This is a genomic window from Mesorhizobium sp. IMUNJ 23033 (assembly GCF_044778005.1).
Taxonomy (GTDB): Bacteria; Pseudomonadota; Alphaproteobacteria; order Rhizobiales; family Rhizobiaceae; genus Mesorhizobium; species Mesorhizobium amorphae_A.
The window spans coordinates 227,561-277,394 of the sequence record NZ_JBJACT010000007.1 but is presented as its reverse complement, the minus strand read 5'-3'; the positions used below and the strand labels follow the sequence as shown (position 1 = coordinate 277,394).

At 62.7% G+C, this 49,834-nt stretch carries 56 protein-coding genes, 2 tRNA genes and 1 pseudogene (1 of these 59 only partly in view); 31 read left to right on the top strand and 28 right to left on the bottom strand.

Annotation, left to right across the window (positions count from 1 at the left end):
* The 4 genes and pseudogenes from ACFX5Q_RS11950 to mctP form a co-directional block, all read left to right on the top strand.
* A pseudogene (locus tag ACFX5Q_RS11950) lies at positions 1-311 on the top strand (hypothetical protein); the annotation flags it as partial.
* Positions 308-952, top strand: coding sequence for a response regulator (locus ACFX5Q_RS11945; RefSeq protein ID WP_404277940.1), 645 nt, complete (start codon positions 308-310; stop codon positions 950-952). The pseudogene ACFX5Q_RS11950 and the gene ACFX5Q_RS11945, both read left to right, overlap by 4 nt.
* 296 nt (positions 953-1,248) lie before the next feature.
* Entirely contained in the window at positions 1,249-1,446 is a 198-nt protein-coding gene (locus tag ACFX5Q_RS11940) for a DUF3311 domain-containing protein (protein ID WP_404277964.1), read from the top strand.
* Positions 1,436-2,911: a sodium:solute symporter family monocarboxylate transporter gene (gene mctP, locus ACFX5Q_RS11935; protein WP_404277938.1), complete on the top strand. Its 1,476-nt coding sequence runs from the start codon at positions 1,436-1,438 to the stop codon at positions 2,909-2,911. Before ACFX5Q_RS11940 ends, mctP begins: the two co-directional genes overlap by 11 nt.
* A gap of 82 nt (positions 2,912-2,993) precedes the next feature.
* On the opposite strand, the gene uxuA is transcribed toward mctP, so the two are convergent.
* Positions 2,994-4,178: a mannonate dehydratase gene (gene uxuA, locus ACFX5Q_RS11930; RefSeq protein WP_404277936.1), complete on the bottom strand. Its 1,185-nt coding sequence runs from the start codon at positions 4,176-4,178 to the stop codon at positions 2,994-2,996.
* A 97-nt stretch (positions 4,179-4,275) separates the two neighbouring features.
* Here uxuA and ACFX5Q_RS11925 point away from each other — a divergent pair, with 97 nt between their 5' ends.
* The gene (locus ACFX5Q_RS11925; protein WP_404277934.1) at positions 4,276-5,061 is read left to right on the top strand and encodes an SDR family NAD(P)-dependent oxidoreductase; all 786 of its coding nucleotides are present in this window, start codon (positions 4,276-4,278) and stop codon (positions 5,059-5,061) included.
* A 25-nt stretch (positions 5,062-5,086) separates the two neighbouring features.
* On the opposite strand, the gene ACFX5Q_RS11920 is transcribed toward ACFX5Q_RS11925, so the two are convergent.
* A tRNA-Val gene (locus ACFX5Q_RS11920) sits at positions 5,087-5,162 on the bottom strand.
* Between the two features lie 218 nt (positions 5,163-5,380).
* On the opposite strand from ACFX5Q_RS11920, the gene ACFX5Q_RS11915 reads away from it, so the two are divergent.
* Both ACFX5Q_RS11915 and ACFX5Q_RS11910 read left to right on the top strand, forming a co-directional pair.
* Positions 5,381-5,457 (top strand) — tRNA-Asp (locus ACFX5Q_RS11915).
* Between the two features lie 149 nt (positions 5,458-5,606).
* Complete coding sequence (locus ACFX5Q_RS11910) at positions 5,607-6,179, top strand: dTDP-4-dehydrorhamnose 3,5-epimerase family protein (protein ID WP_404277932.1); 573 nt, start codon at positions 5,607-5,609, stop codon at positions 6,177-6,179.
* A 186-nt stretch (positions 6,180-6,365) separates the two neighbouring features.
* Here the strand turns inward: ACFX5Q_RS11910 and ACFX5Q_RS11905 are convergent, their stop codons facing one another.
* Positions 6,366-6,644, bottom strand: a complete 279-nt coding sequence (locus tag ACFX5Q_RS11905) for a hypothetical protein (protein ID WP_404277930.1) — start codon at positions 6,642-6,644, stop codon at positions 6,366-6,368.
* A 311-nt stretch (positions 6,645-6,955) separates the two neighbouring features.
* Here ACFX5Q_RS11905 and ACFX5Q_RS11900 point away from each other — a divergent pair, with 311 nt between their 5' ends.
* A complete protein-coding gene (locus ACFX5Q_RS11900; protein WP_404277928.1) occupies positions 6,956-7,102 on the top strand; it encodes a hypothetical protein in 147 nt (48 codons plus the stop codon).
* A gap of 23 nt (positions 7,103-7,125) precedes the next feature.
* On the opposite strand, the gene rbsK is transcribed toward ACFX5Q_RS11900, so the two are convergent.
* The 3 genes from rbsK to ACFX5Q_RS11885 are packed head-to-tail and all read right to left on the bottom strand — an operon-like array spanning position 7,126 to position 9,616.
* Entirely contained in the window at positions 7,126-8,070 is a 945-nt protein-coding gene (gene rbsK / locus ACFX5Q_RS11895) for a ribokinase (protein ID WP_404277926.1), read from the bottom strand.
* A 4-nt stretch (positions 8,071-8,074) separates the two neighbouring features.
* Complete coding sequence (locus ACFX5Q_RS11890; protein ID WP_006204445.1) at positions 8,075-8,527, bottom strand: RbsD/FucU family protein; 453 nt, start codon at positions 8,525-8,527, stop codon at positions 8,075-8,077.
* A gap of 30 nt (positions 8,528-8,557) precedes the next feature.
* Entirely contained in the window at positions 8,558-9,616 is a 1,059-nt protein-coding gene (locus ACFX5Q_RS11885; protein ID WP_404277923.1) for an ABC transporter ATP-binding protein, read from the bottom strand.
* A 316-nt stretch (positions 9,617-9,932) separates the two neighbouring features.
* On the opposite strand from ACFX5Q_RS11885, the gene ACFX5Q_RS11880 reads away from it, so the two are divergent.
* From ACFX5Q_RS11880 to ACFX5Q_RS11865, 4 genes are all read left to right on the top strand, one after another.
* Positions 9,933-11,609 (top strand): ABC transporter substrate-binding protein, encoded by a 1,677-nt coding sequence (locus ACFX5Q_RS11880; protein WP_404277921.1) that lies wholly within the window; start codon positions 9,933-9,935, stop codon positions 11,607-11,609.
* A gap of 97 nt (positions 11,610-11,706) precedes the next feature.
* Positions 11,707-12,828 (top strand): carbohydrate ABC transporter permease, encoded by a 1,122-nt coding sequence (locus ACFX5Q_RS11875; RefSeq protein WP_404277919.1) that lies wholly within the window; start codon positions 11,707-11,709, stop codon positions 12,826-12,828.
* A gap of 13 nt (positions 12,829-12,841) precedes the next feature.
* Entirely contained in the window at positions 12,842-13,759 is a 918-nt protein-coding gene (locus tag ACFX5Q_RS11870) for a carbohydrate ABC transporter permease (protein WP_404277917.1), read from the top strand.
* Between the two features lie 3 nt (positions 13,760-13,762).
* Entirely contained in the window at positions 13,763-14,080 is a 318-nt protein-coding gene (locus tag ACFX5Q_RS11865) for a hypothetical protein (RefSeq protein ID WP_404277915.1), read from the top strand.
* A gap of 7 nt (positions 14,081-14,087) precedes the next feature.
* Here the strand turns inward: ACFX5Q_RS11865 and ACFX5Q_RS11860 are convergent, their stop codons facing one another.
* From ACFX5Q_RS11860 to hxlB, 3 genes are all read right to left on the bottom strand, one after another.
* Entirely contained in the window at positions 14,088-14,453 is a 366-nt protein-coding gene (locus tag ACFX5Q_RS11860; protein ID WP_404277913.1) for a hypothetical protein, read from the bottom strand.
* An 89-nt stretch (positions 14,454-14,542) separates the two neighbouring features.
* Positions 14,543-15,286, bottom strand: coding sequence for a creatininase family protein (locus ACFX5Q_RS11855; protein WP_404277911.1), 744 nt, complete (start codon positions 15,284-15,286; stop codon positions 14,543-14,545).
* A 4-nt stretch (positions 15,287-15,290) separates the two neighbouring features.
* The gene (hxlB, locus tag ACFX5Q_RS11850) at positions 15,291-15,857 is read right to left on the bottom strand and encodes a 6-phospho-3-hexuloisomerase (protein WP_404277909.1); all 567 of its coding nucleotides are present in this window, start codon (positions 15,855-15,857) and stop codon (positions 15,291-15,293) included.
* Between the two features lie 188 nt (positions 15,858-16,045).
* On the opposite strand from hxlB, the gene ACFX5Q_RS11845 reads away from it, so the two are divergent.
* Positions 16,046-17,068 (top strand): aldo/keto reductase, encoded by a 1,023-nt coding sequence (locus ACFX5Q_RS11845; protein WP_404277962.1) that lies wholly within the window; start codon positions 16,046-16,048, stop codon positions 17,066-17,068.
* An 89-nt stretch (positions 17,069-17,157) separates the two neighbouring features.
* Here the strand turns inward: ACFX5Q_RS11845 and ACFX5Q_RS11840 are convergent, their stop codons facing one another.
* Positions 17,158-17,430: an HU family DNA-binding protein gene (locus tag ACFX5Q_RS11840; protein ID WP_015318196.1), complete on the bottom strand. Its 273-nt coding sequence runs from the start codon at positions 17,428-17,430 to the stop codon at positions 17,158-17,160.
* Between ACFX5Q_RS11840 and ACFX5Q_RS11835 the strand changes: the two genes are divergently transcribed.
* Entirely contained in the window at positions 17,423-17,623 is a 201-nt protein-coding gene (locus tag ACFX5Q_RS11835) for a hypothetical protein (RefSeq protein ID WP_404277906.1), read from the top strand. The genes ACFX5Q_RS11840 and ACFX5Q_RS11835 overlap by 8 nt on opposite strands.
* A 6-nt stretch (positions 17,624-17,629) precedes the next feature.
* On the opposite strand, the gene lon is transcribed toward ACFX5Q_RS11835, so the two are convergent.
* From lon to clpP, 4 genes are all read right to left on the bottom strand, one after another.
* Positions 17,630-20,041, bottom strand: a complete 2,412-nt coding sequence (lon, locus tag ACFX5Q_RS11830) for an endopeptidase La (protein ID WP_404277903.1) — start codon at positions 20,039-20,041, stop codon at positions 17,630-17,632.
* Between the two features lie 305 nt (positions 20,042-20,346).
* Entirely contained in the window at positions 20,347-21,141 is a 795-nt protein-coding gene (locus ACFX5Q_RS11825; RefSeq protein WP_404277901.1) for a hypothetical protein, read from the bottom strand.
* 167 nt (positions 21,142-21,308) lie between these two features.
* Positions 21,309-22,583 carry an ATP-dependent Clp protease ATP-binding subunit ClpX gene (gene clpX, locus ACFX5Q_RS11820; RefSeq protein ID WP_120015555.1) on the bottom strand — a complete coding sequence of 425 codons (1,275 nt, stop codon included), beginning with the start codon at positions 22,581-22,583 and terminating at the stop codon, positions 21,309-21,311.
* A gap of 297 nt (positions 22,584-22,880) precedes the next feature.
* Positions 22,881-23,510, bottom strand: coding sequence for an ATP-dependent Clp endopeptidase proteolytic subunit ClpP (gene clpP, locus ACFX5Q_RS11815; protein WP_192179015.1), 630 nt, complete (start codon positions 23,508-23,510; stop codon positions 22,881-22,883).
* Positions 23,511-23,807: 297 nt separating this feature from the next.
* Between clpP and ACFX5Q_RS11810 the strand changes: the two genes are divergently transcribed.
* The 3 genes from ACFX5Q_RS11810 (at position 23,808) to ACFX5Q_RS11800 (ending at position 25,884) form a co-directional block, all read left to right on the top strand.
* Positions 23,808-24,401 (top strand): hypothetical protein, encoded by a 594-nt coding sequence (locus ACFX5Q_RS11810; protein ID WP_404277898.1) that lies wholly within the window; start codon positions 23,808-23,810, stop codon positions 24,399-24,401.
* Positions 24,402-24,476: 75 nt separating this feature from the next.
* A complete protein-coding gene (locus tag ACFX5Q_RS11805; protein WP_404277896.1) occupies positions 24,477-25,712 on the top strand; it encodes a pyridoxal phosphate-dependent decarboxylase family protein in 1,236 nt (411 codons plus the stop codon).
* A 10-nt stretch (positions 25,713-25,722) separates the two neighbouring features.
* Positions 25,723-25,884, top strand: a complete 162-nt coding sequence (locus tag ACFX5Q_RS11800) for a hypothetical protein (RefSeq protein WP_404277894.1) — start codon at positions 25,723-25,725, stop codon at positions 25,882-25,884.
* Positions 25,885-25,913: 29 nt separating this feature from the next.
* On the opposite strand, the gene ACFX5Q_RS11795 is transcribed toward ACFX5Q_RS11800, so the two are convergent.
* On the bottom strand, positions 25,914-27,017 hold the full coding sequence (locus ACFX5Q_RS11795; RefSeq protein WP_404277892.1) for an NAD(P)/FAD-dependent oxidoreductase: 1,104 nt from the start codon (positions 27,015-27,017) through the stop codon (positions 25,914-25,916).
* A 105-nt stretch (positions 27,018-27,122) separates the two neighbouring features.
* Between ACFX5Q_RS11795 and ACFX5Q_RS11790 the strand changes: the two genes are divergently transcribed.
* The gene (locus ACFX5Q_RS11790) at positions 27,123-28,370 is read left to right on the top strand and encodes a cytochrome P450 (RefSeq protein WP_404277890.1); all 1,248 of its coding nucleotides are present in this window, start codon (positions 27,123-27,125) and stop codon (positions 28,368-28,370) included.
* Positions 28,339-29,106 (top strand): transporter substrate-binding domain-containing protein, encoded by a 768-nt coding sequence (locus ACFX5Q_RS11785; protein WP_404277888.1) that lies wholly within the window; start codon positions 28,339-28,341, stop codon positions 29,104-29,106. The genes ACFX5Q_RS11790 and ACFX5Q_RS11785 overlap by 32 nt, the downstream gene beginning before the upstream one ends.
* A 15-nt stretch (positions 29,107-29,121) precedes the next feature.
* Here the strand turns inward: ACFX5Q_RS11785 and ACFX5Q_RS11780 are convergent, their stop codons facing one another.
* From ACFX5Q_RS11780 to ACFX5Q_RS11750, 7 genes are all read right to left on the bottom strand, one after another.
* On the bottom strand, positions 29,122-29,472 hold the full coding sequence (locus ACFX5Q_RS11780) for a cupin domain-containing protein (protein ID WP_404277886.1): 351 nt from the start codon (positions 29,470-29,472) through the stop codon (positions 29,122-29,124).
* 4 nt (positions 29,473-29,476) lie between these two features.
* Positions 29,477-30,757: an O-acetylhomoserine aminocarboxypropyltransferase gene (locus ACFX5Q_RS11775; protein WP_404277884.1), complete on the bottom strand. Its 1,281-nt coding sequence runs from the start codon at positions 30,755-30,757 to the stop codon at positions 29,477-29,479.
* Between the two features lie 141 nt (positions 30,758-30,898).
* On the bottom strand, positions 30,899-31,420 hold the full coding sequence (locus tag ACFX5Q_RS11770) for a CoA-binding protein (RefSeq protein WP_404277882.1): 522 nt from the start codon (positions 31,418-31,420) through the stop codon (positions 30,899-30,901).
* Complete coding sequence (locus tag ACFX5Q_RS11765) at positions 31,417-32,193, bottom strand: AAA family ATPase (RefSeq protein ID WP_404277880.1); 777 nt, start codon at positions 32,191-32,193, stop codon at positions 31,417-31,419. Before ACFX5Q_RS11765 ends, ACFX5Q_RS11770 begins: the two co-directional genes overlap by 4 nt.
* Before the next feature lie 10 nt (positions 32,194-32,203).
* Positions 32,204-32,626 (bottom strand): VOC family protein, encoded by a 423-nt coding sequence (locus tag ACFX5Q_RS11760; RefSeq protein WP_404277878.1) that lies wholly within the window; start codon positions 32,624-32,626, stop codon positions 32,204-32,206.
* The gene (locus ACFX5Q_RS11755; protein WP_404277876.1) at positions 32,627-32,860 is read right to left on the bottom strand and encodes a hypothetical protein; all 234 of its coding nucleotides are present in this window, start codon (positions 32,858-32,860) and stop codon (positions 32,627-32,629) included.
* A 1-nt stretch (position 32,861) separates the two neighbouring features.
* On the bottom strand, positions 32,862-33,683 hold the full coding sequence (locus tag ACFX5Q_RS11750; protein WP_404277874.1) for an enoyl-CoA hydratase: 822 nt from the start codon (positions 33,681-33,683) through the stop codon (positions 32,862-32,864).
* A gap of 174 nt (positions 33,684-33,857) precedes the next feature.
* Here ACFX5Q_RS11750 and ACFX5Q_RS11745 point away from each other — a divergent pair, with 174 nt between their 5' ends.
* From ACFX5Q_RS11745 to rpsI, 5 genes are all read left to right on the top strand, one after another.
* On the top strand, positions 33,858-34,313 hold the full coding sequence (locus tag ACFX5Q_RS11745; protein ID WP_404277872.1) for a PaaI family thioesterase: 456 nt from the start codon (positions 33,858-33,860) through the stop codon (positions 34,311-34,313).
* 47 nt (positions 34,314-34,360) lie between these two features.
* Positions 34,361-34,573 (top strand): type II toxin-antitoxin system HicA family toxin, encoded by a 213-nt coding sequence (locus tag ACFX5Q_RS11740; RefSeq protein WP_404277870.1) that lies wholly within the window; start codon positions 34,361-34,363, stop codon positions 34,571-34,573.
* A complete protein-coding gene (locus tag ACFX5Q_RS11735) occupies positions 34,570-34,968 on the top strand; it encodes a type II toxin-antitoxin system HicB family antitoxin (RefSeq protein WP_192179027.1) in 399 nt (132 codons plus the stop codon). Before ACFX5Q_RS11740 ends, ACFX5Q_RS11735 begins: the two co-directional genes overlap by 4 nt.
* Positions 34,969-35,220: 252 nt before the next feature.
* A complete protein-coding gene (rplM, locus tag ACFX5Q_RS11730; protein WP_006201860.1) occupies positions 35,221-35,685 on the top strand; it encodes a 50S ribosomal protein L13 in 465 nt (154 codons plus the stop codon).
* 1 nt (position 35,686) lies between these two features.
* Positions 35,687-36,169, top strand: coding sequence for a 30S ribosomal protein S9 (gene rpsI / locus ACFX5Q_RS11725; protein ID WP_404277867.1), 483 nt, complete (start codon positions 35,687-35,689; stop codon positions 36,167-36,169).
* 61 nt (positions 36,170-36,230) lie between these two features.
* Here the strand turns inward: rpsI and ACFX5Q_RS11720 are convergent, their stop codons facing one another.
* Positions 36,231-37,133, bottom strand: a complete 903-nt coding sequence (locus tag ACFX5Q_RS11720; RefSeq protein WP_404277865.1) for a LysR substrate-binding domain-containing protein — start codon at positions 37,131-37,133, stop codon at positions 36,231-36,233.
* Between the two features lie 94 nt (positions 37,134-37,227).
* On the opposite strand from ACFX5Q_RS11720, the gene ACFX5Q_RS11715 reads away from it, so the two are divergent.
* Positions 37,228-38,100, top strand: a complete 873-nt coding sequence (locus tag ACFX5Q_RS11715) for an aldo/keto reductase family oxidoreductase (protein WP_404277863.1) — start codon at positions 37,228-37,230, stop codon at positions 38,098-38,100.
* A gap of 221 nt (positions 38,101-38,321) precedes the next feature.
* Here ACFX5Q_RS11715 and ACFX5Q_RS11710 read toward each other — a convergent pair whose 3' ends face one another.
* Together ACFX5Q_RS11710 and ACFX5Q_RS11705 are read right to left on the bottom strand one after the other, a co-directional pair.
* On the bottom strand, positions 38,322-39,380 hold the full coding sequence (locus tag ACFX5Q_RS11710; RefSeq protein ID WP_404277861.1) for a glycerophosphodiester phosphodiesterase family protein: 1,059 nt from the start codon (positions 39,378-39,380) through the stop codon (positions 38,322-38,324).
* Between the two features lie 95 nt (positions 39,381-39,475).
* Complete coding sequence (locus ACFX5Q_RS11705; protein WP_404277859.1) at positions 39,476-40,690, bottom strand: acyltransferase family protein; 1,215 nt, start codon at positions 40,688-40,690, stop codon at positions 39,476-39,478.
* Between the two features lie 122 nt (positions 40,691-40,812).
* On the opposite strand from ACFX5Q_RS11705, the gene speB reads away from it, so the two are divergent.
* The 4 genes from speB (at position 40,813) to ACFX5Q_RS11685 (ending at position 44,012) form a co-directional block, all read left to right on the top strand.
* Positions 40,813-41,814 carry an agmatinase gene (gene speB, locus ACFX5Q_RS11700; protein WP_404277857.1) on the top strand — a complete coding sequence of 334 codons (1,002 nt, stop codon included), beginning with the start codon at positions 40,813-40,815 and terminating at the stop codon, positions 41,812-41,814.
* A 31-nt stretch (positions 41,815-41,845) separates the two neighbouring features.
* Positions 41,846-42,778: an N-acetyl-gamma-glutamyl-phosphate reductase gene (gene argC / locus ACFX5Q_RS11695; protein WP_404277855.1), complete on the top strand. Its 933-nt coding sequence runs from the start codon at positions 41,846-41,848 to the stop codon at positions 42,776-42,778.
* Positions 42,779-43,618, top strand: a complete 840-nt coding sequence (locus ACFX5Q_RS11690; protein WP_404277853.1) for an aminoglycoside phosphotransferase family protein — start codon at positions 42,779-42,781, stop codon at positions 43,616-43,618.
* Between the two features lie 82 nt (positions 43,619-43,700).
* The gene (locus ACFX5Q_RS11685; RefSeq protein ID WP_404277851.1) at positions 43,701-44,012 is read left to right on the top strand and encodes a hypothetical protein; all 312 of its coding nucleotides are present in this window, start codon (positions 43,701-43,703) and stop codon (positions 44,010-44,012) included.
* A gap of 24 nt (positions 44,013-44,036) precedes the next feature.
* Here ACFX5Q_RS11685 and ACFX5Q_RS11680 read toward each other — a convergent pair whose 3' ends face one another.
* Positions 44,037-45,128, bottom strand: coding sequence for a COX15/CtaA family protein (locus ACFX5Q_RS11680; RefSeq protein ID WP_404277849.1), 1,092 nt, complete (start codon positions 45,126-45,128; stop codon positions 44,037-44,039).
* Positions 45,129-45,276: 148 nt separating this feature from the next.
* Here ACFX5Q_RS11680 and ACFX5Q_RS11675 point away from each other — a divergent pair, with 148 nt between their 5' ends.
* On the top strand, positions 45,277-45,492 hold the full coding sequence (locus ACFX5Q_RS11675; RefSeq protein WP_006201870.1) for a DUF2842 domain-containing protein: 216 nt from the start codon (positions 45,277-45,279) through the stop codon (positions 45,490-45,492).
* Positions 45,493-45,564: 72 nt separating this feature from the next.
* Here ACFX5Q_RS11675 and ACFX5Q_RS11670 read toward each other — a convergent pair whose 3' ends face one another.
* A complete protein-coding gene (locus ACFX5Q_RS11670) occupies positions 45,565-46,623 on the bottom strand; it encodes a polysaccharide deacetylase family protein (RefSeq protein WP_404277846.1) in 1,059 nt (352 codons plus the stop codon).
* A 90-nt stretch (positions 46,624-46,713) separates the two neighbouring features.
* On the opposite strand from ACFX5Q_RS11670, the gene ACFX5Q_RS11665 reads away from it, so the two are divergent.
* Complete coding sequence (locus ACFX5Q_RS11665; protein ID WP_404277844.1) at positions 46,714-47,946, top strand: GNAT family N-acetyltransferase; 1,233 nt, start codon at positions 46,714-46,716, stop codon at positions 47,944-47,946.
* 82 nt (positions 47,947-48,028) lie between these two features.
* On the opposite strand, the gene ACFX5Q_RS11660 is transcribed toward ACFX5Q_RS11665, so the two are convergent.
* Positions 48,029-49,834, bottom strand: the 3' portion of a protein-coding gene (locus ACFX5Q_RS11660) for a GumC family protein (protein WP_404277842.1). Its footprint extends 369 nt past the window's final position; the window shows 1,806 of its 2,175 coding nt (coding positions 370-2,175); the start codon falls outside the window, past its right edge; its stop codon occupies positions 48,029-48,031.

Genomic DNA, 49,834 nt, shown 5'->3' with positions numbered 1-49,834 from the left:
TTGTGAACATTCACATTCTAGAGATCCTTCGACTGGCCATGGCCACCTCGATCGGTGCGCGCCTGCAGCGAAAAGCTGCGCGCACCGATGTCTCGGTTGCCTCTCATCATTCTTTCCGTAGGTGCTACGGCACCGGCTTTGACGGCAGCGCCTCCAGCAAGACAGGCCTCGGGCTGCGCAACATGCAGGAGCGCATGGCGCATTTCCGCGGCCTGCTGCTGCTCGACAGCCTGCCGACCGGCACGACGCTGACGGCGATGCTGCCGAAATCGGCCAATATGCCGGCCAGCGAACGGGCCGTTGCTGCATGAGCGACCGCCGTGTGATCAAGGTGCTGCTGATCGACAACCACCCGCTGGTCCTGGATGGCCTGAAAGCCGTGCTCGAGACGTTCGACCATATCGAGGTCGTCGGTACGGCAGGCCTCGCGCATGCCGGCCTGGAAATAGGCCGGCAGACCCGGCCACAGGTCGTGCTGATGGATATCAACATGCCGAAGCTGAGCGGCATAGACGCGATCGAACTGTTCAGAAGGGAACTTGCCGACGCCCGGATCGTGATGCTCTCGATGCATGAGAGCCGCGAATATATCTCTTCGTCCGTCATGCGCGGCGCATCCGGCTACATCCTCAAGGATGTATCGACGGACGAGATCGTCGCCGCCATCGAGACCGTCGCAGGCGGCGGGACATATTTCTCGTCCGGCGTCGCCGACGTGCTGATGGAGCGCGGGGGGCAGGACCAGGTGGATCCGCTCACGCCGCGCGAGCGCGACATTCTCGGCCTGATCGTTGCGGGTCAGAGCAACCGGGAGATCGCCGAAGCGCTCGGGATCACGTCCGCCACGGCCGAGACGCATCGCAAGAACCTCAAGAAGAAGCTCGGCATCGCCACGACGGCGGGACTGATCCGCTACGCCCTCGGTCACGGAATCGTGGCAAAACCCGGCTGATTCCCGGTCTACCCACTTCTGGGTAGACCCTTGGATTTCAGCGCCGCCACCATCTTGTGAGGGCAAAAACGCTGCCATAGGGGTTCATCACGGCTGGCCACGAAAGGGCGAGCCGTCGGGAGGAATTCACTATGTCCATGCCATGCCGGAACAGCCGGCGATGGGTCGCGAACCTGTCGCAGCGGCGCAAGGAGAGCCGCCGCGCGATGTCTCCACGGCCGGTGACAGTGCCTGCCTTCCGTACCGGCAACTGCAACATGGCGGCCCATATCATGGCGCCTGGAAGGTATCTCGACATGGAAAAACCTCGCAGCAAGGCGGCCCTCTGGCTGCTCGTCATTCCCTATTTAGGCCTGCTCTGGCCGCCCTTCTACAATGTCCGCGAGCCGGCCATGTTCGGCTTCCCCTTCTTCTACTGGTACCAGCTTGCCTGGGTGCCGATCACCGCGACGCTGACCTGGATCGCCTATCGGAGCACGCGCCATGACGACTGACATCAACCCCGCGGCGCTCGCCGTCTTCATCTTCTTCTTCGTGCTCGTTACGATCCTGGGGTTTGTCGCCGCCCGCTGGCGCAAGCCCGAAACGCTTGCCCATATCGATGAATGGGGGCTTGGCGGGCGCAGTTTCGGTACCTGGATCACCTGGTTCCTGGTCGGCGGCGACTTCTACACCGCCTATACCGTGATCGCCGTCCCGGCGCTGGTTTATACTGTCGGAGCGTATGGCTTCTTCGCACTGCCCTACACCATCGTCGTCTATCCCTTCGTCTTCATGGTCATGCCGGTTCTTTGGAAGCGCGCCAGGGATTTCGGCTATGTCACGGCCGGCGACGTCGTCCATGGCCAATACGGATCGCGCGGTCTCGAACTCGCCGTGGCGGTAACCGGCGTCATCGCGACGATGCCTTATATCGCCCTTCAGCTCGTCGGCATGACGGCGGTGCTTAAGGCGCTCGGTCTGCATGGCGAACTGCCGCTTGCCATCGCCTTCATCGTGCTGGCGCTCTACACCTATTCGGCGGGATTGCGTGCGCCGGCCCTGATCGCCTTCGTCAAGGACATCATGATCTATATCGTGGTGATCGCCGCCGTCGCGCTTATCCCCTCGAAGCTCGGTGGCTATGCCAATGTCTTCGCCTCGGCCGACGCGGCCTTCCAGGCCAAGGGCTCCGGCAGCCTGCTTCTCGCCGGCAACCAGTATGTCGCCTATGCGACGCTCGCCTTCGGGTCGGCGCTCGCAGCCTTCATGTATCCGCATACGCTGACGGGGATTTTTGCCTCGAACAGCGGCAACACGATCCGCAAGAATGCGATCCTGCTGCCGGCCTATACGCTGCTGCTCGGTCTGCTGGCGCTGCTCGGCTACATGGGGCACGCCGCCAACCTCAAGCTCGACAGTGCGACCGACGTCGTTCCAGCCCTGTTCAAGACGCTGTTTTCGGGCTGGTTCTCAGGCTTCGCTTTCGCTGCGATCGCGATCGGCGCCCTTGTGCCGGCGGCGGTGATGAGCATTGGCGCCGCCAATCTCTTTACCCGCAATTTCTGGAAAGCCTATGTCAATCCTCAAGTGAGCGATGCCGGTGAAGCCAAGGTCGCGAAGATGACCTCGCTGGTGGTGAAGGTGGGCGCCCTGCTGGTGATCATTTTCCTGCCGACGCAGTTCGCGCTCGATCTGCAATTGCTCGGCGGAATCTGGATCCTGCAGACGCTGCCGGCCCTGGTCTTCGGGCTCTACACCAACTGGTTCCGGGCTCCGGCCCTGCTTGCGGGCTGGTTCGTCGGCTTCTTCGGCGGTACCTGGCTTGTCTGGGATGCCGGCTGGAAACCACTGCACCTGATCAGTCTCGGAGGAGAACCCTTCACGGTCTATACGGGGCTGCTTGCACTTGCCGCAAACATCGCCGTGGCAGTGGCGGTCAATGCCGTTGCCCCGGCACGAACAGCGGTGCGAGCATAGAGCGAAAAAAGCGAAGGATCGCGCAAGCGATCCTTCGCAGGATACGCGTTGCTAAACTGTCGCCTGCAAACGCTCGATTGTCTCAAGCCAACCCAAACCGCTCCACCGCCCGCATGATGCCGCGCAGTTCAGCCAACCCCTTGAGGCGGCCGATCAGCGAATAGCCTGGGTTGATCCTGGTCTTGCCGATGTCGTCGGCAAGCAGATGGCCATGGTCAGGACGCATGGGGATGCGCCAGTCGCTCCTGCCTTCCTTGCGCCGGCGGACCTCTTCCTTCATCAGTGCCAGGATCACCGCCGCCATGTCGGTGGAGCCTTCCAGATGTTCGGCCTCGAAGAACGAGCCGTCGTCCTCGCGCGTGACGTTGCGCAGGTGAACGAAGTGGATCCGCGACGCGAACTCCTCGATCATCGCGACAAGGTCGTTGTCGGCGCGCACGCCGTAGGAGCCGGTGCAGAATGTCAGGCCGTTCGCCGGGCTGTCGACCGTCCCCAGGATGAAGCGTGCGTCGTCGGCGGTGGAGACGACCCGCGGCAGCCCAAACAGCGAGAAAGGCGGATCGTCGGGATGGATGCACATGCGCGCGCCGACCTCCTCGGCCACAGGGATGATCTCCTTCAGGAACCAGGCAAGATTGGCGCGCAGTTCGACCGGGCCGATTGCATCGTAGTCGGCAAGCGCCTCGCGCATCGTATCGCGGTTGTACTTGCGTTCGGTGGCCGGCAGTCCGGCAATGAGGTTGCGCTCGATCGTGTCGATTTGCTCGTCGCTCAAGGCCTTCAGCCGCGCTTCCGCCTCGGTGATGCGCGCCGGGCTGTAGCTGGCCTCGGCATTGCGCCGCTTCAGCACGAACAGGTCATAGGCGGCAAAGTCGATCGCGTCGAAGCGCAAGGCGTAGCCGGTGGTCGGCAACCGATACATGAGATCGGTGCGGGTCCAGTCGACCACAGGCATGAAATTGTAGCAGATGGTCGAAATGCCGGCCTTGGCCAAAGCGCGAATGGTGTCCTTGTAGAAGCTGGCGTAGCGCTGCCTCTCCGCCGATCCGATCTTGATCGAGTTGTGGACCGGGATGCTCTCCACCACCGACCAGGTCAGCCCCGCGGCCTCGATGATGCGCTTGCGTTCAAGGATATCGATCAGAGGCCAGGCACGGCCATCGTAGATATTGTGGAGGGCCGACACGATGCCCGTCGCCGCTGCCTGCCTGACATGATCGAGCGTGACCGGATCGTCCGGCCCGTACCAGCGCCAACATTGTTCCATAAAGGTCCCTTCCGAAGCGAAGCCAAAACCGTATTGTTGGACCATAGTCGGAGTCGAGACTTCGGCAATCCCAACGACGCATGACGGAGTTTGAGCCATGAACGATTTTGGCGGCAAGGTTGCCCTGGTGACGGGAACGACCGGGATCGGCCTGGCAAGCGCCAGACGCCTGGCGGCGGGTGGTGCCGCAATCATCGCCTGCGGCATCGACAGCAACGCAAATGCGGCGATGCAGGCCGAACTCGACCACTCGGGCGCCAAAGCGCTGGTGGTGACGACGGACGTTTCCGTGCCGGATCAGGTTGCCCGGGCGGTCGCCGCCGGCGTCGCGCGGTTCGGCGGGCTGGACGTCATCGTCAACTCCGCCGCCGTGCACCCTTATGGCACGGCAACGAGCACGGATTTCGAAACCTGGAGCCGGGCGATGACCGTCAATGTCGGCTCGATCTATTTGACCGCGCATTTCGGCATTCCTGAAATGGTCAAGCGGGGCGGCGGCGCCATCGTCAACGTCGCTTCGGTGCAGGGCCACGCCTGCCAGCAGAACGTCGCCGCCTATGCGACGACGAAGGGAGCGATCCATACGCTGACGCGCTCGCTGGCGCTCGACTACGCCCGCCAGGGGATCCGGGTGAATTCGGTGAGCCCCGGATCGATCCGCACGCCGATCCTGGAAAAGGCCGCGCGCGGCGACAACGGGACCGACGCCGATGTCGAGGCCGCCTACAAACGCTTCGGCGAAGCACACCCGCTTGGCCGCATCGGCGAACCGGAAGAAGTGGCGGAGCTGATCGCGTTTCTATGCTCGTCCATGGCAGGCTTCTGCACAGGCGCCGACTACAAAATCGACGGCGGCCTGACCGCCGGCATCGGGGTCAAGTGAAGAGGGATAAGATCAACCTGAAAAATGGTGGGCGATGACGGGCTCGAACCGCCGACATCTTCGGTGTAAACGAAGCGCTCTACCAACTGAGCTAATCGCCCGCTCCGGCGCGGACCTTTAAGCGGTCAGGACAGGCTTCGCAAGGCAAAATGAACGGGCAACGTCCTGTTCGGATACCGGTTTCGCCAACAAAGCGAGGCTTGTCAAAAAACCTTCTCCTGTTTGCTGTTATGCTGTCCCACTCCGCTTGACACCCGGTGGCGAACCCCTTATCCAGCGGCCCAACGACGAACACGGCTGACCCGTGCTCGTCTTGTGCGCGGGTGTAGCTCAGTCGGTTAGAGTGCCGGCCTGTCACGCCGGAGGTCGCGGGTTCGAGCCCCGTCACTCGCGCCATTTCTTCCCAACGTATCGGTTTCGCACCTGGCACGAGTTCAACCGGACTCGTTCGCAGGCGCGGCATCGTCTGTGCCGTATTTACAAAACCCGTGCCGGCTGTGAGAAGCTGAACCGAACCCATGTTGTTCGGGTCAGGAGGACTTGCGATGAGCGACCACGGGGATAGCGGGACGTGTCCGAACATTCTTGAGACCACCCTCGCCGCTGCCTTGCAGGACCAGCGAACGGTGGACGAGCAGCGTCAAAGCATTGCGCCTCTGCTCGACGGCATGTCCTTCTACGACAGCATTCGACACAATGACGACCGCGGCAGCGTCACCGAGATCTACGACCCTCGCTGGGGCTGGCATCCCGACCCGCTGGTCTTCTCCTATGTTTTCACAGTTCGGCCCGGCATGGTGAAGGGTTGGGGGCTGCACAAGCTGCACGAGGACCGCTATTTCGTGGTCAGCGGCGAACTGGAGCTGGTTGTTTACGATCCAAGGCCGGACTCCAGCACATACGGCAAGATTTCCAAGGTCTACCTTTCCGGCAGCCGTCCCCGGCTCGTCAATATCCCGAAATTCGTCTGGCACGCCGACCACAACATCGGCATGTCCGATGCGGTCGTCATCAACTTTCCGACCATCCAGTACGATCACTCGAATCCCGACAAGTATCGCCTGCCGATCGACAGCGATCTCATTCCCTACGATTTCGGAAGCGCGAAGGGATGGTGAGCAAACCGCGCTTTTCCATCCTGATGCCGACCCACTCGCGCGTCGACGTCATCGGCCTGGCCATTCAAATCCGTCCTGGATCAGACCGTGGACGATTTTGAATTGCTGGTCGTGGGCGACGGCTGCGCGCCCGGCACGGAGCCGCGTTTCGCCATGGTGTCTCTGCCCGGCGCACCTTCGAACCAATTACCGCGGACGCGCTCGATTCCATCGCTGCAGAATTTTACCCAGCTCCCCACGGAGCGCGGGCATGGAATTTGCCGATGAGAGGTCTGCCTCGGCGCCCTTCGACCCCCGTCCATAGGTCAGGCCGAGGACCAGACCGATGTATCCGACCTGAAGAATGATCAGAGCAACAACAGCCCAGCCGAACGCCTTCCAGATGGAGCCGGTTTCCAACACTGCCCAGATCGCCACGATGAACGACGTTGCGAACATGCCAACCAGAAACTGCGGAAAATACATAACACCCAGCTCCCATTTTTTGGCGGTTCAGCGCCTTTCAGCCGCTAAAGACCCGCCGCTCCATTAGCGGAGCGGCGGGGCCCCCAATTGCCCCCCGATTGCCGGGCTGATGAGTGACCCCGGCATTGCTGACAATGCAATTACGGCGCCAAACTCAGTGGCCCATTACGGGACACCTATGCCAATGGCGCAAGACCGGATTGGCGATTAACATTACCTGTGGCTAATATGCCACCCTGGTCGGAAGGGACCAAGGTGGCAAGGGTTTATGGCAGGCTTGTTGGCCGCGATGCTGTAGCGTCGGCAGGCAGATGCTGGTCCATCATGCCAAGCGCGACAGAGAACAAAGCACCTGGATTCTTTCAGAGATGGCATTTGACGCCAAACGGCGGCTCGGCATTCCGCGCCAATTCGGCCGCCTTGGTGCATACTGGCTCGACGGCAATCCGGACTGGTGAGCCCGCCTGGGACGCTGTCGAACTCAACCTCTCGCCAGCAGCGTCTCGACCTCCTGCAGCGTCGGCATCGACGGCGCCGTGCCCGGCCGCGTCACCGAAATACCGGCAACGGCGCAGGCGAAACGCACCGCTTGCAGCGGCTCGACGCCTTTGGCAAGCGCCGCAGCCAGGCCGCCATTGAAGGCGTCGCCGGCGCCTGTGGTTTCGACCACCGGGCCGGCATTGACCGCGCCGACATGGTCGGAACCGCTGGCCGTGTGCAGCAGCGCGCCCTTCTCGCCAAGCGTGATGATCACCGCACCGACTCCCTTTTTGAGCAAGCTGTCGGCGGCGCGGCGGGCATCGTCGACCGACGCGACCTTGATGCCGGTCAGTTCCTCGGCCTCGGTCTCGTTGGGCGTGACATAATCGCAGAGCGTGTAGATGCGGTCGGGCAGGCTTGCCGCCGGCGCCGGGTTGAGGATCGTGATCACCCCTGCCCCGCGCGCGATCTCGAGCGCCTTGAGCGCCGCCTCGATCGGCTGTTCGAGCTGGGTGACGAAAACGCCGGCCGAGCGGATCAGATCGGTATGAGCCTCGATGTCATCGGGCGAGATCAGCATCGCAGCACCTGGGCTGACGATGATGGCGTTGTTGCCGGTCGTTTCCTCGACGAAGATATAGGCCGCACCGGTGTAGCTGTCTGGTGTGTCGATCACTGCAGCCTTCACACCGGCCTCTTGCCAGGTGTGCTTGGCCATGTCGGCGAAGGCATCGACGCCGAGGCGCGTCAGGAAGGTGATGTCGGCGCCGAGCTTGCCGGCCGCGACCGCCTGGTTCGAGCCCTTGCCGCCGGGGCCGAGCTTGAACGAGTTGCCGAGGATCGTCTCGCCCATGCGCGGCTGGCGATCGGCGCGATAGGCGGTGTCGGCGACAAAGACACCCAAGATGACAACGGGCTTCATGACGACAGGCTTGCCGGCCGCCATGATGCTACTCCGCATCCGGCGGAACGACGCCCTTGCGGAAGGCAAAGCAGCCATAGAAGCGGCGCTCGCCGGTCTGGATGACGCAATAGGCTTTCTTGGCGCGTTCGTAGAAGGCATAGCGCTCGACCGAAATCATCGGCCACGCCTTGCCCTCGGCGGCATCGATTTCTTTCTGGACTTCCTTCTGCACAGGCGGAATTTCGTCCGGCTTGCCGACGATCTCCATGCGCGCGGCCGCGTCGTCGACGAATGTGTCCAACGGATAAAGCGACAGCACCGCCCTGGCCACATCGGCCGCCGGCGCGTCGATACGCAACAGCTTACCGAGCACGGTCTGGCGGGCCACGGAATCGGCCGGAAAATTGGTGTCGCAGACAATCAGGTCGTCGCCGTGGCCCATCGCCCGCAGCGCCTGGAGCACATCGGCATTGAGCAGCGGATTGATCCCTTTGAGCATGGCATTCCTCGTGGAAAAGTCGGTTGGAAATCAGAGCCGCTTGCCGGTCTCTGCGTCGAAGAGGTGGACCTGGTCGAGCCGCGGCTTGAGGTGCAGCGTGTCGCCCGGCTTGAAGTCATGGCGCTCGCGAAACAGCGCCACCATCTCGCCCTCGCCGAAGCGCAGGAATACCAGCGTTTCGGAACCTGTCGGCTCGACCACGGAAATCCTTGCTGCAACGCCGTCGGGGTGGATTTCCAGATGCTCGGGCCGCACGCCGTAGACGACGGCCTGGCCGTCCTGCGCGGCGCTGTTCGCGGCGATCGGGAACGGCGTGCCCGAAATGTCGACGACCGGCTTGTCGCCCTTCTTCACGATGCCCTTCAGAAGGTTCATCGAGGGCGAGCCGATGAAGCCGGCAACGAACAGATTGGCCGGCCGGTCGAACAGTTCCAGCGGCGCGCCGACCTGCTCGATGCGGCCATCGCGCATCACCACGATCTTGTCGGCCATAGTCATGGCTTCGATCTGGTCGTGGGTGACGTAGATGGTGGTGGTCTTCAGCCGCTGGTGCAGTTCCTTGATCTCGGTGCGCATCTGGACGCGCAGCTTGGCGTCGAGGTTGGAGAGCGGTTCATCGAACAGGAACACCTGCGGGTTGCGCACGATGGCGCGCCCCATCGCCACGCGCTGGCGCTGGCCGCCGGAGAGCTGTCGCGGATAGCGCTTGAGATAGGGGGCGAGGTCGAGAATATCGGCCGCCCGCTTGACCCTTTCGGCAACCACGGCCGGATCGGTCTTGCGCAGCTTGAGCGCAAAGGCCATGTTCTGCTCCACCGTCTTGTGCGGGTAGAGCGCGTAGTTCTGGAACACCATGGCGATGTCGCGCTTGGCCGGCGGCAAATGGTTGACGACGCGGTCACCGATGGCGATCGTGCCGCCGGAAACGGTCTCCAATCCCGCCACCATCCTGAGCAGCGTGGACTTGCCGCAACCCGAGGGCCCGACCAGCACAACGAATTGGCCGTCGGGGATATCGACGCTGACGTCGTGCAGGACCTTGACGGTTCCGAACGCCTTGGCCACATTGCTGATCGCGACTTGAGCCATCATCCCCCCTGGGGTTTTGGACCTGCGGGTCCTTCGTTTGCCGTGAAGCTAACCAACGCTGATGGCAAGGGCAAGTCAGTCTCTTATAGATAAAAAACCTATTGTCGTTGACACGGCATTCGGTTGTGCGAATAGTGAAGGTGTCAGGGTTCTTGGCCCTCTTCCGCGCGCGTCGGCACGCTTGTCCGGACATCGGAAGTCGACGCGTTGCGGGAGGAAGCTGGGGCCGTAATTTTCCGGGAGTCGCGTCGTTGGGGAACACCGTTAGCGCTCCACTATCCGAAACTGTCACCATTGATCTTCTGGGAGGAACGAGATGAGAGTCAGCCTTTTCAACCAACTCATGCGCGCGGGTGCTACTCGCCGCGATGTCCTGAAGGGAGCGGCCAGCATGGCCGCGCTCTCGGCGGCATCCGGCGCGGGTCTTGGCGCATTGACGCGCCCAGCGTCCGCTGCCGATGATCTGCGCGCGCAGATTCTGCAGATCCCCGGCGTCGGCAAGGGTCAGCCGACCGACGCCGACTTCCAGAAGGTCGGCGAGCTTTGCCTCGAAGCGACCAAGGCCAACGTCAAGGAAGGCGAATTCGCCGGCGTCGAGCTCTCCTTCATGGGCCTCAACAACCAGAACCTGCACAATGTGCTGTTCCGCGGCTTCCTGAAGCCGTGGGAGGCCTATACCGGCGCCAAGATCAGCTGGATCGATCTGGCGCAAGCCGACTACAATCCGCGCCTGCAGCAGGCGATCGCCACCGGCACCGTCGATTTCGACATCATCGAAATGGGTGCGCCCTTCGAAGGCGACGTCTGCGGCAAGGGCCTCACCTCTGAAATGCCGGACTGGGTCAAGGACCAGATCGACATGAAGGACGTTGTGGCCTATCTGCAGCCGCCGGTCGGCACCTGGGATGGGAAGCAGTACCGCATCACCGTCGACGGCGACGCGCACAACTTCAACTACCGCACCGACGTGTTCTCCGACTCTGATCTGGCAGCAGCCTGGAAAGCCGATAGCGGCGACAAGGCAGGCCTGACGGAATGGGGCGTGCCGAAGACCTGGCAACAGGTGCAGGCCGTGACCAAGTTCCTCAAGGGCAAGCAGATGAAGGGCCAAGACGTCTTCGGTTATCTCGACGCGCCCAAGGCCTGGGGCGGTTTCGGCTTCTACTTCCTTGGCAGCCGTGCCAGTGCTTATGCCAAGCACCCTGATGACAAGGCGTGGCTGTTCGATCCGGATACGATGAAACCGCGCATAAACAACCCGGCTTGGGTGCGCGCAATCCAGGACGTGATCGACGCGCTGCCTTTCGAACCGCAAGATCAAATCAATGCCGACCCGAACCAGACCTGTTTCTCCCAATTCCTGGGCGGCACTGGTTCGATGCTGGCTTGGTGGGGAGACGCGGGCTCGAATGCGAAGACTAACGACTCGTCGGTCGTCGGCGATGTCACAGGATTCTCGATCCTGCCAGGCTCCGACGATGTCTACAATTCCAAGACCGGCGCCTGGGACAAACTGGCCAGCGGCCCGAATTATGCTCCGAACTGCGCCTATCTCGGCTGGGGTGTCTATGTCATGGCCCGCGTCGACAGCGACGAAAAGAAGAAGAAGGCGGCCTGGTCTGCCGCTGCTCATCTCGGCGGCAAGGACCTGTCGCTCTGGTGCGCGGCGTATCCGTCGGGCTTCCAGCCCTACCGCAACAGCCATTTCAACATTCCGGAATGGGTGGCGGCGGGTTACGACGAGGCCTTCATCACCTCGTATCTCAAGTCGGAAGCCGACAGTTACAACCATCCGAACGCGGCGATCGAGCCACGCATCCCCGGCATCTTCCAATACTACAGCGCCGCCGAGGATATTCTGGCCAACACCTTCGCCGGCAAGATGAAGGCGCAGGAAGGCGCCGACGCCATCGCCGCCGCCTGGGAGAAGCTGACCGACCAGATCGGCCGCGAAAACCAGATCAAGCTCTACAAGGCCTCGCTTGGCGTGTAGGCTGATCGTATAGTGAACAAGGGTCCGGCGGTGAAAAGCCGCCGGACCTGACCGGCCAGGCCGGTCGTAGGGGCCTTCTTATGAATGGACGAGACGCGTGGCTGACCAGACCTTGCCTACCAATGCATGGCCGGCAAACGGCGTTCCAGCCGATCTGATCGCACCGGGCCGCAAGCGGCTCGGTTTCGCCTTGATGACCGTGGCGACGCTCGGCCTGCTCGCTGTCATCGCACTGCAGATCCTCTACAAGACGGAAGTTACCACGCTCGGCTTCGACACCTGGCGGCCGGTCATCTATGCCTATGTGCTGTGGGGCGTGGCGCTCGGCGCCGGCCAGGTGCTGACGCGTGGCGAGGACGGCCAGCGCGCGCTGTTTCTTCTCCCCGCGCTCCTGTTCACCATCGCCATGGTGGTCTTCCCTACGCTGTTCGGCTTCTACATCGCGCTGACCGACTGGAACCTCAGTTCCTTCTCCGGCCGGAAATTCAATGGGCTCGACAATTTCTGGCAGATGCTGGCCGACCCCTATTACCGCAACGCGCTGTTCAACATGGTGCTCTACGTGCTCGCCGTGCTGGTCGAATATGCCATCGCGTTCGGGCTGGCGCTGCTGCTCAACGCGCAGATCCGCGCCAGAAAATTCTTCCGCGTTGTCTTCCTCCTGCCCTTGATGCTGTCGCCGGTGGCGGTGTCGTGGATGATCGGCAAATCGCTGATGGAGTACCGCTTCGGGCCGGCGGCAACACTGGCGCGCACTCTCGGCTGGGAAAACCCGGCCTTCTTCTCGGATCCAATCATCGCCCGCATCTCGATCATGGTGCTCGATGCATGGACCTTCATTCCGTTCATGATGATCATGCTGCTCGCCGGCCTGCAGGCGATGTCGCGCGAGGTGCTCGAGGCGGCGCGCGTCGACGGCGCCACCCCCTGGCAGACCTTCTGGCAAGTCACCTTCCCGCTGATGCTGCCGGTGTCGGTGACGGCGGTGATCCTGCGCATCATCTTCAAGCTGAAGCTGGCCGACATCATCATCACCGTGACCTCGGGCGGGCCCGGCGGCGCCACCGATTCAGTGTCGAGCTTCATTTACCGCGAATACCGCGACCGCTCGAATGTCGGCTACGGCACGATGCTGGCGATGGCCTACCTCGTTATCATTGTCGTGTTCGTGACGTGGCTGTTGAAATTCGCCAACCGCTTCGTGCGCAATGTAAACTGAGCCGGCAGATATCATGAGCGTCCAGACCACCGACTATACCGCCTCAGAAATCCGCTCGCCGGCGAGCTTTCTCGCCAATCGCGTCTTCATCTACGGCGCGCTGGTGTTCTGGGCCTTCATCTGCCTGTTCCCGATCTATTGGACGATAACCACCTCGTTCAAGACCGCGGTCGACGTCACCCAGGGCCATCTCATCCCCTTCGTCGACTTCCAGCCGGACTGGAAAGGCTGGCGCTCGCTCGGCCTGTCGCCGGACTCGATCTTCCAGACCTCGACAGTGCGCGAGGAATTCCTCAAGCGCTTCATGAACTCGGCCATCACCTCGGTCGGCGCGTCGAGCCTGGCCATCGTCATCGGCAGCCTCGCCGCCTACGGCCTGACCCGCTATCGCTATCACTTCGCCTGGTTCAAGAACGAGGACATCTCCTTCTTCTTCCTGTCGCAACTGATCCTGCCGCCGGTGGTGTTGGCGCTCCCCTTCCTCGTGCTCTACCGCGAAGTCGGCCTGCTCGACACGCGCATCGGGCTGATCCTGCTCTACACGCTGATGGTGCTGCCGATCGTCATCTGGATCATGCGTGACCAGTTCAACTCGATCCCGGTCGAACTGGAGGAAGCTGCACTCGTCGACGGCCTGTCGATCTGGGGCGCCTTCTTCCGCATCGTCATGCCGATCGCGCTGCCGGGCATGGTCGCCGCCTTCATCCTGGCGATGGTGCTGTGCTGGAACGAATATTTCTTTGCCGCGCTTCTGACCTCGACCGACGCCAAGACCATCCCTGTCATGGTGGCGAGCCAGACAGGCTCACAAGGCATCAACTGGTGGTCGATGGCAGCACTCGCCACCGCAGCCATCGCACCGCTTGCCGTCATCGGCATCGCGCTGGAACGCTACCTGATCATGGGCATGACGGCGGGAGCCGTGAAGTAGGCGATGGCCACCCAATACTGGTTTGCGCGCAATTTCCGCGTTGGCTACAACGGGTACCACCGCTACCGCAAAGGCGTGATGCCGATCAGCTGGCAAGGTCGCGCGGTGATTGCCGGCTTTGTCGTGGCGATGGTGGCTGGCGGCCTGTCGATGCTACTGATCGTGCTCTACGCCAAGACGTTTGCGCTCGGTGTCACGCTCTTTGCCATCCTTGCTGTTGCCGGCGGCGGTACCTTCATCTGGGCTGTGGCGACCAAGAGCGATCCGGACAAATCGACCGCCCAATACAGAGCCGAGAGGCGTGGCATCCGCACCCCCTAGTTTGCGCCTACATCGCCTCTGCCGGAGCAAAGAAGCAGTTTTCGTGCTCCTCGTTCGGATGCAGGCAGATGTGAAAGTTGCCGTCGCCGGAAGGACTGACACTGGCGTAGGGGACGAAATAGCGGTTCTTGTGAGTGACTTTGCGATGATCTCCCGGCCGCAAGATGATCACATAGCCATCGGGCTGCGGTGTTACGGTCACGCTGGGAATGCTGCCACATTCGCCTGTCGACGGATCGCCGTCACAGCAGGCTGGCGGATAAGTCCAGCCGCTATTGGCGCTGTGCGCAAAAACAGAGACATCCTCAAGCGCCGCAGCCGTGGCGATCACGCCTGCCAAGCTCGCCATGCGTCGTTTTTCGACCGCGCCCACCGAACGGCTCCAAGCGCCCAACGGCGTAATTTGGAGCCATTGTACTTTATTCGCGTATGCTAATATAGCGAGAGGAGAGCGTCGCTGGTCTAGCGCGAAAGCTTCGTGCGCAGGTGATCGAGGATCATGGCTACGCCCTTCTGCCCCATCTCCGCCGAGGCGTCGGGCGCGGTTGCCGTGTACCAGCCCGTGTTGTCGATGAAATGGCTGGCGTCCACCGCTTCCGGGCACAGCGCCAGCATCAGCGATGTCTCGCCGATGCCAGCATGGTCGAACGGATAGTGGCCGTTCATTGCCGCCGGCATCAGCGGATGCACCTGCACCCAGTTGAAGAAATTGCCGCCCTCGGCGTGCTCGGCATAGTAGCCGGCCATTGCCTGCGAGCCCCACCAACCCTCGCCACGTTCCTTTTCGAGGAAGCGGAAGATCGCCTGCCGGCCGGCGGCCTTGAAGGCGAGATCGGTCGGCATGCCGGCAGCGAAATTCTCGGTCTGATGGTGGATGATGGCGTGGATGTTGCGAAAGCCGATGCGCAGCAGGCTGTGGAACAGCTCTTCCGCGAATGGCGCCAGCGCGTTGCCGCCGACCTGCACCGAACCGCTGCCTTCCGGCGGCACTACGGCATAGCTGGCCGCGCCGTAGTAAAAGGGCGGCAGGATGACGATGTCGGCTTCCTTCTCGAACAGCTCCAGCGTCTTGACGACGGCCAGCGTGTCCATGCCGACCGCCATGTGCTCGCCATGGTATTCGAGCACGCCGAGCGGCAGCACTACCGGCCAGTTCTCCGCGATCGCTCTGCGGATCTGGTGCGGCAGCATCAATTCATAGCGCATGCCCCTACTCCAAATTGGTGTGGCGAGCACGCATCGCTTCGGGCGAGAAGCCGGTGAGATCCTTGAGCTTCAGCACCATCACTTCGAAGAGCAGGAACAGCGCGCCTTCGAACAGCGAACCCATCGGAAGCACCGAGGTCTTCGCCGGTCCTTGGTCGCTGGCCATGGTCTGCGCCGGGATGAGCAAGGTGAAGTCGGCGCGCCTGGCTGCGCTGCTTTCGGCCTCGGCGGTGAGCAGCAACACCTTGGCACCTGCATCGCGGGCAACCTGCATCAGGGTCAGCACGGTGGTGGTCTCGCCCGGCCCGGAGCTGACCAGGAAGACATCGCCCTCGCCCAGCGGCGGCGTGGTCATGTCGCCGACCACCGACACCGGCAGACCGAGATGGTAGAGCCGCATGGCAAAGCCCTTAACCTGCAGCGCCTCGCGGCCGCAGCCATAGACGGCGATTTTGCCGGCGCCGGCCAGCATGGCGCAGGCGGCGTCGGTCCGGCTCTCGTCGACCCGGGCAAGCACCGTGCCGAGTTCACCCAGCGCGGTGTCGAACAGGCTCGTGCCGATGCCGGTCATACGCGTTCCACCCGCTTGCGGGACCCGAAAAACGATCGCGATCTTTTCTTCACGCTTCCCCCGAACAGCTTGTTTTTGTTCATGCTATCACCGCGAAAATGCGTGTCCAACGGCGCTCTGTGCTTTTGCTGTGCCACCGGCATGATAGTGTCATGTCAGACAAATCAATCCCGGGAAAATGGCAGGACATGAAGACACGGCATTTCGACCGCATCGGCAATGGCGGCATAGACTTCACCGAGCTCGGCTTCGGCACGGCGCCGCTCGGCAATCTCTACCGCGCCGTCTCCGACGAGGATGCCAGCGCCACGCTGGAAGCGGCATGGCGGACCGGCTGCCGCTACTTCGACACCGCCCCGCTCTATGGGCTCGGCCTGTCGGAAACCCGGCTCAATCCTTTCCTGCGCGGCAAGAAGCGGGACGACTATGTGCTGTCGAGCAAGGTCGGGCGCATCATGCGTGCCTGTCCGCCCGAACAGCGCACCGGCATCGGCAAGTTCTTCGACACGCCGTCGCGCCGCGAAGTCTACGACTACAGCTATGACGGCGTCATGCGCTCCTTCGAGGCTTCGCTGGAGCGGCTCGGCGTCGACCGCATCGACATCCTCTTTGTGCACGATGTCGACATATTCACCCATGGCAGCAAGGCAGCTGCGGACCAGCGCATCGAGGAGTTCATGACCTCCGGCTATTACGGGCTGCTGTCGCTGCGCGACCAGGGCGCGATCAAAGCATTCGGCGGCGGCATCAACGAATGGCAGGTCTGCCAGACGTTGGCCGAGCGCGGCGACTTCGATCTTTTCCTGCTGGCCGGGCGCTACACGCTGCTGGAACAGGAGGCGCTGGCCTCCTTCCTGCCGCTTTGCCAGGAACGCGGCATCGGCATCGTTCTCGGCGGCCCCTACAATTCCGGCATACTGGCAACGGGCCCGAAGCCCGGCGCCTACTACAACTACTCAGAGGCGCCGCAGGATATCCTGGACCGCGTCGCCCGCATCGAAACCGTGTGCACGCGCCACGGCGTGCGCCTGATCGAAGCGGCGCTGCAATTCCCTCTGCTGCATCCCTGCGTCGTCTCGGTGATCCCGGGCGGCCAACGGCCGAGCGAGGTAGAAAGCAACCGCTCGCTGCTCGATGCCACGCTACCGCCAGCGCTGTGGGCCGACCTCAAGCAGGAAGGCCTGATGCGCGATGATGCGCCAACCGCATAAGGCGGCCTTCCTCTCGGCCGGCGACCCCAATCGGAGGCAAAAGAAAAGCCGGGCAAGCCCGGCTTTTCTGATCTCTAAAGAAAAAGGTCTTAGTTGACCGCGTCCTTGAGGCCCTTGCCGGCCGAAAACTTCGGCACGGTGCGCGCCGGAATCTTCACTTCAGCGCCGGTCTGCGGGTTGCGGCCGGTCGATGCAGCGCGTTTTGACACGGTGAAATTTCCGAAGCCGACAAGCCGGACATCGCCGCCCTTCTTCAGTTCGCCACTGATCACGGAAAACACCGCATCGACGGCAGACTGTGCGTCACCCTTCGAAATGCTCGCAGCGTCGGCGACAGCGGACACCAGTTCGTTCTTGTTCATCAAAATTTCCTTCCATGAGAAAACCGGAAGAACACTCGACTCATCCGGCAGGAAAGGGACTTTAGAAAGAAGCGTTCCTGCAACCAAGTCGAAAAAGCAGCAAGCGGTCGAAAAAAGCCCGGAATTCCGGGGTTTTTCACATGAAAAAGCCGGGCGCGAGGCCCGGCTTTCGTTTTGTGCGCTGCAACTTTAGCTAAAACTAATGTGCAAGCGACTTTCCGGCATCGTCCGTCGTATCGGCGGCGGCCGGCGGGTTGACCGGTTCGACCCACTCGATCGGCTCCGGCATGCGCACCAGCGCATGACGCAGCACCTCGCCGACGCGTGAGACCGGAATGATTTCCATGCCGTTCTTCACATTGTCCGGAATCTCCGCCAGGTCCTTGGCGTTGTCTTCCGGGATCAGCACCTTCTTGATGCCGCCGCGCAGCGCGGCCAGCAGCTTCTCCTTCAGACCACCGATCGGCAGCACCCTGCCGCGCAGCGTGATCTCGCCGGTCATCGCGACATCGGCCTTGATCGGAATGCCGGTCAGGACAGATATGATCGCGGTCGCCATCGCCACGCCGGCCGACGGCCCGTCCTTCGGGGTTGCGCCCTCCGGCACGTGGACGTGGATGTCGCGCTTGTCGAACAGCGGCGGCTCAATGCCGAAATCGATGGCCCGCGAGCGGACATAGGAGGCCGCCGCCGAGATCGATTCCTTCATCACGTCGCGTAAATTGCCGGTCACCGTCATGCGGCCCTTGCCGGGCATCATGACGCCTTCGACAGTCAGCAGCTCGCCGCCGACTTCCGTCCAGGCAAGACCGGTGACGACACCAACCTGATCGTCGGCCTCAACCTGGCCGAAGCGGAAGCGGGGAACACCGAGATAGTCGGCGAGATTGTCCGCCGTGATCTTCACCGTCTTCTTCTTCGTCTTCAGGATCTCGGTCACCGCCTTGCGTCCGAGCTTCATCAGCTCGCGCTCCAGGCTCCTGACGCCCGCTTCGCGGGTGTAGGTCTGGATGATGCCGCGGATCGCGTCCTCGCCGACGGAGAATTCCTTCGGCTGCAGCGCGTGATCGCGGATCACCTTCGGCATCAGGTGCCGCTTGGCGATCTCGATCTTCTCGTCCTCGGTATAGCCGGCGATACGGATGATCTCCATGCGGTCCATCAAGGGCGCAGGGATGTTCAGCGTATTCGCCGTCGTCACGAACATCACGCTCGACAGGTCGTATTCGACCTCGAGGTAATGGTCCATGAACGTCGAGTTCTGCTCGGGATCGAGCACTTCGAGCAAGGCCGACGACGGATCGCCGCGGAAATCCTGGCCCATCTTGTCGATCTCATCGAGCAGGAAGAGCGGGTTGGACTTCTTGGCCTTCTTCATCGACTGGATGACCTTGCCGGGCATCGAGCCGATATAGGTGCGCCGGTGACCACGGATCTCGGCCTCGTCGCGCACGCCGCCCAGCGCCATGCGGATGAACTCGCGGCCGGTCGCCTTGGCGATCGACTTGCCGAGCGAGGTCTTGCCGACGCCGGGAGGGCCGACGAGGCATAGGATCGGCCCCTTCAGCTTCTTCTGGCGGCTCTGCACGGCGAGATACTCGACGATGCGGTCCTTGACCTTGTCGAGGCCGAAATGGTCGGTGTCGAGCACGTTCTGCGCGAAAGCCAGGTCATGCCTGACCTTGGAGTTCTTGCCCCACGGGATCGACAGGATCCAGTCGAGATAGTTGCGCACGACGGTCGATTCAGCCGACATCGGCGACATCGTCCTCAGCTTCTTCAGTTCAGCTTCCGCCTTCTCGCGGGCCTCCTTGGAGAGCTTGGTCTTCTTGATGCGCGCCTCGATCTCGGCGGCCTCGTCGCGGCCGTCCTCGCCTTCGCCGAGCTCCTTCTGGATCGCCTTCATCTGCTCGTTGAGGTAGTACTCGCGCTGGGTCTTCTCCATCTGGCGCTTGACGCGCGAGCGGATGCGCTTCTCCACCTGCAGGACGGAGATCTCGGCTTCCATGAAGCCCATCGCCTTTTCCAGCCGCTCCTTGACGGAAAGCGTGGCCAGCATCTCCTGCTTCTCGGGGATCTTGATGGCGAGATGCGAGGCGACCGTGTCGGCGAGCTTGGAATAATCGTCGATCTGGCTGGCGGCGCCAACCACTTCGGGCGAGATCTTCTTGTTCAGCTTGACGTAATTCTCGAAGTCGGTGACGACCGAACGCGCCAGCGCCTCGATCTCGACCTCTTCCTCTTCCGGCTCGACCAGCGCCGAAGCACGGGCCTCATGGAAGTCGGGACGGTCTGTGAACGACACGATCTTCGCGCGCGAAGCGCCCTCGACCAGCACCTTCACGGTACCATCGGGAAGTTTCAGCAGTTGCAGCACGTTGGCGAGCGTGCCGATATCGAAGATGGCATCGGGCTCGGGATCGTCGTCTGCGGCATTCATCTGGGTCGCCAGCAGGATCTGCTTTTCCTGACCCATCACCTCTTCCAGCGCCTTGATCGACTTTTCGCGCCCGACGAAGAGCGGAACGATCATGTGCGGGAACACCACGATGTCGCGCAGCGGGAGGACTGCGAAGACGCCGTCGCTGGGAGCCTTTGATAATTTGGCCATTGTCCAACCTTTCATGTCGCGGCCACCAAACGGCCAACCGCGAATCTCATATTAGCGACCGGCGGTCGTTCCGCCTACCACCGTTTGTGACGGGAGTTTTACAGCACAGAATTTGGCACCGCGGCCTTCTGTTGTTAGTTGGATGCACAAGGGACAAAGATCAAGGGTTAACACCGCCGGTTCCTCCGTATTGCGATCCGTTCGTTCGTTGCAAGGCGGCCCATCCGCAACAAAAAGGGCGCAACATCAAGGCGGCGTTGCGGCGCGGTCAGAAAAATCCAGTCCAGACGGGCAACCTAGCGTCATCAATCAACCACTGGTACCTGCACGGGCCCCGGAAAGAGCGGATTGCGCAGGAGATTGGACTCGATCTTTCCCCAGCCCTTGCGCGCTGCCCAATCGAATGCCGCAAGACCCTTTTGCGTGCGTTCTTCCGCATCCGTAAAATCCCGGAATACCAGCGCCTTGCCAACCCGGAAATAAGAGAACCATACCCAGGGACGGCGGCAGAACCATCTCGCCAATTCCCAATGAAATTCATCGACTGCAGCCTGAACCATTGGCCCCACGACAACGACCTGCTCCCACCTGAAATAGTCTTCAAAGAGGCGGCGCTTGTCTTCATCATTCGGCTCGCGACCCAGGTTCTGCGCATCGGCGATTGCATGCCGGAGCGGCTCCGGCATGCGATCGACCAGATGCGGATGGTCTCGATCAAGCCGCAACAAATGCAACGCAACCCAGGTCTCTATGAACACTACGCGATTGATTTCACGAAACTTGTCGACGAACCTGTCGTAGGAGGCGACACGTTCCGCATGGGACAAAATCGAGGTGACATCAATCACCGCAAGGACTCTCGCCGCGACATCGGCCAGCTTGAGATACCAGTACGCCCATAAGGCTCCATGCGAAGCGATTATCGCAAAGGGGAAGCTGCGACCGGCGCTTCTGTAGAGTTCGTAATAGGATGCCGCGCGCAGGGCCATATCATCGGGCGAGCCACCCCGCGCTTCAGCCTGGGCCCTGACCTGCGCTGCGGTCGTCGACGACGCGTCGTCGTCCGTAACCGGCCTAACGTCAAGGATTCCCGACACCATCCGCAAGCCCCCCTGCCGCCGAGAGCTTAGCGACGCCGGGATAATATCTCGCAAATTTCCGGCTTCAAATGCGACCCAACGTTGCACGCGCCAGCCCTTGCAATTTTCAATAAGAAACGGCGCCCACAGGCGCCGTCCAAATCAAAAACAGTTGGTCGTCGAAGAGGCTACGCGCTGACGTTGCCCTTCTTTTCCTTCTGCTCGGAATAGATGTAGAGCGGCCGGGCGTTGCCGGACACCACCTCTTCCGAAATAACCACTTCGCGCACGCCTTCCAGAGCCGGCAGCTCGAACATGGTGTCGAGCAGGATCGCTTCCATGATCGAGCGCAGGCCGCGCGCGCCGGTCTTGCGCTCGATGGCGCGCTTGGCGATCGCCGACAGCGCGTTCTCGTGGAAGGTCAGGTCGACATTCTCCATCTCGAACAGGCGCTGATACTGCTTGACCAGCGCATTCTTCGGCTCGGTCAGGATCTGGATCAGTGCCGGCTCGTCGAGGTCTTCCAGCGTCGCCAGGACCGGCAGACGGCCGACAAACTCGGGAATGAGACCGAACTTCAGCAGATCCTCGGGCTCGACCAGGCGGAAAACGTCGCCGGTGCGGCGATCCTCGGGCGAAGCGACGATGGCGCCGAAGCCGATCGAGGTTTTTCTGCCGCGATCCGAAATGATCTTGTCCAGCCCGGCGAAGGCGCCGCCGCAGATGAACAGGATGTTGGCGGTGTCGACCTGCAGGAATTCCTGCTGCGGATGCTTCCGGCCGCCCTGCGGCGGCACCGAAGCGACGGTGCCTTCCATGATCTTCAGCAGCGCCTGCTGCACGCCCTCGCCCGACACGTCGCGGGTGATCGAGGGGTTGTCGGACTTGCGCGAGATCTTGTCGATCTCGTCGATGTAGACGATGCCGCGCTGGGCGCGCTCGACATTGTAGTCGGCCGACTGCAGCAGCTTCAGGATGATGTTCTCGACGTCCTCACCGACGTAACCGGCCTCGGTCAGCGTCGTGGCGTCGGCCATGGTGAAGGGAACGTCGATAATGCGGGCGAGCGTCTGCGCCAGCAGCGTCTTGCCGCAACCGGTCGGGCCGATCAAAAGGATGTTGGACTTGGCCAGCTCGACGTCGTTGTTCTTGCCGGCATGCGCGAGGCGCTTGTAATGGTTGTGGACGGCCACCGACAGCACGCGCTTGGCGTAGGGCTGGCCGATGACGTAGTCGTCGAGGACCTTGAGTATCTCCTGCGGTGTCGGCACGCCTTCGCGCGACTTCACCATCGAGGTCTTGTTCTCCTCGCGGATGATGTCCATGCAGAGTTCGACGCACTCGTCGCAGATGAAGACCGTCGGACCGGCGATCAGCTTGCGCACTTCGTGCTGGCTTTTGCCGCAAAACGAGCAATAGAGCGTGTTCTTGGAATCGCCGCCGTTGCTGCCGACCTTGCTCATTTTCCAGTCCTTTCATGGCCGCCCGCCGATGGTCTGGCTGAAAGGGCGCATAATTCAATCTATCGCGGGAATTCGCCGCCGCCAGTGTCCCAACTCACACAACGTATTCCGAACGAAACACAAATCAGAAAACGTCGCAATGATTCGCACAAACCCCACGCAAAGCTAAGCCGTCGAAAATCAACATAGCCTTAACGTAGGCAATCCCAACCGTCGAGGGAACAGCCAATTGTGGCCGAAATGCCGCAAAGCGTACCAAAAGCGCGTTATCCCCGCCATCCAGCTGCCATTGCGGGCTTATGCGGCAACACCTTCGACCGGTTCGCGCGTCGAAATCACCTTGTCGATGAGGCCGAAATCCTTGGCCTCGTCGGCGGTCATGAAATGGTCGCGGTCGAGCGTCTTTTCGATCTCATCGTAGCTCTTGCCGGTGTGCTTGACATAGACCTCGTTGAGACGGCGCTTCAGCTTGATGATGTCCTGGGCATGGCGCTCGATGTCGGACGCCTGGCCCTGGAAGCCGCCGGAAGGCTGGTGAACCATGATGCGGGCGTTCGGCGTGGCAAAGCGCATGTCCTTTTGGCCGGCGCAAAGCAGCAGCGAGCCCATCGAGGCGGCCTGACCGATGCACAGCGTCGACACCGCCGGCTTGATGAATTGCATGGTGTCGTAGATCGCCATGCCCGAGGTGACGACACCGCCCGGCGAATTGATGTAGAGGTTGATTTCCTTCTTCGGGTTCTCGGCCTCGAGGAACAAAAGCTGTGCACAAACCAGCGTCGCCATGCCGTCCTCCACCGGACCGGTGATGAAGATGATGCGCTCTTTCAGCAGGCGCGAGAAAATGTCGTAGGCCCGCTCGCCGCGATTGGTCTGTTCGACCACCATCGGAACGAGGTTCATGTAGGTTTCGACGGGGTTCTTCATGACTATCCCTTTTTGGAGATGGGATTCCGGCGCCGGGAGATGAGCAAGTCGGGCAGAATCGGTTCTTGACGGTTACGTTGTAAATAGGATGCCGGCTCACCCTAGCGCAAGGCCGCCCCTCCTAGCCATCTGGTTAAGTCGAATCAAGCGTTGAGCGCAAGGAATTGCGGCCGGCCGCCGGTAGCAATTCCTTAACCGCGCCGCTTAACGAAACGCGGCAAAAACACTTCCTCGCGATGCGCCTTGCGCTACACTTCTGCGTTGAACTGTACCAAGAGTTCGCGAAGGGGGAGTGTCATGATCCGGAAAAGTCCTGCATCGCTCGCCGTTGCCAGCCTTGCAATCCTTGCCACCGCGTCCGAAACCGCGGCCGGCGGCCGCGCGCTTGAATGTTATGAACCAGAGCACAGGCCGGCCCTCTACGACACCGTCTATGAGGACGTGATGGTGAGCCCTGGCGGGCAGCTGGTCGACTACGATCCGCCAATCTACGGCACGCGCGAGAGTGTGGAGCTGATCGCGCCGCCTCGCGTCACCTATGAAGTCGTGCCGGCCCTCACGCGTACCATCTACCACACGGTCAAGGTCGACGATGGCGGCTATGCCTGGGAGTGGCGCGTCATCCACGGCCGCAAGGTGCTGTGCAAGGTCTGGCGCAAGGCGCGATATGCGCGCGTTGCCGAAACGGTGGTCGTCGAGCCCGAGCGCACGCGGCGCGTGGTCCTTCCGGCTGAATATGAAAGTGTCGCCCGAGAAGTACTGGTGCGACCGGAACGACGCCGCATCACCGAGGTTGCACCTTCATACCAGAAGGTAGCGCGCCGGGTGCTGGTGCGAGAAGGCTCCACCAAGTGGCGGCGCGTGCATATTGCAAAGCACTGCCTGGATTAGATTGTGACCTCGCATGCATCACGGTAGGCATTCGAGAATCCGGATTGCTGGACTTCAACCAGGAGGATAGCCTGCATGGCAGCGGAACTTCGGTTGAGCTGCATGCGCGAACTGGAAATTTCCAATCAAGAACTATCAGACTTGGCGGAAGAAGCGCTGGGGCTTGCCAAAAGCTATTGGAGTTCCCTTGAGGGACTCCCGGCATATCCATCAACCAGCGGAAAACAAACCGCCGAACTCTTCTCGCAGTCATGGCCGGAGGAAGGGCGGGGCCGCGACGTCCTGCGGGATTTCAAGATGATCGCCTCGCATGCGCGACCTTCCACTGGCAGGTTCTTCGGCTACGTGGTCGGGTCAGGCGAACCTGTTGGGGCGCTGGGAGAATTGTTCGCTGCGGTACTCAATCAGAATGTCACGTCATGGCGGTCAGCGCCGGCTGCGACATCGATAGAGCGCGCCGTCATCGGATGGTTGGCACAAGCGGTCGGCTGCGACGGATTCGCAGGCAGCCTGTGCGGCGGCGGGTCGGCGGCCAACCTCATGGCACTGGCGATGGCGCGTGAAGCCAAGCTTCCAGCCAACGAAACGGGTATGCGGCCCTGCGTGATCTATGCGTCCGCGCAAGTGCACATGTCCATTCCGAAGGCTGTCGCGCTGCTGGGCATCGGCAGAAAGAACCTTCGGCTGATTCCTGTCGACGGCGAACTCAGGATGCGGATGGACGCGCTCGAGGCCGCCATTGCCGACGACCGGAAGTCGGGAAACACCCCCATCGCCATCGTGGCCACTGTCGGTGCGGTCGCCACCGGCGCGATCGATCCGCTCAGCGAAATTGCGGACATCGCCCACAAGGAAGACCTGTGGCTACATGTCGATGGCGCCTATGGAGGACTGGCAGCCTTGGCGGTGCCGGAAAAATTCCAGGGATTGTCCTTGGCGGATTCGCTGTCGCTCGATGCGCATAAATGGCTGTATCAGCCACTCGATTGCGGCTGTCTCCTCTATCGAGATCGGAACATTGCGCGCGAAGCCTTTTCGCACAGTGGGGACTATGTGAAGATTTTCAGCCAAGCTCCTGAGGAGGCATTTGCTTTTTTCGAGGAGTCGATCGAGCTTTCGCGACGGTTCCGCGCATTGAAGCTCTGGATGTCGCTGCAGTATCACGGGCGCCGTGCTTTCCGCGAAGCCATCGGCGCGCGATCTCCATCATGCTCAGATGCTTGCGCAGACAATCGCGTCGCATCCGGAGCTGGAATTGCTTGCGCCCGTGCCACTCAGCGCGGTCTGTTTCCGTCACCTTTCGAAAGATAACGAAGCGATCTTGCGACGTGTCAACGCACGCGGCCGGGTGTATCTGTCGAATGCGACGATCAATGGCCATTTCGCGCTGCGGGCGTGTTTCGTCAATCACCGGACGAAATCAGAAGACGTGCGGGCGATTGTGTCCGAAGTCGTTGCCGCCGCCGACGAACTCAATCGCTGAGCCGCTATGCGTTTTCGACCTGGTGCGGTTCAAGCCACCTCAGCCCGCAGCCAATTCTTCAGGCCGGCAATGTCGCCGTCGCCGACTGCCGCCGCCACGCGCCGGCCGACCGCCGCACCGAATTTGTAGCCATGGCCGGAGCAGGCCGAGACGATCAGGCATTTGCCCTTCTCATGCGCCAGAAACTTCTCGTCGGCGGTGAAGGTGTAAGCGCAGGTGACGACCTCGGTCACCTTGTACTCTTCGATGCGGGCGATGGGCGGCGAGAACAGGTTGCGGATCGCCTCCCCCTCGCCCGGCACCGGCTCGCGGTTCCAGTCGGCGTCGCTGGTCGGCACCCTATGCAGGCCGGAGCCGAATTTCATGCCGGCGCCACGCGAGATCGGGATAATATAGCCGTCGGTGGTGCCGCCAACGTCGAGGACGACGGGGGCCGCCTCCCAGGTCGCTTTCAGATCCGCCGGCGGTTCGACATAGGCGAGCGCGGTGCGAAAAGTCTTCAGTTCGCCGCCGAGTTCCGGAAACAGTTTCAACACCCAGGCGCCGGCCGCGACAACGATGCGGTCGGCCTGCATGGTCTCGCCAGAGGCCAGCACGATGCGGCCGGCCTCGGCGTCGACCTCCGTCACCTTGCTGTGTTCATAGATGTTGGCGCCGTTGGCGCGCAGCCATGCCGCGAGACCCGAGGCGATCCTGCGGCAATGCAGGGCGCCGCCTTCCGTCGAGAAATAGGCGTAGCGGAACGATTTGGGCTCGAGGAACGGCCAGCGCTCGACCGCAGCGTCAGGCTCGAACAATGCGAACGGAAAACTCCCCTCCTCCAGACCTTCGCGGTATTCCGCGGCCTCGTCGCCCGGCTCGCGCGAGATGCAGAGGAAACCCCTGGGATCGAGATGGATTTCGCCGAGATCGGCCCACATCTCGTCCCAGGCCTCATAGGCTTCGGTGATCAATCGGCCATAGCCGGTTCCGGCACGGTAGGCGCGACGTATGACGCGGTGATGGTCGCCTGACGCGGCGAGCGGATTGGGGATCGGCCCCTGCTCGACGATCGAGACGCTGTGGCCGGCCTTGACCAGCGACCATGCCGTCGAAAGCCCGGCAATGCCCGCACCGACCACAATCACGTTCATCGAAACCATCCTTCCGCAGCCGCTTCTTCTGGCGCAATACATTGGGTTGCCAGGCGCCAACATACGGTCTGGCAGCGGGCAGGCAAGGCGCGCTAATCATCTGGCATGACCGAATTGATGCCTTCCTATCTCGCGTTTGATCCAGCCAGCCGCCGCCTGCAGCTCGATCCGCATGAACCGGCGTTCTTCCAGAACCCATACGAGACCTATGCCTTCCTGCATGGCGCATCGAGTGCCTTCTTCTGGGAGGATTACGGCTTCTGGTGCTTTGGCGGCTTCGACGACGTCAACCGCCTGCTGCGCGACCGCCTCTTCGGCCGCCAGAACCCGGCCGGCATTCCCGACAGCCGCGGCGTCGGTGCTGACCGCTCGCATCTCCGCGCCTTCGACGGCATCGAGGCGAATTCGATGCTGGAGCTCGAGCCGCCGGTGCACACCAGGCTCAGGACGCTGGTCAACCGCGCCTTCGTCTCGCGCCAGGTCGAGCGGCTCCGGCCGCGCGTCGAGGCTTTAGCCAACGAGTTGATCGACCGGTTCGAGCCTGATGGAGTCGACCTGCTGCCGTCCTTCGCTTCGCCCCTGCCGATCACCATCATTGCCGAAATGCTCGGCGTGCCGGTCGAGATGGGGCCGCAGCTGCTCGACTGGTCGCACCAGATGGTTGCCATGTACATGCATGGCCGCACGCGTGAGACCGAGGAGACAGCCAATCGCGCCGCGCGCGACTTTTCCGACTTTTTGCGCGGCTATGTCGCCGAGCGACGTAAGCAGCCGGGCGACGACCTGTTGTCGCTGCTGATCGCGGCGCAGGAGGACGGCCAAAAACTGTCGGAGGACGAACTGGTGTCCTCGGCCATCCTGCTGCTCAATGCCGGCCATGAGGCGACCGTGCACCAGACCGGCAATGCCGTGCGTTCGATCCTGGCGCAAGGCGGTGACCCCAGCCGCTTCTTCACCACGCCGGACGCGACTGCGGCAACGGTGGAGGAATGCCTGCGCTTCGACGCGCCGCTGCATATGTTCCTGCGCTATGCCTATGAGGAGATCGAGGCCGGGCCCGGGATCTTGCTCAAGCCTGGCGACAAGATCGCGCTGCTGCTCGGCATGGCCAATCACGATCCCCTGGCCTTTGCCGAACCTGGCGCTTTCCGGCCCGGACGCGGGGACCAGAAGAACGTCTCGTTCGGCGCCGGCATCCATTTCTGCATCGGCGCGCCTCTGGCGAGGCTGGAATTGCAGGTGTCGCTGAAGACCTTGTTCGAACGACAGCCCCGGCTCCACCTTGCGGATGAGCCGCGCTTCCGCGACACCTTTCATTTCCATGGGCTGGAAAGGCTCGCGGTGGCTTTCTGACCAGCGACAGGACCAGATGATTGAGACAATGAGATTCGCGTTCCTGCAGGAGCCGCCCTTCTGCTTCACCGACGCATCGGCGGTTCTGGGGGGCTGCGACGCCATGCTCGCCGACAAGGTTTGCCAGCTGTTGGAACTGGAGAGCTTTTCACCTATCGAGACAGAGTTCGCCGAGCTGCTTCCCGGGCTCGCCTCGGGCCGGTGGGACATGACCACGGGACTGTTCATTTCGGACGAACGCAAAAAACTCGTCGATTTCTCGCGGCCGATCTGGGTCCTGCAGGACGGGCTGCTGGTGGCGAAAAGCAATCCGCACGCGTTCGACGGTTACAGGTCTGTCGCCCGGGACCCGTCGGCCCTGATTGGCGTCATCTCAGGCCAGGTCCAGCATCAGACAGCCCTGCAAAACAATGTTCCGTCCGAGCGCATCAGGATCTTCGCCACGCAGGCCGAAGCGGCTGACGCCGTTGCGGCCGGTGCGGTGCATGCCTATGCCAGCGTCGCCATGGCGCATCGCGGCTATCTGGGCAGGCACCCCGAGGCAGATCTCGCGGTCATCAACGTTCCGGCAGAGGAAAAGCAACCGGCGGCCGGCGCTTTCGCGCTGGCCAAGGGCAATGCGGCGCGGCTTCAACGCATCGATTCCTGTCTTGGCCACCTGCTGGGAAGCACATGGCATCGGGAGATGATGGGCGAATACGGATTTTCCGGCAGCGATATCGACCGCCTGCTCTGATCCGCCGACAGGCCGTCAAAGCTTGATCACATACTCCTTGCGGGTGGTTTCGAGCACTTCCCAGCTACCCTTGAAACCGGGCCGGAGCACGAAGCTGTCGCCGGCCCTGACAGTGCGCTCTTCGCCACCCTCCTCGGCGATGACGGAAATGCCCGACAGGATGTGGCAGAACTCCCACTCGTCATAGACGATGCGCCATTTGCCCGGCGTCGATTCCCAGATGCCGGCATAGAGATCGCCGTCGCGCTCCTCGACGTTCCAGGTGCGGAATTTCGGATCGCCCGAGATCAGACGATCCGGCGCCGGCGCACCGGCTTCCGGCTCGACGCTGTCGATATCGACGGACAGAAAGTTCGGCGTGGTCATGATCTCAGACCTTGTCCAGCGCCTGTTCCAAATCGGCGACGATGTCGTTGACATCCTCGATGCCGATAGAAAGCCTGACCGTGTCGGGCCCGGCGCCCGCCTTGACCTTCTGCTCGTCGGAAAGCTGGCGATGCGTGGTCGAGGCCGGGTGGATGACCAGCGATTTGGTGTCGCCGACGTTGGCAAGGTGCGAGAACAGTTCGAGCGCCTCGACGAATTTGACGCCCGCCGCATAGCCGCCCTTGAGACCGAAGGTGAAGACGGCACCGGCGCCGAGCGGCGAGTACTTCTTCTGCAGGGCGTTGTTCTTGTCGCTGGGCAGGCCAGGATAGTTCACCCAGGCGACCTTGGGGTGGTTGGAGAGCCAGCCGGCAACCGTCACGGCGTTGTCGCAGTGGCGCTGCATGCGCAGCGGCAGGGTTTCCAGCCCGGTCAGGATCAGGAAGGCGTTGAAAGGCGAGATCGCCGGACCGATGTCGCGCAGGCCGAGCACGCGCGCGGCGATGGCGAAGGCGAAATTGCCGAAGGTCTCGTGCAGGATGATGCCGCCATATTCGGGGCGTGGCTCCGACAGCATCGGATATTTGCCCGACTTCGACCAGTCGAAGGTGCCGCCGTCGACGATGGCGCCGCCGATCGAATTGCCGTGGCCGCCGATGAACTTGGTCAGCGAATGGACGATGATGTCGGCGCCATGCTCGATCGGCCGCACCAGATAGGGCGACGCCAGCGTGTTGTCGACGATCAGCGGCAGGCCGTGCTTGCGGGCGATGTCGCCGATCTTCTCGATGTCGACGAAGACGCCGCCCGGATTGGCCAGGCTCTCGATGAAGATCGCCTTGGTCCTGTCGTCGATCTGGCTCTCGAAGGTCGAGACGTCGTCCGTGTCGGCCCAACGCACCTGCCAGCCGTAATTCTTGAAAGCATGACCGAACTGGTTGATCGAGCCGCCGTAAAGCCTTGTCGCGGCGACGAAATTGTCGCCCGGCTGCATGAGGTTGTGAAACACCAGGATCTGCGCGGCATGACCCGATGCGACCGCAAGCCCCGCTGTGCCGCCCTCGAGTGCTGCGACGCGTTCCTCGAGCACCGCCTGCGTCGGGTTCATGATGCGGGTGTAGATATTGCCGAACGCCTTCAGCCCGAACAGCGAGGCGGCATGATCGGCATCGTCGAAGACATAGGAGGTGGTCTGGTAGATCGGGGTCGCCCGTGCCCCCGTCGCCGGATCAGGCTTGGCGCCGGCATGAACGGCGAGCGTGTTGAAACCGGGCGTACGGGTCATCTAAAACCTCCCTTTGAAATCTCTCAAAATCGCCGGGCATTCTTGGCGAAGCGCGCTTGCGAATGCAAAGAAGAAAATGCCTTTCGGCGAGCGATCGGCGCCCGGTGAGCGAGAAAATGTGCCTACGGAATAATTTTGCTTCTACTTCTGGCGAACGCCAAAACTCTGGAATCCCTGGCGCATCAGCGGCTTCTTCGACGACAGCACGCCCGAGTTGACGCCGGTCCAGCCGATCTCGCCGGACAGCTTGCCGTATTCGATCTTGGGGCAGCGGTTCATCACCACTTTCATGCCGGCGGCCTCGGCGCGCGCGGCGGCCTCGTCATGGCGCACGCCAAGCTGCATCCAGAGGACTTTCGGCAAGGGGTCGAGCCGCAACACCTCTTCGATAACGCCAGGCACGGCCGCTGAACCGCGAAAGATGTCGACCATGTCGATGGGTTCAGGGAGATCGGCGAGCCTTGCATAGACCGTCCGGCCGAGGATCTCCTTGCCGGCATGTCCCGGATTGATCGGGAACACCGAGAACCCCTTGGCTAAAAGGTATTTCAGCACGAAAAAGCTTGGCCGCACGTCGTTGGGCGACGCGCCGACCATGGCGATGGTCTTCACCGAATTGAGGATGCCGCCGATGTAGGCATTGTCGTAGCTGTCGTGGTTCATGCCTCGTCCTCATACAACGCCTCGGTGAGAAAACCATCCGGATCGTTGCAGAAATTGCGCATCATGCGGAAATGGTCGGTATCCTGAAAATCGACCGGATCGAGCCCGAAGCGGCTAATGCGGAAGAGACGCGCGCCGGGACAGGCCATCAGCAGCGGCGAATGCGTCGCCATGAGCACCTGCGCCGTGCCTGATCGGTCCATCCGCCTGAGCAGCTTGAGCAGTTCGATCTGCCGGGTCGGCGAAAGCGCGCTTTCGGGCTCGTCGAGGATGTAGATGCCTTGCCGGCGGCAGCGCTCCTCGAAGAAGCGGATAAAGCCCTCGCCATGCGACCACGACAGGAAATCCGGTGGCGCCCCACCAGAGTCCAGCGCCGCCTGGTCGAGGTAGCGGGCCACGGAGTAAAAGGATTCGGCGCGAAAGAACCAGCCGGCGGTGACCTTGGGCAGCCAGTGGCCGCGTAGCGTGTCGGCAAGCGCCGCGCCACTCTTGTCGATAGCGGCGGTATGATCGACCGGCCTGTAGCCCTTGCCGCCGCCGGCCTCGTCGTAACCGGCCAGCGCGCCGATTGCCTCCAGCAGCGTCGATTTGCCAGTGCCGTTCTCGCCGACGATGATGGTGATCGGCGTGGTGAATTCGAGCTGGAATTCGCGCTCACGGAAGATCGGTAGGTTCCACGGGTATTTTTCCCAGTCCGCTACCCGTGCCGGTTCGAGCACGGTGCGCTTGAGGTAGGGCGCCTTCAGCCGCGTCAGTTGCTTGCGAGGCGCCATGCGGATGCGGTCAGGCCGGCAGGGAAATCGAGCCGTCTTCCGCGATCGGAAAGGCCGGATTGTGTGCCACTTCCCAGACATGCCCGTCGGCATCGGCGAAATAGCCGTACCAGCCGCCCCAGAAGGCGCGGCCTGCCGGCTTGACGATACGGCCGCCGGCCTTCTCGACCATGGCAAGCACCTCGTCGACCTCGGCGTCGGAGCGGGTGTTGTAGGCAAGGTAGACCGCCGACGGTGCCCCGGCGAAGGTGACGCCCGAATCCTCCTCGGCGCTGGCGCGTGGGAACAGGCCGAGAATGGCGCCGCCCATCTGGAAGAAGGCGACGCCATCGGTGATTCCGGCATGGCGCTTGAGCCCCATCGCCTCGTAAAAGCGTGCGGCGCGGTCGAGATCGTCGGTGGCGATGGTGATGATGGAGATGCGCGGTTCCATTTATTTGAAGCCAAAGTGACTTTTGAGGATTGAGAAAAGCTGTGCCGCAGAGTCCTGATCAAGCTGCATGGATTGGCTCACTTTGTCGGGAATCTCTCGATCTTTCCGGCCTGACGTATTTATTTGCAGCAGCCGGCGACCGTCCATTTCGTACGCAAAATAAGTTGCGTCGATCGGATCGTGGAGGCTCATGCGCTTAAGCGTCCCGGGAACAAAAATACCAATCCGAGCCATCCTAGTCCTCTTTCCATTCCGGTTTGCGCTTACCGATGAAGGCGCCGATGCCTTCCTCGGCGTCGCGCGCCAGCATGTTCTCCACCATGACGCGGCCGGTATGGGCATAGGCGTCCGCCAATCCCATCTCGGCCTGTGCGTAGAAGGCTTCCTTACCGGTCTTGACCACCAAAGATGATTTGGAAGCAATGGTTTGCGCGTATTTGGTGACAATCTGATACAGATATTCGCGCGGCACGATGCGGTTGACGAGGCCGAACTCCTTGGCCGTCGCCGCATCGATTGTCTCGCCGGTCAGAAGCATTTCCATGGCATGCTTGCGCGAGACGTTGCGCGACAGCGCCACCATCGGCGTCGAGCAGAACAGGCCGATGTTGACGCCGGGCGTGCAGAAGGTCGCCTCATGCGAGGCGATGGCGAGGTCGCAGCTGGCGACCAGCTGCAGGCCGGCAGCGGTGGCCAGGCCGTCTACCTCGGCGATGACGGGCCTCGGGTGGCGCACGATCGTCTGCATCAGCGCCGCGCAAGCGGTGAAGGTCTGTTCGAAGAACGCCTTGCCCTTGTCGGCATCGGCGCGATGCAAGGTCAGTTCCTTGAGATCGTGCCCGGCGCAGAATACCTTTCCGGCCGCGGCCAGGATGATGACGCGGACGGATTTGTCGGCCTTTGCGCGATCGAGTTCGGCCGCCAAAGCCGCCATAACCGCAAGCGACAAGGCATTGGCCGGCGGGCTGGCGAGCGTCAGCCGCAGCACGCCCTTGTCCTGTTGTGAGACAACCGGACCTTCGGCGACGACCGGCTTGATGGCGACGATTTCGGCCATGGGTCCAATCCTCTCTGTGTGCCCGCTCTGTTTGTCCGCTCTGTGGATTCGCGAGCCATGGAACAAAAGAACTAGCACGCTGCCGATTGAAGAAAAGCTGCGAGGCGTGTTTTCTCGACCCCGACTATTGGACCAGTTGCTGAGCCCATACCGGCTCCATGTAGGAAACCGCCAATGCCCGCCCAAGACAATCTCAAACCGGTGCTGACGGCGGCGGAAGTCAACGCGCTGATGGGAACCGTCTACCCGCAACTCAACGACCAGTTTGCCTTCTACCAGGCGCTCGAGGTGTTTCCCGGCGGCTGCACGGTGCGCCTCAATGCCGACGCGCGGCATCTGCGCCCCGGCGGCACCGTGTCGGGCCCGTCGCTGTTCACGCTGGCCGACATTGGCGGCTATGTCTGCGTGCTCTCGCATGCGGGGCCGGATGCCCTTTCGGTGACCACCAACCTCAACATCAATTTTGTCCGCAAGGCCGAGGCCGGGCCGATCGACGGCCACTGCCGCATCCTGAAGCTCGGCAAAAGCCTGATGGTGTTCGACATCGATATCGTCGCCGGACCAGACGGACAGACGGTGGCACATGCCACGGGCACCTATTCGATCCCGCCGAAGCGGGCGTCGTCCTGACAATTGAATTTTTATTTGATGTGTATATATATACGCATAGGTGACCTTTGCTGGAACGTGACAGCCGTAAGATCGTGAAGCGTCTCAAGGATGAAGGTTTCGAGCTGATTTCCGTGCGCGGCTCGCATCACAAATTCCGCAAGGGCGCGATCGTGCTGATTGTCCCCCATCCCGAGAAGGATCTGCCAACTGGCACCGCTCGCGCGATCGCCAAGCAGAGCAGGCTGGCTAAGATGAAGCGCTCCGGAGACCCATTATGAAAAACTATTTCGCATTGGTCGATAAAGACCCCGACAGCGCATTCGGCATCCGCTTTCCCGACATTCCTGGCTGCTTTTCGGCTGCGGACGAAGCAGAAGATATCGTTCCGAATGCCGTTGAGGCCCTGCAATTATGGGCGGAAGATATGCCCGTTCCCGAGCCGTCGAGCCACGAAGCGGTCCTTGCACTTCCAGATATCCGCAGTGCGCTCGCTGAAGGCGGCTATCTGGTCTCGGTGCCGCTGATCGACAATGACAGCGCCGTGGTCAGGGCAAACGTCACTTTCGAGCGGGGCGTTCTGCGAGCGATCGATGCCGCGGCGCGCGAACGGGGCATAACCCGATCTGCATTTCTGTCCAGCGCGGCCCGCAAGGAAATTGAGGCAAAGCATTAGCAGGATCGTTTCGATGTGGTAAAATAATACCTTTTTACCAACCGATTGTTTTTGCTACATTTTGCGCGTCGACGCGCTTTTCATGCGCCTTGACGTGCACAGGACCCTCCCCTATAAGCCCACACGAAGCAGCGGCCCGCAAAGGCCGCCGTTTTGTTATTGGCGGCAGGCGAGTGCCTGTCACCAATCCAAGCAACAAGAAACGCCTTTCCTTGTCATTTGGGGAAGGTCAAAACCGAAAGCGATAAATCCATGCCAACCTTTTCGCAGAAGCCTGCGGATGTGGTGAAGAAGTGGGTGCTGATCGACGCCGAAGGTCTCGTCGTCGGCCGCCTCGCCACTGTCATCGCCAACCATCTGCGCGGCAAGCACAAGCCCACCTTCACCCCGCATGTCGACGACGGCGACAACGTCATCGTCATCAATGCCGACAAGGTGGTGTTCACCGGCAAGAAGTTCACCGACAAGGTCTATTACTGGCACACCGGCCACCCCGGCGGCATCAAGGAGCGCACCGCGCGCCAGCTGCTCGAGGGCCGTTTCCCCGAGCGTGTCGTCGAGAAGGCCGTCGAACGCATGATCCCGCGTGGCCCGCTCGGCCGTCGCCAGATGAAGAATCTCCGCGTCTATGCAGGCACGGAACATCCGCATGTCGCCCAGCAGCCCGTCACCCTCGACGTCGGCGCGCTGAACGCCAAGAACAAGAAGGCTTCGTAAGATGGCTGAGCTTTCCTCGCTCGCAGAACTCGGAACGGCTACCGGCAATCTCAATACGCAGCCGGCTGCACCCGTCCATGTCCAGAAGCTCGACAAGTCGGGCCGCGCCTATGCCACCGGCAAGCGCAAGAACGCCATCGCGCGTGTCTGGGTGAAGCCGGGTTCGGGCAAGATCGTCGTCAACGACAAGGAATTCGCGACCTATTTCGCGCGTCCGGTCCTGCAGATGATCCTCAACCAGCCGATCATCGCGGCCAACCGCGCCGGCCAGTACGACATCGTCGCCACCGTTGTCGGCGGCGGTCTGTCCGGCCAGGCCGGCGCCGTGCGCCACGGCATCTCCAAGGCGCTGACCTACTACGAGCCGACGCTGCGCTCCGTGCTCAAGAAGGGCGGCTTCCTGACCCGCGACAGCCGCGTCGTCGAGCGCAAGAAGTACGGCAAGGCGAAAGCCCGCCGCTCGTTCCAGTTCTCGAAGCGCTAAGCGCTACGAAGTCTGGACGATCCAAAGGCCGCCTCCGGGCGGCCTTTTCTTTTGGCGTGCCTTAGGCCCCGCCGTCCTTGACGAAGTCTATGAACGCCCGCAACGGCGCCGGGACAAGGCGCCGGCCGGGATAGTAGAGGAACGGTCCCGAAAAACTCTGCCACCAGGGTTCGAGGACCGGTTCGAGCACGCCGCTGTCGAAGTAAGGGCGAAGCCAGTCCTCGAAGAGGCAGACAATGCCGGTGCCGGCGATGGCTGCATCGACGGCGAGATCGGCAGCCCCGCCCAGGGTCACGAGAAGCGGCCCGGTTGGATCGACCCGCACCATCTCGCCGTCGCGCTCGAACTCCCAAGGCGGCATCGCGCCGCTGGCGAAACGACCGCGCAGGCAAGCATGGCCGAGCAGGTCGCCTGGATGTTCTGGTCTCCCATGGCGGTCGAGATAGGAACGGCTGGCGGCTGCAGCGAAGCGCTGCACGCGCGGTCCGATCGGCACCGCGATCATGTCCTGCTCCAGCCGCTCGTCATAGCGGATGCCGGCGTCGCAGCCGGCGGCCAGCACGTCGACAAAGCCCTCTTCGGCGATCACCTCCAGCCGGATGCCGGGATAGGCGGCGAGAAATTGCGGGACGATTGCGGGCAGCACTAGGCGCGCCGCGCTGACCGGTACGTTGAGGCGCAACGTGCCGGCCGGCCGATCGCGAAATCCGTTCACCACATCGAGTGCCGCCTCGACCTCGTTCAGGGCTGGGCCGAGCCGCGCCAGCAAACCGGCACCGGCGTCGGTCAAGGCGACGCTGCGCGTCGTGCGATTGAACAATCTGACGCCGAGTTGCGCCTCCAGGCGGCGGACCGCCTCGCTCAGGCCCGATGCGCTGCCGCCGCTGGCACGCGCACCCTCGCGAAAACCACCGGCATGCGCGACCGCCAGGAAGGCATGGAGATCACCCAGGTCGACATTCACTGTTCGCATTCCTGCACAAGCCGTGCGGATTGTACCGGATTATCGTGGCACGGACCAACGCCTATCTCTGCTTTGCTTGAAAAGGAGATAGATCATGTCCCGCATCGACCAGTCCGGTAGATTTGCTCTCGGCGACCACTCCGTGAAACGGCTTGGCTATGGCGCCATGCAACTCGCCGGCCCCGGCGTCTTCGGCCCGCCCAGGGATCGCGACGCGGCACTGGCCGTGCTGCGCGAAGCCGTCGCATCCGGCGTCGACCACATCGACACCAGCGACTTCTACGGTCCGCACGTCACCAACCTGCTGATCCGCGAAGCGCTGGCGCCCTACCCCGACGACCTCGTCATCGTCACCAAGATAGGAGCCCGCCGCGGCGCTGACGGATCATGGCTGCCGGCGTTCTCGCCGGAAGCTCTGACCCAGGCGGTGCACGACAATCTCAACAATCTCGGGCTCGACGTGCTGGACGTGGTCAACCTCAGGGTCATGTTCGACAACCACGGCCCCGCCGAAGGTTCGATCGAGGCGCCGCTAACCGTGCTGGCCGAGTTGCAGCGGCAGGGCCTGGTGAGGCACATCGGACTGAGCAACGTGACGTCGGCGCAGATCGCGCAAGGACGCCGGATCGCCGAGATCGTCTGCGTGCAGAACCAGTACAATCTGGCGCATCGCGGCGACGACGCCCTGATCGACAACCTTGGCCGCGAAGGCATCGCCTATGTGCCGTTCTTCCCGCTCGGAGGCTTCAACCCGCTGCAGTCGTCGACCTTGTCGGACGTCGCGGCGCGCCTCGGTGCCACGCCGATGCAGGTTGCGCTCGCCTGGCTGCTGCGCCGCGCACCCAACATCTTGCTGATCCCCGGCACATCGTCCGTCGCGCATTTGCGGGAGAACCTCGCTGCAGCCGAACTCGCACTGCCGGCGGATGCGCTCAGAGAATTGGACGGCGTGGCGATGGCCGCCTGAAAGCAACCTTCGAGGGCTGGGCCGTCACCCCACCCGCGCCTGCGGCGCGACCTCCCATCAAGGGGAGGTAGGAAGTCGCGGCAGTTTCCCCGCCGCTGCATGGCCTTACCAGGCGAGTGGTGATGGAACGATGGGCCGAATGTAAGGTGCGGCGCCCTACCTCCCCTCGAGGGGGAGGTCGGCGCAGCGCCGGGTGGGGTGATGGCGCCAGCGTCTAGTTTCTAGTTGATGCTCGCCGTGTTGGCGGGCTCAGCCGGCCTTGCGTCATCGGCATAGGGCACGCGAAAACCATTCGCCGCCAGCCAACCGATCGCCGCCTTTGGCTCGTCGGTCTGGATGATGGTGGCGCCGCGCTCGGCCCAGAAGCCGTAGGTCTCGGCTGGCAGGCTGGCCTGCACCGCCAGCTCGTCGCCACGGCCACCGGAGAGAAAACCGCCCGGCTTGTTGACGATGGCGTAGGTGTTGGCCCAGATGTGCCAGCCACCCCGCACCGACACGGCGCGCATGCGGGTGCTGAACAACGGACCGCCAGTCTCGGTCAGAGTCTCGGCCCCTGCCCGCCAGTTGATGAGCTCGATCGCACCGGGCGAAAAAGCCTTGCCGACCTGTTCGGCGAAGGCTGCGTCATGCACGGCGTCGTCGGCGATGATCGGCATGAACTGGAAGCCGCCGCCGGTCCGAGCCAGGGCCGTCTTGACGCTGTCTATCCGTTGCTGGTTCCAAAGGTTCTCCTTGACGATGACCTGATCGGCCATGCCGAGATCGCGGGCGACCGCGATCATGCCCGGCAGAGCCTGAACATCGAGCTTGTTGTCGAGGTTGATCAGGATCTTGTCCCTGGTCACCGTCAGCATTTCGCGCAATGTCGAGACCGTCTCATTGGTGACCGCGCCAGTGCCTTCGATGACGAGCCTGCAGCGCTTGAGTTCCGCGACGGTGTAGTTGGCCGCCTCGCCCTTACAATTCGTCGTGCGGTCGAGCCAGCTGTCATGCATGACGACGAATTCGCCGTCCTTCGAACGCCTTATGTCGACCTCAACGATCTCGGCGCCCATGGCGATCGAGCCTTCCACGGCGGCGATCGAATTTTCCGGGTAAAGCGTCTTGCCGGCCTGCATGCTGCCGGCCCGGTGCGCCGCCACCAGCACATGGTCGCGCCACTGGTTGGCGTGCTCGAAGCGGTCGAGGATCTGCCTGGCGCGGGTTTCGCTGGCCGAGGCGTGGCCAATAGAGGCGGCAAGTCCTGCGGCAAACAGAAGGCTCTGCCAGATCGTTCGCATCGAGAATCGCTCCGTTCCGGATCGGACCCCGGATAGGCGATGCCCATGACAGGCCGGTGAACGAAGCCGGCTAGCGGATCGGCCGCGGCAGCGCCTCAGATACGCTTTGCGAGCCGGCGGAACCAGGCCAGAGCCGGCATTTCCACGAAACGCCATGAAACCCAAGAGGCAACGACGACCGCAACGAGCATCGCCAGGATTGCCGCGAAACCAAACCATGGCGAGGCGGCGCCGAAGCCGGTCGCGGCCTCGCCTCGTACGGTGATATCACCGACCAGCCCAAGACCAAGCTTGCGCTCGACCAGTCCGGCGACATTGATCATGCGCGCCTGCACGAAGATGTGGACCATGTAGATGGAGTAGGAGAACGCGCCCAGCACCAGCATCGGCCGGCTGCGTAGCAAGGCGCTGACCAGCCCACCTTCATGGGCAAAGAGAAAGAGCGCCAGCGCAAACACGAAGGGCGCCGCGATCCCAGCGTCATTGCTTCCCGCCAGCGAGACGAAGAGGCCGATCACCGCAATCATTATGATCTCGGCCAATGTCCAGGCCATCCGGGCACGGCCGCCGGCCAGCGACTGTCGCGCCTCTGCAATGGAATCGTGCTGAAACCATGCCAGCAGCGCGCCAAGCGAAAAGCCGTAAAGGCAGCGGATGAAGCCGAAATCGAAGGATACGTCTATATGCCTGTTGGAGAAGGCAAGCAGGAACAAAGGCGCGGTGAGCGCGGCGGCGACGAACCAGATCCAGGCACGCCGGCCTGCGACGAAGACAACGCCGGCAAACATGAGATAGGTGAAGAACTCGGCCGAGATGCTCCAGCTCGGCGCGTTCCAGGAGAGATGATCCTCGAGGCCCATGCCTTGCAGCAGGAAGAGATTCGTCACCAGGCTTTTGATGTCGAAGCCGCCGGTGAAAGGTGCGGCGCCCGTGCCGCGCAATTGCGGCAGCAGCAGCCGCAGCATCTCGAAAGCGGCGAAGCCCAGGAGCATCACAAGATGCAGCGGATAGAGGCGGCCGAAACGCACCAGCGCAAAGCGCGCGACCTCGTCCGGCTCGTTCAGCCGGTCGGCGTAGGAGCTGGCGATGACGAAGCCCGACAGCACAAAGAAGAAATCGACGAAAAGATAGGAGCCGCCGACGAAGGCGCTTTGCGAAATCATCGAGCTGGTCGGGAAATGGAACAGCGCCACCAGCAGCGCGCAGATGCCGCGCCAGGAATCGAGCACCAGGAAGCGCTCGCCCGCTTTCGTGCCGGCCCGGGTCGCTGCCGGAGCGGGTGCAAGGTTGAGCAAAGCGGCCTGCGTCATGATGATACAAATCCTGTGCTGCCATGGCACTCAGCGAGCGCCATTCCGTCTCCCCAGACTGTGACTGGCATGTTGCGTGCCGGTTCTGTAGTTGTGGCAGCCCGACAAACCGAGGATCCGTAATGGCGAACCAGAACATCGACCACGCCTTCACTGCCCGCTCCAAGACGGGCGCATCCTTCGAGCCGACCTATGCCGGCGCGCTGTCGTTCATGCGACGCAGATACACGAAGGACGTGAAAGGCGCGGACGCGGTGGTGTGGGGCATTCCATTCGACGCCGCCGTCACCAACAGGCCTGGCGCACGCTTCGGGCCGCAGGCGATCCGCCGCGCGTCGGCCATCCTCGACAACGACCCGCAATATCCGTTCTCGCGCGACCTGTTCGAGCACCTGGCGGTGGTCGACTATGGCGATTGCCTGCTCGACAGCGGCAACCACCAGAAGACGCCCGGCACGATCGAGCGCGAAGCGGCGAAGATCCTGAAATCAGGCGCCTTCCTGTTGTCGCTGGGCGGCGACCATTTCGTCACCTGGCCATTGCTCAAGACGCATGCCGCCATCCACGGCCCACTGGCGCTGGTGCAGTTCGACGCCCATCAGGATACCTGGCCTGATGACGGCAAGCGCATCGACCACGGTTCGTTCGTCGGCCGCGCCGTCAAGGAAGGCATCATCGACCCTGACCGTTCGATCCAGATCGGCATCCGCACGCATGCGCCGGATACATTCGGCATCAAGATCCTCTACGGCCACGAGATCGAGGAAATGCGGGCGTCAGACATCGCCTATGCCATCGTCGATCGCACCGGCGGCAGGAAGACCTACCTCACCTTCGACATAGACTGCCTCGACCCGGCCTTCGCGCCTGGCACCGGAACCCCGGTCGCCGGCGGACCATCCTCGGCCAAAATCCTGTCGACGCTGCGCCAGCTCGGCCAGGTCGATATAGTCGGCGCCGATGTCGTCGAGGTTGCGCCAGCCTACGATCACGCCGATATAACCGCAATCGCCGGTTCGATGGTCGCCATGCACTATCTCGGCCTGGTGGCCGAACGGAAGGCTCGTCAGGAAGAGCTGAACAACGGCAATCATGGCGCAGCGAATCACGGTCACGGCATATAGTTTTGAAATGTCAGGGGAATTTGATCAGGCTATGAAACCGAAAATCTTCATCGATGGTGAGCACGGCACGACCGGACTGCAGATCAGGGCGCTGCTTGCCGAGCGCGGCGATCTCGAGATCATTTCGATCCCCACCGAGCGCCGCAAGGAAACGGCAGCCCGCGCCGAATTCCTCAATGCCGCCGATGTCGCGATCCTGTGCCTGCCGGATGCCGCCGCCAAGGAGAGCGTTTCGCTGATCGAGAACGACACCACAAGGGTGATCGACGCCTCTACCGCGTTTCGCGTCGCCGAGGGCTGGCAATACGGCTTTGCCGAGATGGACAAGGATCAGGCGAAGAAGATCGCTTCGGCGAAGCGCGTCGCCAATCCGGGCTGCTGGCCGCAAGGGCCGATCGCGACGCTGCGGCCACTGGTGTCGGCAGGCCTGCTGCCGCCGGATTTCCCGGTCACCGTCAACGGCATTTCGGGCTATTCGGGCGGCGGCCGGCCGATGATCGAGGACTACGTCGCCAAGGGCGAGGATGCCTCGGAATTCCTGCCCTATGGGCTCACCCTCCAGCACAAGCATGTGCCGGAACTCAGGACCTATGCGAAGCTGTCGCATGACCCGATCATGCAGCCGGCGGTCGGCAATTTCGCGCAAGGCATGATCACGGTGGTGCCGCTGCAACTCGGCGGCCTCGACCGCGTGCCGACAGGTGCGGAGCTTCACGCCGCGATCGCCGACCATTACGCGGCAATCGAGGGCGGCGTAGTTGAAGTCGCACCCTATACGCATCTTGAGCGCATCCCCGAGGTCGATCCGGAAGTCTACAACGGCACGAACCGGATGAAGGTCTACGTGTTCGCCAATGACGAACGGGCGCAGGCGCTGCTGCTCGCCGTCTACGACAATCTCGGCAAGGGCGCCTCGGGTGCGGCCGTGCAGAACATGGACCTGATGCTCGGCATCAAGCGCTGAGTGCAGAAGTCGGAGTTTCCGCAGCGCTGGAAGGTCAGCGCGCCTGAACTCATTGCCGAAACCTTTTCCAGCCGCATCTGGAAGGTTTTGCGCGAGGACGGCCAGCCGGCGATCATCAAGGATCTGAAACCCTTTGACGATGTCGCTGACGAATTGCGCGGCGAGCATTTTCTAGCCTGGCGGCGCGGCGAAGGCGCGGTGCGGCTGCTCGGCCGCGACGGTCACCGCATGCTGCTCGAATATGCCGGCGACACCTTGCTGTCGCAGGCGCTGGACGAGCAGGGCGACAATGCCGCCACCGCGATCGCCGCCGAGGTGATGGCAAGACTGTTCTCGCCGTCAAAGCACCCTGCCCCACCGGACCTTCAGCCGCTGCGGACGCGATACTTCAGCCTGTTCAGGAAGGCCAAGGCAGATCGCGCGGCCGGGCATGCCAGTCTCTATGTCGAGGCGGCCGCCATCGCCGAGCGGCTGCTTGCCGACCCGCATGACATCAGGCCGCTGCATGGCGACCTGCACCATGACAACATCATGTTCGGGCCGCGCGGCTGGCTCGCCTTCGACCCGAAAGGCGTGCTCGGCGACCCCGGCTTCGATGCAGCCAACATGTTCTACAATCCGCTCGAGCGCGACGATCTCTGCCTCGATCCGCACCGTATCGCGCATATGGCCGAAATCTTTGCCAGGACGCTTGGCCAGACCCCGTCCGCCATCCTCGATCATGCCATTGCCTATGGCTGCCTGTCGGCTGCGTGGCACCACGAGAACGACAACGCGGCCGCGGAGAATCGAGAGTTGTCGATTGCCGGGGCGATCCAGACAGTGCGGCGCGATTTCTGACCGGCTGCCCCGCAACACGCTAACTCCCCATTCACGATGATCGCCTACAGACAGATTCGGCAACCACAAAGGGATCCGGGGCATGGTCAGCGCGGTTTCAAGCTCTTCTCAAGCGACGCAGATTTCTTCATCCAGCGCATCCAGCAACGCATCGCAGGAGGCCGCGCTCGAAAAGCAGATCCAGGCCAAGGAAGAAGAGGCCAAGACGGTCGAGGACCAGGTTCAGGCCGCCAAGCTGCAGCAGGAGATCGCCGCCCTGAAGGCCAAGCTCGCCGCGCTCAAGGCCGCCGACAAGGCCGCCCAGCAGGAGCAGTCGGCACCGTCCGACGCTGTCGCCCGTCAGGCCGAATTCGATGGCGATACGAAGACCACATCGAACGAATTCTGGATGTGACCTTCGGGGCCAGAATAACTGGCGTCAGGTTCTGACGGCTACCTGGTGGGGTAGCGGATAGGCGCCCTTGGTGCCGCGCCAGTGCGCGGCGGCAAAACCGAGCAGGACAAGCGCAAATCCCTGATGCGTCAGCGCCATGTGCAGCGGCACCTGCATCAACAGCGTGCCGATGCCGATCGAGGCCTGCACCAGGACAACCAGGAACAGCAGCGTCGCGCGGCGGGCATGCGTCGTGCCGGGCAGGCGGATGCGCGTGGCGATCATGTGCCAGAGCGCGACCGCGAAGATCGTGTAGGCGCCGAGCCGATGGACGAACTGCACTGTCTTCGGGTTCTCGAAGAAATTGCGCCAGGCCGGCTCGAGCAGCAAGAGATCACCGGGGATCACCTTGCCATCCATCAGCGGCCAGGTGTTGTAGCTGAGGCCGGCGTCGAGACCCGCGACCAGCCCACCGAGATAGATCTGCACCAGTGCCAGCAGCACGATGAAACCGGCCAGTCGCTGTGTCGAGCGGTCGGCAGCCGGCTCGGAATGCGGAGCAAGCCCACGCGCGACCACCATAGTTGCCGAGAAGATCAGTGCCGCCAGTGTCAGGTGTGTCGCCAGCCGGTACTGGCTGACCGAGACGCGGTCGACCAGACCGGACGCCACCATCCACCAGCCGATCGCGCCCTGCACGCCGCCAAGCAGCAGAATGCCGACGAGCTTCGGCCCCAGGCCGCTCTCGATGCGGCGCGTCACCCAGAAGAACAGCAGCGGCAAGGCAAAGACCACACCGATGCTGCGCGCCAGGATGCGATGCACCCATTCCCACCAGAAGATCGACTTGAACGCCTCAATGCTCATGCCCTTGTTGAGCTCGGTGTACTGAGGGATCTGCTGGTAGCGCTGGAACTCTTCCTGCCATTCGGCGTCGTTGAGCGGTGGGATGACACCGTGGATCGGCTGCCATTCGGTGATCGACAGGCCGGATTCGGTGAGCCTAGTGGCGCCGCCGACCAGCACCAGCGCGACCAGCACCAGAAGCACGACATAGAGCCAGCCGCGCACCAGCGCCCGGTTGTGCAGGTCACGGTCGCGGGCGGCGTTAGGTGCCGCGGCGGTTATGGCAGCCATGGGCTCGTCCCGGTTGAAGTCGCGGATTGGTGAACCATAGCATGCTCGCTGGCAAGACAGGGCGGCGCGGCACGCCGTCGCGCCATGTCTGCAAGGTTGCGCGCATTCCTCAATCAGCCTAAGCGATACCGATCAAAGAGAGCGCGAAATGCCTATTCGCCTGAAAAAACTGATCGGAACCTTCCTGCTGGTGGCGCTGGTCATCATCTATGCGCTGGTGGCGTCGATCGTGGCGGTCGCCCAATTATCCGAGTCGGGCCCTCTCGTGCATTTCCTGTTCTTCCTGTTCAGCGGCCTGCTCTGGGTGCTGCCGGCGATGGGCATCATCAAATGGCTGATCCTGGAGCCGCGGCCGAAGGGCTGACGCGCGGCGACGCCACCACCATTCGCGTAAACACGAATGTCTTGGGGCTAACGGTCCCGAAGTGCTGACACCTCAGATGGTGACGACCATCTTGCCGGCATTGGCCAGCGGCGTCGTCACGCCCGAGAGCATGGTGCGGATATGGGCGAGGCTCTGGTAGCGGCCGTTGACCGAAATGCGCGGCAGCGCGAGCAGGAAGCCGGAATGCTCGGCACGCAGCACGCCATGGCGCGTCGTCACCGCCGAGACATAGCCGGCATCGCGAGCAAAGCCGACTTCGCGGCAGCCGACGGCGCTGGCATAGCCATAGGGATAAGCGAGATGGCGAGGCTCCTCGCCCAGTCGCGCCTGCAGGATGCGCCTGACGTCGCCGATCTCGCGGCGCGCATCGGCCTCCGAAAGCCGCTTCAGATTGACGTGGTTGACGGTATGGGCGCCGATGGTCACTAGCGGATGAGCGGCCATGGTGCGGATCTCGTCCCAGTTCATCAGCGTGCTCGGTTGCTGGCCGTCCAGCCTGATGCCGTTCATGCGCGCGAATTCGTGCAGCGCCGCGCGCAGGTCCTCCTCGCGGACCTCCAGCGTCAGCCAGCTATGCAGGCGGTTGTTGGCCTGCAGCTTCTTTCCTCGCGTCGAACAGTCGATCGTAACCGGGCCATCCGGCGTCACCAGCGTCAGCCGATCACGCGCATTTACGATATCCTCGACCACGTCCCACCACAGATCGGCGGCGCCGTCGATCAGCCCCGGCGCGACATAGATGGTGATCGGCGCGCCGTGCTTTTCCAGCACCGGCAGCGCCTCGGTCATGTTGTCGCGATAGGCATCGTCGGCGGTGATGGTCGCGAACTGGCCGCCCTTGCCGCCGGCCTTGATGCGCTCGATCGCCTCGTCGAGCGAGACGAAGGCGTAACCGTCGGCCTTCATGTCGGCGATGACGGCGTCGAGGAAGCCGGGGGCGATGTTGAGATGCCGATTGACGCCTTGAGGCTTCTCCGGCGTCGCGGTGACACGGTGCAGCATCAGGATGGCACCGATGCCGCCGACAAACGGCTTCGCCAGCGGTGCCAGGCCGGTGTAGCGGGCGACGTTGAGCGCCAGTTTCCGGATTGCCTCGCCCCCGTCGATCATTCCTTCACCTTTTGCGCCTAGGCTCGTCCAAGCACGGAATGCGCCTACGCGTGCCCCCAATCGGGATGAATACGCCTTAAGGATTGAGGTATGGTTGACGCCACCGCGTCATTTGACGGCAATCGGCTCGCTGCGAGCAAGGCATCGCCGCGCGCACTGCCAGACAATCAGGCCGGCCTGTCGGTCGCGGTGGCCGACGGCAAGGAACTTGCCTCCTATGCGGAATTCTGCGGTTCAGCGCTGTTTGCGCCGGCGCAAAGCGCCACTTGGATCCGCAACTGGGCGAACGAGGTTCGCACCGACATTGTCGTGGCGACGCTGAGCTTCGAAGGCGCGCCGGTGCTTGCGCTGGCCCTCGAAATCGCCCCCCCTGGACCATTTCGTGTTGCCCGCTTCATTGGCGGCCGCCATGCCAACGGCAATTTCGCCGCCGCGGCACCACGCTGGCTGCAAAAGGCCGATGCTTCGGCCATCCGCACGCTGGTGACGGCGATCGCCAAGGCGCGGCCCGACATCGACCTCATTGCGCTCGAGCGGCTGCTGCCAGACCTCGACGGCGTCGCCAACCCGTTCGCGGCGCTGCCCGGTTTTCAGAGTCCGAACCTGTCGCTCGCCGTCGATCTCGACGGTGGCTTCGATGCACTCCTGTCGCGCGCGAGCGGCAAGCGCAAGCGCAAGAAACACCGTTCGCAAACGCGCAAATTCGAGGTCGTCGGCAGCCACCGCCGCATCGAGGCGAAGACGGCAGACGAGGTGAACCGGCTGCTCGACGCCTTCTTCGAAATGAAGGAATTCCGCTTCCGCAAGATGGGCATCGCCAATGTTTTCGGCGAGCCGGAGGTTCGCGCTTTCTTCCGCGCGTTGTTCAGCGAAGCCCTGGCGGAGGAAAAGCCATCCTTTATGCTGCATGGTCTCGAGGTCGCCGGCAAGCTGCGCGCGGTCACCGGATCGAGCCGGTCGGGCAAGCGGCTGATCTGCGAGTTCGGGGCGATCGCCGAGGACAACCTCGCCCACACCAGCCCCGGCGACTTTCTGTTTTTCGACAACATTCAGGAAGCCTGCGAGACCGGCTTCGGCCTCTATGATTTCTCGGTCGGCGACGAGCCCTACAAAAGGCTGTGGTGCGATATCGAAACCCAGCATTTCGAGGTTCTTCTGCCGCTGACGCTGAACGGCCGCGCGCTGGCGATCGCGATGCGGCAGGGCGCGCGGGCGAAGGCCTTCATCAAGAACAGCCCGCTCATCTGGAAGCTGACCAAAATGGTCCGCCGCAAGGCAGCGGGCCAGGCGGCGCCGGCCGCCAACGGCGACGACGACAGCTGACGAACTGCCCTCACCCAATCTCTGCTTGGCATATTCTGTAGCGGCGAAAATCCTGCACCGTTGCGCGGACTGGTTCCGCCACTCAAGCCGCCGAGCGCCGTCCTGGCAGTGGCGTTCCCGGCGTCTCGTGGCCGATCGGTGTCACCAGTGTCAGTTCGGGATAGCCGTTTTCGATCAGCTTGACCGCCGCCTGTGTCACCTCGTCGTCGGCCTCGAGCATCGAGAGGAAGACCTCGGTGGCCTCGCCAACCAGCCTGCCAATGCCTTGCGCGTCGGCCGGGCCGCATTCGACCACGACGAGGTCGTAGGCGGTGGTCAGCGACTGCATGATGATCGGCAACCGGTCGGCGGCGCGCATGGCGCGGGCCGGATCGGCTGTGCCGACGGGAATGACATGGCAGTCGGAGTAGAGGTCGGCGTGGATGACGTCGCTGAACTGCGCTTCGGAGGCGAGCAGGTCGGTGATGCCCGGGAAAAGCCCGCTGTCCAGCATCGGCCGCGAGGCAGCACCCGAAGCGGTGAGATCGAGCAGCAGCACCCGCAGGCCGGCGTCGGAAACCTCGCGCGCCACCAGCACCGCCGAGGCGGCAGCCTCGTCGCCTTCGGGAGACACGAATATGGCACGCGCCGCACCCGACGCGATCAGTTTCTCCGCGGCCTTGTCGACGTCGACCTCGCCGAGCGTCGAGCGGGCCGGTTCGGCCTCTTGCGCCGGCGCATCCGCTGCCGTCACGACGTCCAATTCCGCCTGCGGTGGTTCGGCCGGAGGCACCTCAGGCGCAATCGCCACGGCAACCACAGGCTCCTGCCGGGCGACCGGCATCGACACCTGTTCGATTCGCCCGAATTGGGCGCCGGTGGCCGGGCGCATGGCGCGGCCCGAAAACAGTTCGCCCAGCAGCGTGGCGATCGCCATCAGCAGCAGCGAGCCGGCGAAGGCAGCGCCGACGATCGGCACGACCTTCGGGAAATAGGGTTCCGACGGCACCACGGCGCGGGAAAAGACACGCGCGTCGACGGGCAGGTAGTTGCGGTCGTTGCGCGAGGAGGCCTCGCGGTAACGAGTCATATAGGATTCAAGCAGTTGGCGCTGGGCGTTCGCGTCGCGCTGCAGCGCGTCCAGTTCGACCTGCTGCTCGCCGGCACGGGCCGATGCGGCCTTCATCGTGTTGACGTCAGCGACGAGCTGGTTTTCGCGCGCCTGCGCCGTCTGCGCCTGCGTCATCAGCCCCTTCATGATCTTTTCCGCTTCGTTGCGGATCTGCCCGTCCATATCCGCAAGCTGTGACTTCAGCGCCCGGATGCGCGGATGGTTGCCGAGCAAGGTGGTGGAGAGGTCGGCGATGTTGGTCCTGAGCTCGACCTGCCGCTCGCGCAGGCGCTGGATCAGATCCGACGACAGCACTTCCGGCACTGCATCGAGCGAGCCGCCATTCTGCAGCGCCTTGCGCACGCCGTCGGCGGTCGCCTCGGCGGCAGCGCGGTTGGCGCGCACTTTCGACAGTTCACTCGACAGTTCGGAAAGCTGCTGGGTGGGCAGGACCGAATTGTTGCCGCCCATCAAAAGGTCGGACTGGGCACGGAAGTCGGCAACCTTGGCCTCAGCATCCTTGACGCGCTTCGACAGGTCGGCGATTTCGGGCGCCAGCCAGTCGGTCGCGGCCGCGTTCGATTCCTGCTTGGCGTTGCCCTGGACGGAGATGTAGGTGTCGGCGATAGCGTTCGGGATATCGGCGGCGAGCCTGGGATCCTCCGACGAGAACTCGATGACGATAACACGTGATTTTTCAACGCTGTAGACGTTGAGCTTCTCGCGCATCTTCTTCAGCACGCGCTCTTCCGGCGGTATCTCGTTGGGATCGCTTTTCAGGCCGACGATGACGAGCAG

Bases quoted from the DNA above. Each gene is read 5' to 3' on its own strand.
- ACFX5Q_RS11665 (WP_404277844.1), top strand. From the start codon at position 46,714: ATGGTTGACGCCACCGCGTCATTTGACGGCAATCGGCTCGCTGCGAGC.
- ACFX5Q_RS11765 (WP_404277880.1), bottom strand. From the start codon at position 32,193: ATGGCGCCTCGCAAGCAACTGACGCGGCTGAAGGCGCCCTACCTCAAG.
- ACFX5Q_RS11805 (WP_404277896.1), top strand. From the start codon at position 24,477: ATGGCAGCGGAACTTCGGTTGAGCTGCATGCGCGAACTGGAAATTTCC.
- ACFX5Q_RS11705 (WP_404277859.1), bottom strand. From the start codon at position 40,690: ATGACGCAGGCCGCTTTGCTCAACCTTGCACCCGCTCCGGCAGCGACC.
- ACFX5Q_RS11890 (WP_006204445.1), bottom strand. From the start codon at position 8,527: ATGCTCAAAGGGATCAATCCGCTGCTCAATGCCGATGTGCTCCAGGCG.
- ACFX5Q_RS11745 (WP_404277872.1), top strand. From the start codon at position 33,858: ATGCCCGCCCAAGACAATCTCAAACCGGTGCTGACGGCGGCGGAAGTC.
- ACFX5Q_RS11790 (WP_404277890.1), top strand. From the start codon at position 27,123: ATGACCGAATTGATGCCTTCCTATCTCGCGTTTGATCCAGCCAGCCGC.
- ACFX5Q_RS11925 (WP_404277934.1), top strand. From the start codon at position 4,276: ATGAACGATTTTGGCGGCAAGGTTGCCCTGGTGACGGGAACGACCGGG.
- ACFX5Q_RS11735 (WP_192179027.1), top strand. From the start codon at position 34,570: ATGAAAAACTATTTCGCATTGGTCGATAAAGACCCCGACAGCGCATTC.
- rbsK (WP_404277926.1), bottom strand. From the start codon at position 8,070: ATGGCGGCCGGCAAGCCTGTCGTCATGAAGCCCGTTGTCATCTTGGGT.
- ACFX5Q_RS11905 (WP_404277930.1), bottom strand. From the start codon at position 6,644: ATGTATTTTCCGCAGTTTCTGGTTGGCATGTTCGCAACGTCGTTCATC.
- ACFX5Q_RS11780 (WP_404277886.1), bottom strand. From the start codon at position 29,472: ATGACCACGCCGAACTTTCTGTCCGTCGATATCGACAGCGTCGAGCCG.
- clpX (WP_120015555.1), bottom strand. From the start codon at position 22,583: ATGAGCAAGGTCGGCAGCAACGGCGGCGATTCCAAGAACACGCTCTAT.
- ACFX5Q_RS11810 (WP_404277898.1), top strand. From the start codon at position 23,808: ATGATCCGGAAAAGTCCTGCATCGCTCGCCGTTGCCAGCCTTGCAATC.
- lon (WP_404277903.1), bottom strand. From the start codon at position 20,041: ATGGCCAAATTATCAAAGGCTCCCAGCGACGGCGTCTTCGCAGTCCTC.
- rplM (WP_006201860.1), top strand. From the start codon at position 35,221: ATGCCAACCTTTTCGCAGAAGCCTGCGGATGTGGTGAAGAAGTGGGTG.
- ACFX5Q_RS11795 (WP_404277892.1), bottom strand. From the start codon at position 27,017: ATGAACGTGATTGTGGTCGGTGCGGGCATTGCCGGGCTTTCGACGGCA.
- ACFX5Q_RS11845 (WP_404277962.1), top strand. From the start codon at position 16,046: ATGAAGACACGGCATTTCGACCGCATCGGCAATGGCGGCATAGACTTC.
- ACFX5Q_RS11865 (WP_404277915.1), top strand. From the start codon at position 13,763: ATGGCCACCCAATACTGGTTTGCGCGCAATTTCCGCGTTGGCTACAAC.
- ACFX5Q_RS11770 (WP_404277882.1), bottom strand. From the start codon at position 31,420: ATGAACCACGACAGCTACGACAATGCCTACATCGGCGGCATCCTCAAT.
- hxlB (WP_404277909.1), bottom strand. From the start codon at position 15,857: ATGACCGGCATCGGCACGAGCCTGTTCGACACCGCGCTGGGTGAACTC.
- clpP (WP_192179015.1), bottom strand. From the start codon at position 23,510: ATGAAGAACCCCGTCGAAACCTACATGAACCTCGTTCCGATGGTGGTC.
- uxuA (WP_404277936.1), bottom strand. From the start codon at position 4,178: ATGGAACAATGTTGGCGCTGGTACGGGCCGGACGATCCGGTCACGCTC.
- mctP (WP_404277938.1), top strand. From the start codon at position 1,436: ATGACGACTGACATCAACCCCGCGGCGCTCGCCGTCTTCATCTTCTTC.
- ACFX5Q_RS11710 (WP_404277861.1), bottom strand. From the start codon at position 39,380: ATGCGAACGATCTGGCAGAGCCTTCTGTTTGCCGCAGGACTTGCCGCC.
- speB (WP_404277857.1), top strand. From the start codon at position 40,813: ATGGCGAACCAGAACATCGACCACGCCTTCACTGCCCGCTCCAAGACG.
- ACFX5Q_RS11680 (WP_404277849.1), bottom strand. From the start codon at position 45,128: ATGGCTGCCATAACCGCCGCGGCACCTAACGCCGCCCGCGACCGTGAC.
- ACFX5Q_RS11885 (WP_404277923.1), bottom strand. From the start codon at position 9,616: ATGGCTCAAGTCGCGATCAGCAATGTGGCCAAGGCGTTCGGAACCGTC.
- ACFX5Q_RS11775 (WP_404277884.1), bottom strand. From the start codon at position 30,757: ATGACCCGTACGCCCGGTTTCAACACGCTCGCCGTTCATGCCGGCGCC.
- ACFX5Q_RS11940 (WP_404277964.1), top strand. From the start codon at position 1,249: ATGGAAAAACCTCGCAGCAAGGCGGCCCTCTGGCTGCTCGTCATTCCC.
- ACFX5Q_RS11785 (WP_404277888.1), top strand. From the start codon at position 28,339: ATGGGCTGGAAAGGCTCGCGGTGGCTTTCTGACCAGCGACAGGACCAG.
- ACFX5Q_RS11900 (WP_404277928.1), top strand. From the start codon at position 6,956: ATGCTGGTCCATCATGCCAAGCGCGACAGAGAACAAAGCACCTGGATT.
- ACFX5Q_RS11840 (WP_015318196.1), bottom strand. From the start codon at position 17,430: ATGAACAAGAACGAACTGGTGTCCGCTGTCGCCGACGCTGCGAGCATT.
- argC (WP_404277855.1), top strand. From the start codon at position 41,846: ATGAAACCGAAAATCTTCATCGATGGTGAGCACGGCACGACCGGACTG.
- ACFX5Q_RS11750 (WP_404277874.1), bottom strand. From the start codon at position 33,683: ATGGCCGAAATCGTCGCCATCAAGCCGGTCGTCGCCGAAGGTCCGGTT.
- ACFX5Q_RS11945 (WP_404277940.1), top strand. From the start codon at position 308: ATGAGCGACCGCCGTGTGATCAAGGTGCTGCTGATCGACAACCACCCG.
- ACFX5Q_RS11760 (WP_404277878.1), bottom strand. From the start codon at position 32,626: ATGGAACCGCGCATCTCCATCATCACCATCGCCACCGACGATCTCGAC.
- ACFX5Q_RS11825 (WP_404277901.1), bottom strand. From the start codon at position 21,141: ATGGTGTCGGGAATCCTTGACGTTAGGCCGGTTACGGACGACGACGCG.
- ACFX5Q_RS11870 (WP_404277917.1), top strand. From the start codon at position 12,842: ATGAGCGTCCAGACCACCGACTATACCGCCTCAGAAATCCGCTCGCCG.
- ACFX5Q_RS11880 (WP_404277921.1), top strand. From the start codon at position 9,933: ATGAGAGTCAGCCTTTTCAACCAACTCATGCGCGCGGGTGCTACTCGC.
- ACFX5Q_RS11675 (WP_006201870.1), top strand. From the start codon at position 45,277: ATGCCTATTCGCCTGAAAAAACTGATCGGAACCTTCCTGCTGGTGGCG.
- ACFX5Q_RS11670 (WP_404277846.1), bottom strand. From the start codon at position 46,623: ATGATCGACGGGGGCGAGGCAATCCGGAAACTGGCGCTCAACGTCGCC.
- ACFX5Q_RS11755 (WP_404277876.1), bottom strand. From the start codon at position 32,860: ATGGCTCGGATTGGTATTTTTGTTCCCGGGACGCTTAAGCGCATGAGC.
- ACFX5Q_RS11685 (WP_404277851.1), top strand. From the start codon at position 43,701: ATGGTCAGCGCGGTTTCAAGCTCTTCTCAAGCGACGCAGATTTCTTCA.
- ACFX5Q_RS11855 (WP_404277911.1), bottom strand. From the start codon at position 15,286: ATGCGCTATGAATTGATGCTGCCGCACCAGATCCGCAGAGCGATCGCG.
- ACFX5Q_RS11715 (WP_404277863.1), top strand. From the start codon at position 37,228: ATGTCCCGCATCGACCAGTCCGGTAGATTTGCTCTCGGCGACCACTCC.
- rpsI (WP_404277867.1), top strand. From the start codon at position 35,687: ATGGCTGAGCTTTCCTCGCTCGCAGAACTCGGAACGGCTACCGGCAAT.
- ACFX5Q_RS11910 (WP_404277932.1), top strand. From the start codon at position 5,607: ATGAGCGACCACGGGGATAGCGGGACGTGTCCGAACATTCTTGAGACC.